At 67.8% G+C, this 55,837-nt stretch carries 58 protein-coding genes, 1 tRNA gene and 1 pseudogene (1 of these 60 only partly in view); 35 read left to right on the top strand and 25 right to left on the bottom strand.

All coding sequences use genetic code 11. The features are described from left to right. From ET475_RS08765 to panB, 19 genes and pseudogenes are all read left to right on the top strand, one after another. Positions 1 to 258, top strand: the 3' portion of a protein-coding gene (locus tag ET475_RS08765; protein WP_129388722.1) for a flagellar hook assembly protein FlgD. Its footprint begins 162 nt before the window's first position; 258 of the gene's 420 nt are visible here — the last part of the coding sequence; the start codon falls outside the window, past its left edge; the stop codon is at positions 256 to 258. A gap of 22 nt (positions 259 to 280) precedes the next feature. Beyond that, entirely contained in the window at positions 281 to 1,441 is a 1,161-nt protein-coding gene (locus ET475_RS08760; protein ID WP_129388719.1) for a flagellar hook protein FlgE, read from the top strand. A gap of 152 nt (positions 1,442 to 1,593) precedes the next feature. Next, positions 1,594 to 1,821, top strand: a complete 228-nt coding sequence (locus ET475_RS08755; RefSeq protein ID WP_129388716.1) for a flagellar FlbD family protein — start codon at positions 1,594 to 1,596, stop codon at positions 1,819 to 1,821. Further along, on the top strand, positions 1,821 to 2,648 hold the full coding sequence (locus ET475_RS08750; RefSeq protein ID WP_129388713.1) for a motility protein A: 828 nt from the start codon (positions 1,821 to 1,823) through the stop codon (positions 2,646 to 2,648). Before ET475_RS08755 ends, ET475_RS08750 begins: the two co-directional genes overlap by 1 nt. Then, the gene (locus ET475_RS08745; protein WP_129388709.1) at positions 2,645 to 3,454 is read left to right on the top strand and encodes an OmpA/MotB family protein; all 810 of its coding nucleotides are present in this window, start codon (positions 2,645 to 2,647) and stop codon (positions 3,452 to 3,454) included. The genes ET475_RS08750 and ET475_RS08745 overlap by 4 nt, the downstream gene beginning before the upstream one ends. Positions 3,455 to 3,502: 48 nt before the next feature. Beyond that, positions 3,503 to 4,429, top strand: a complete 927-nt coding sequence (locus tag ET475_RS08740; protein ID WP_129388707.1) for a flagellar motor switch protein FliM — start codon at positions 3,503 to 3,505, stop codon at positions 4,427 to 4,429. Next, positions 4,426 to 5,085, top strand: coding sequence for a flagellar motor switch protein FliN (gene fliN / locus ET475_RS08735; RefSeq protein ID WP_129388703.1), 660 nt, complete (start codon positions 4,426 to 4,428; stop codon positions 5,083 to 5,085). Before ET475_RS08740 ends, fliN begins: the two co-directional genes overlap by 4 nt. Further along, positions 5,033 to 5,398 (top strand): annotated as a pseudogene (locus ET475_RS18260) (FliO/MopB family protein); the annotation flags it as partial. The gene fliN and the pseudogene ET475_RS18260, both read left to right, overlap by 53 nt. Positions 5,399 to 5,632: 234 nt before the next feature. Then, positions 5,633 to 6,373, top strand: coding sequence for a flagellar type III secretion system pore protein FliP (gene fliP, locus ET475_RS08730; RefSeq protein WP_242497843.1), 741 nt, complete (start codon positions 5,633 to 5,635; stop codon positions 6,371 to 6,373). Next, positions 6,370 to 6,645: a flagellar biosynthesis protein FliQ gene (gene fliQ, locus ET475_RS08725; protein ID WP_129388697.1), complete on the top strand. Its 276-nt coding sequence runs from the start codon at positions 6,370 to 6,372 to the stop codon at positions 6,643 to 6,645. The genes fliP and fliQ overlap by 4 nt, the downstream gene beginning before the upstream one ends. A gap of 1 nt (position 6,646) precedes the next feature. Continuing rightward, positions 6,647 to 7,408: a flagellar biosynthetic protein FliR gene (locus ET475_RS08720; RefSeq protein WP_129388694.1), complete on the top strand. Its 762-nt coding sequence runs from the start codon at positions 6,647 to 6,649 to the stop codon at positions 7,406 to 7,408. After that, a complete protein-coding gene (locus ET475_RS08715) occupies positions 7,405 to 8,496 on the top strand; it encodes an EscU/YscU/HrcU family type III secretion system export apparatus switch protein (RefSeq protein WP_129388691.1) in 1,092 nt (363 codons plus the stop codon). Before ET475_RS08720 ends, ET475_RS08715 begins: the two co-directional genes overlap by 4 nt. Continuing rightward, a complete protein-coding gene (locus tag ET475_RS08710) occupies positions 8,493 to 10,553 on the top strand; it encodes a flagellar biosynthesis protein FlhA (RefSeq protein WP_129388688.1) in 2,061 nt (686 codons plus the stop codon). Before ET475_RS08715 ends, ET475_RS08710 begins: the two co-directional genes overlap by 4 nt. Before the next feature lie 9 nt (positions 10,554 to 10,562). Beyond that, a complete protein-coding gene (gene csrA / locus ET475_RS08705) occupies positions 10,563 to 10,808 on the top strand; it encodes a carbon storage regulator CsrA (RefSeq protein ID WP_129388685.1) in 246 nt (81 codons plus the stop codon). Between the two features lie 462 nt (positions 10,809 to 11,270). After that, the gene (locus ET475_RS17840; protein WP_165310842.1) at positions 11,271 to 12,617 is read left to right on the top strand and encodes a DUF2510 domain-containing protein; all 1,347 of its coding nucleotides are present in this window, start codon (positions 11,271 to 11,273) and stop codon (positions 12,615 to 12,617) included. A 195-nt stretch (positions 12,618 to 12,812) separates the two neighbouring features. After that, positions 12,813 to 13,556 carry a DUF2520 domain-containing protein gene (locus ET475_RS08690; RefSeq protein WP_129388679.1) on the top strand — a complete coding sequence of 248 codons (744 nt, stop codon included), beginning with the start codon at positions 12,813 to 12,815 and terminating at the stop codon, positions 13,554 to 13,556. After that, positions 13,553 to 14,401 carry a pantoate--beta-alanine ligase gene (gene panC / locus ET475_RS08685; protein ID WP_129388676.1) on the top strand — a complete coding sequence of 283 codons (849 nt, stop codon included), beginning with the start codon at positions 13,553 to 13,555 and terminating at the stop codon, positions 14,399 to 14,401. Before ET475_RS08690 ends, panC begins: the two co-directional genes overlap by 4 nt. Beyond that, positions 14,401 to 14,796: an aspartate 1-decarboxylase gene (gene panD, locus ET475_RS08680; RefSeq protein ID WP_129388673.1), complete on the top strand. Its 396-nt coding sequence runs from the start codon at positions 14,401 to 14,403 to the stop codon at positions 14,794 to 14,796. Before panC ends, panD begins: the two co-directional genes overlap by 1 nt. After that, the gene (gene panB, locus ET475_RS08675; protein ID WP_129388670.1) at positions 14,793 to 15,662 is read left to right on the top strand and encodes a 3-methyl-2-oxobutanoate hydroxymethyltransferase; all 870 of its coding nucleotides are present in this window, start codon (positions 14,793 to 14,795) and stop codon (positions 15,660 to 15,662) included. The genes panD and panB overlap by 4 nt, the downstream gene beginning before the upstream one ends. Before the next feature lie 15 nt (positions 15,663 to 15,677). On the opposite strand, the gene ET475_RS08670 is transcribed toward panB, so the two are convergent. The 4 genes from ET475_RS08670 to ET475_RS08655 all read right to left on the bottom strand — a co-directional run bounded on the left by ET475_RS08670 (position 15,678) and on the right by ET475_RS08655 (position 21,585). Then, positions 15,678 to 16,577, bottom strand: coding sequence for a sugar ABC transporter permease (locus ET475_RS08670; protein ID WP_129388667.1), 900 nt, complete (start codon positions 16,575 to 16,577; stop codon positions 15,678 to 15,680). Beyond that, on the bottom strand, positions 16,574 to 18,205 hold the full coding sequence (locus ET475_RS08665; RefSeq protein WP_129388664.1) for an ABC transporter permease subunit: 1,632 nt from the start codon (positions 18,203 to 18,205) through the stop codon (positions 16,574 to 16,576). The genes ET475_RS08670 and ET475_RS08665 overlap by 4 nt, the downstream gene beginning before the upstream one ends. Positions 18,206 to 18,275: 70 nt before the next feature. Beyond that, complete coding sequence (locus ET475_RS08660) at positions 18,276 to 19,517, bottom strand: sugar ABC transporter substrate-binding protein (RefSeq protein WP_129388661.1); 1,242 nt, start codon at positions 19,515 to 19,517, stop codon at positions 18,276 to 18,278. 61 nt (positions 19,518 to 19,578) lie between these two features. Further along, positions 19,579 to 21,585 (bottom strand): beta-galactosidase, encoded by a 2,007-nt coding sequence (locus ET475_RS08655; RefSeq protein WP_129388658.1) that lies wholly within the window; start codon positions 21,583 to 21,585, stop codon positions 19,579 to 19,581. 160 nt (positions 21,586 to 21,745) lie between these two features. Between ET475_RS08655 and ET475_RS08650 the strand changes: the two genes are divergently transcribed. Both ET475_RS08650 and ET475_RS08645 read left to right on the top strand, forming a co-directional pair. After that, entirely contained in the window at positions 21,746 to 22,753 is a 1,008-nt protein-coding gene (locus tag ET475_RS08650) for a LacI family DNA-binding transcriptional regulator (protein WP_129388655.1), read from the top strand. 649 nt (positions 22,754 to 23,402) lie between these two features. After that, positions 23,403 to 23,777, top strand: a complete 375-nt coding sequence (locus tag ET475_RS08645; protein WP_129388652.1) for a YccF domain-containing protein — start codon at positions 23,403 to 23,405, stop codon at positions 23,775 to 23,777. A 201-nt stretch (positions 23,778 to 23,978) separates the two neighbouring features. Here the strand turns inward: ET475_RS08645 and ET475_RS18115 are convergent, their stop codons facing one another. Further along, positions 23,979 to 24,350 (bottom strand): hypothetical protein, encoded by a 372-nt coding sequence (locus tag ET475_RS18115; RefSeq protein ID WP_242497822.1) that lies wholly within the window; start codon positions 24,348 to 24,350, stop codon positions 23,979 to 23,981. Positions 24,351 to 24,430: 80 nt separating this feature from the next. Continuing rightward, the gene (locus ET475_RS08635; protein ID WP_129388649.1) at positions 24,431 to 25,447 is read right to left on the bottom strand and encodes a zinc-dependent alcohol dehydrogenase; all 1,017 of its coding nucleotides are present in this window, start codon (positions 25,445 to 25,447) and stop codon (positions 24,431 to 24,433) included. Here ET475_RS08635 and ET475_RS08630 point away from each other — a divergent pair. Further along, complete coding sequence (locus tag ET475_RS08630; RefSeq protein WP_207205447.1) at positions 25,446 to 26,474, top strand: LacI family DNA-binding transcriptional regulator; 1,029 nt, start codon at positions 25,446 to 25,448, stop codon at positions 26,472 to 26,474. The genes ET475_RS08635 and ET475_RS08630 overlap by 2 nt on opposite strands. Before the next feature lie 117 nt (positions 26,475 to 26,591). On the opposite strand, the gene ET475_RS08625 is transcribed toward ET475_RS08630, so the two are convergent. Then, complete coding sequence (locus ET475_RS08625) at positions 26,592 to 27,077, bottom strand: MarR family winged helix-turn-helix transcriptional regulator (RefSeq protein WP_129388645.1); 486 nt, start codon at positions 27,075 to 27,077, stop codon at positions 26,592 to 26,594. A 106-nt stretch (positions 27,078 to 27,183) separates the two neighbouring features. Here ET475_RS08625 and ET475_RS08620 point away from each other — a divergent pair, with 106 nt between their 5' ends. After that, the gene (locus tag ET475_RS08620; protein ID WP_129388642.1) at positions 27,184 to 27,975 is read left to right on the top strand and encodes an SDR family NAD(P)-dependent oxidoreductase; all 792 of its coding nucleotides are present in this window, start codon (positions 27,184 to 27,186) and stop codon (positions 27,973 to 27,975) included. Positions 27,976 to 27,978: 3 nt separating this feature from the next. Here the strand turns inward: ET475_RS08620 and ET475_RS08615 are convergent, their stop codons facing one another. The 7 genes from ET475_RS08615 to ET475_RS18105 form a co-directional block, all read right to left on the bottom strand. Further along, complete coding sequence (locus ET475_RS08615; RefSeq protein ID WP_129388640.1) at positions 27,979 to 28,515, bottom strand: YaeQ family protein; 537 nt, start codon at positions 28,513 to 28,515, stop codon at positions 27,979 to 27,981. Positions 28,516 to 28,526: 11 nt separating this feature from the next. Next, positions 28,527 to 28,823, bottom strand: coding sequence for a hypothetical protein (locus ET475_RS08610; protein WP_129388637.1), 297 nt, complete (start codon positions 28,821 to 28,823; stop codon positions 28,527 to 28,529). 7 nt (positions 28,824 to 28,830) lie between these two features. Then, positions 28,831 to 31,833 (bottom strand): alpha-mannosidase, encoded by a 3,003-nt coding sequence (locus tag ET475_RS08605; RefSeq protein ID WP_129388634.1) that lies wholly within the window; start codon positions 31,831 to 31,833, stop codon positions 28,831 to 28,833. Between the two features lie 148 nt (positions 31,834 to 31,981). After that, positions 31,982 to 33,601: a YfcC family protein gene (locus ET475_RS08600; RefSeq protein WP_129388631.1), complete on the bottom strand. Its 1,620-nt coding sequence runs from the start codon at positions 33,599 to 33,601 to the stop codon at positions 31,982 to 31,984. Next, on the bottom strand, positions 33,598 to 34,965 hold the full coding sequence (locus ET475_RS08595) for a M20/M25/M40 family metallo-hydrolase (RefSeq protein WP_242497821.1): 1,368 nt from the start codon (positions 34,963 to 34,965) through the stop codon (positions 33,598 to 33,600). The genes ET475_RS08600 and ET475_RS08595 overlap by 4 nt, the downstream gene beginning before the upstream one ends. 96 nt (positions 34,966 to 35,061) lie before the next feature. Next, the gene (locus tag ET475_RS18110; protein ID WP_242497820.1) at positions 35,062 to 35,283 is read right to left on the bottom strand and encodes a hypothetical protein; all 222 of its coding nucleotides are present in this window, start codon (positions 35,281 to 35,283) and stop codon (positions 35,062 to 35,064) included. A gap of 12 nt (positions 35,284 to 35,295) precedes the next feature. Further along, on the bottom strand, positions 35,296 to 35,493 hold the full coding sequence (locus ET475_RS18105; protein WP_242497819.1) for a hypothetical protein: 198 nt from the start codon (positions 35,491 to 35,493) through the stop codon (positions 35,296 to 35,298). Positions 35,494 to 35,604: 111 nt separating this feature from the next. On the opposite strand from ET475_RS18105, the gene ET475_RS08585 reads away from it, so the two are divergent. Continuing rightward, a complete protein-coding gene (locus ET475_RS08585) occupies positions 35,605 to 36,219 on the top strand; it encodes a TetR/AcrR family transcriptional regulator (protein WP_129388628.1) in 615 nt (204 codons plus the stop codon). 18 nt (positions 36,220 to 36,237) lie between these two features. On the opposite strand, the gene ET475_RS08580 is transcribed toward ET475_RS08585, so the two are convergent. The 3 genes from ET475_RS08580 to ET475_RS08570 form a co-directional block, all read right to left on the bottom strand. Next, a complete protein-coding gene (locus tag ET475_RS08580) occupies positions 36,238 to 36,933 on the bottom strand; it encodes a hypothetical protein (protein ID WP_129388625.1) in 696 nt (231 codons plus the stop codon). A gap of 136 nt (positions 36,934 to 37,069) precedes the next feature. Continuing rightward, positions 37,070 to 37,345 carry a HigA family addiction module antitoxin gene (locus ET475_RS08575; protein ID WP_242497818.1) on the bottom strand — a complete coding sequence of 92 codons (276 nt, stop codon included), beginning with the start codon at positions 37,343 to 37,345 and terminating at the stop codon, positions 37,070 to 37,072. Between the two features lie 15 nt (positions 37,346 to 37,360). Further along, on the bottom strand, positions 37,361 to 37,639 hold the full coding sequence (locus ET475_RS08570) for a type II toxin-antitoxin system RelE/ParE family toxin (protein WP_129388622.1): 279 nt from the start codon (positions 37,637 to 37,639) through the stop codon (positions 37,361 to 37,363). A gap of 349 nt (positions 37,640 to 37,988) precedes the next feature. On the opposite strand from ET475_RS08570, the gene ET475_RS08565 reads away from it, so the two are divergent. Together ET475_RS08565 and ET475_RS08560 are read left to right on the top strand one after the other, a co-directional pair. Then, the gene (locus ET475_RS08565; RefSeq protein ID WP_129388619.1) at positions 37,989 to 38,594 is read left to right on the top strand and encodes a hypothetical protein; all 606 of its coding nucleotides are present in this window, start codon (positions 37,989 to 37,991) and stop codon (positions 38,592 to 38,594) included. Further along, positions 38,591 to 39,268: a nucleotidyl transferase AbiEii/AbiGii toxin family protein gene (locus ET475_RS08560; protein WP_129388615.1), complete on the top strand. Its 678-nt coding sequence runs from the start codon at positions 38,591 to 38,593 to the stop codon at positions 39,266 to 39,268. The genes ET475_RS08565 and ET475_RS08560 overlap by 4 nt, the downstream gene beginning before the upstream one ends. 62 nt (positions 39,269 to 39,330) lie before the next feature. On the opposite strand, the gene ET475_RS08555 is transcribed toward ET475_RS08560, so the two are convergent. Together ET475_RS08555 and ET475_RS08550 are read right to left on the bottom strand one after the other, a co-directional pair. Beyond that, positions 39,331 to 40,239: a hypothetical protein gene (locus ET475_RS08555; protein WP_129388612.1), complete on the bottom strand. Its 909-nt coding sequence runs from the start codon at positions 40,237 to 40,239 to the stop codon at positions 39,331 to 39,333. A gap of 334 nt (positions 40,240 to 40,573) precedes the next feature. After that, positions 40,574 to 40,663, bottom strand: a tRNA-Ser gene (locus ET475_RS08550). 106 nt (positions 40,664 to 40,769) lie between these two features. Here ET475_RS08550 and ET475_RS08545 point away from each other — a divergent pair. From ET475_RS08545 to radA, 4 genes are all read left to right on the top strand, one after another. Beyond that, a complete protein-coding gene (locus ET475_RS08545; protein ID WP_129388609.1) occupies positions 40,770 to 41,240 on the top strand; it encodes a MarR family winged helix-turn-helix transcriptional regulator in 471 nt (156 codons plus the stop codon). Positions 41,241 to 41,243: 3 nt separating this feature from the next. Beyond that, positions 41,244 to 42,038, top strand: coding sequence for an SDR family oxidoreductase (locus ET475_RS08540; RefSeq protein ID WP_129388606.1), 795 nt, complete (start codon positions 41,244 to 41,246; stop codon positions 42,036 to 42,038). Positions 42,039 to 42,147: 109 nt separating this feature from the next. Then, the gene (locus ET475_RS08535) at positions 42,148 to 43,098 is read left to right on the top strand and encodes an L-lactate dehydrogenase (RefSeq protein WP_129388603.1); all 951 of its coding nucleotides are present in this window, start codon (positions 42,148 to 42,150) and stop codon (positions 43,096 to 43,098) included. Between the two features lie 1,035 nt (positions 43,099 to 44,133). Next, entirely contained in the window at positions 44,134 to 45,498 is a 1,365-nt protein-coding gene (radA, locus tag ET475_RS08530) for a DNA repair protein RadA (protein ID WP_129388600.1), read from the top strand. Between the two features lie 426 nt (positions 45,499 to 45,924). Here radA and ET475_RS08525 read toward each other — a convergent pair whose 3' ends face one another. After that, positions 45,925 to 46,332 carry a dehydrogenase gene (locus ET475_RS08525; protein ID WP_129388597.1) on the bottom strand — a complete coding sequence of 136 codons (408 nt, stop codon included), beginning with the start codon at positions 46,330 to 46,332 and terminating at the stop codon, positions 45,925 to 45,927. A gap of 401 nt (positions 46,333 to 46,733) precedes the next feature. Beyond that, positions 46,734 to 47,114: a hypothetical protein gene (locus ET475_RS18100; protein ID WP_242497817.1), complete on the bottom strand. Its 381-nt coding sequence runs from the start codon at positions 47,112 to 47,114 to the stop codon at positions 46,734 to 46,736. On the opposite strand from ET475_RS18100, the gene ET475_RS18095 reads away from it, so the two are divergent. Further along, a complete protein-coding gene (locus tag ET475_RS18095) occupies positions 47,101 to 47,394 on the top strand; it encodes a hypothetical protein (protein ID WP_242497816.1) in 294 nt (97 codons plus the stop codon). The two genes, ET475_RS18100 and ET475_RS18095, sit on opposite strands and share 14 nt — an antisense overlap. A 229-nt stretch (positions 47,395 to 47,623) precedes the next feature. On the opposite strand, the gene ET475_RS08515 is transcribed toward ET475_RS18095, so the two are convergent. The 3 genes from ET475_RS08515 to ET475_RS08505 form a co-directional block, all read right to left on the bottom strand. Next, positions 47,624 to 48,124 carry an amino-acid N-acetyltransferase gene (locus ET475_RS08515; RefSeq protein ID WP_129388593.1) on the bottom strand — a complete coding sequence of 167 codons (501 nt, stop codon included), beginning with the start codon at positions 48,122 to 48,124 and terminating at the stop codon, positions 47,624 to 47,626. Positions 48,125 to 48,198: 74 nt separating this feature from the next. Continuing rightward, a complete protein-coding gene (locus tag ET475_RS08510; protein ID WP_129388590.1) occupies positions 48,199 to 48,537 on the bottom strand; it encodes a hypothetical protein in 339 nt (112 codons plus the stop codon). A 236-nt stretch (positions 48,538 to 48,773) separates the two neighbouring features. Continuing rightward, positions 48,774 to 51,296 carry an ATP-dependent Clp protease ATP-binding subunit gene (locus ET475_RS08505; RefSeq protein ID WP_129388587.1) on the bottom strand — a complete coding sequence of 841 codons (2,523 nt, stop codon included), beginning with the start codon at positions 51,294 to 51,296 and terminating at the stop codon, positions 48,774 to 48,776. 203 nt (positions 51,297 to 51,499) lie between these two features. Between ET475_RS08505 and ET475_RS08500 the strand changes: the two genes are divergently transcribed. The 4 genes from ET475_RS08500 to ET475_RS08485 are packed head-to-tail and all read left to right on the top strand — an operon-like array spanning position 51,500 to position 53,698. Next, positions 51,500 to 52,261, top strand: coding sequence for a hypothetical protein (locus ET475_RS08500; RefSeq protein ID WP_129388584.1), 762 nt, complete (start codon positions 51,500 to 51,502; stop codon positions 52,259 to 52,261). Next, complete coding sequence (locus ET475_RS08495; RefSeq protein ID WP_129388580.1) at positions 52,261 to 52,944, top strand: hypothetical protein; 684 nt, start codon at positions 52,261 to 52,263, stop codon at positions 52,942 to 52,944. The genes ET475_RS08500 and ET475_RS08495 overlap by 1 nt, the downstream gene beginning before the upstream one ends. Then, positions 52,941 to 53,171 carry a helix-turn-helix domain-containing protein gene (locus ET475_RS08490; RefSeq protein ID WP_129388577.1) on the top strand — a complete coding sequence of 77 codons (231 nt, stop codon included), beginning with the start codon at positions 52,941 to 52,943 and terminating at the stop codon, positions 53,169 to 53,171. Before ET475_RS08495 ends, ET475_RS08490 begins: the two co-directional genes overlap by 4 nt. Before the next feature lie 47 nt (positions 53,172 to 53,218). Continuing rightward, complete coding sequence (locus tag ET475_RS08485) at positions 53,219 to 53,698, top strand: hypothetical protein (protein WP_129388574.1); 480 nt, start codon at positions 53,219 to 53,221, stop codon at positions 53,696 to 53,698. Between the two features lie 507 nt (positions 53,699 to 54,205). On the opposite strand, the gene ET475_RS08480 is transcribed toward ET475_RS08485, so the two are convergent. Further along, positions 54,206 to 55,234: an endonuclease domain-containing protein gene (locus tag ET475_RS08480; protein WP_129388571.1), complete on the bottom strand. Its 1,029-nt coding sequence runs from the start codon at positions 55,232 to 55,234 to the stop codon at positions 54,206 to 54,208. Positions 55,235 to 55,837: the final 603 nt, after the last annotated feature.

Genomic DNA, 55,837 nt, shown 5'->3' with positions numbered 1-55,837 from the left:
ATCGGCCAGACCACCCAACTCGCCTCCATGGAACAGCTCACGGCACTGTCGACGACGACGACCGAGAACTTCGCCCTCACGATGCGTCAGGCCGCCGCCGCCCTCATCGGCGCGCAAGCCCACTACGTCGACGACGCCGGAGTCGAGCACGCCGGAAAAGTCGACGCGGTGTCGTTCGCCGACACGGTGCCACAGCTGACCATCGGCGGCACCACCGTTGCCCTCGACGCCGTCTCCGGCCTGACCGCTCTCACCTGATCTCTCTCAGAAAGGCATCACCATGCTCCGCTCCCTGTACTCCGGCATCTCGGGCCTGCGCTCGCACCAGACCATGCTGGATGTCACCGGCAACAACATCGCCAACGTCAACACCGCCGGCTTCAAGGCCTCCGCGGTGCAGTTCCAAGACTCGCTGTCACAACTGGTCCAGAACTCCACGCTTCCGCAGCGTGACTCCGGCGGCTCGAACCCCGCGCAGGTCGGCCTGGGAGTGCAGGTCGCCGGCATCAAGACGAACTTCACGCAGGGATCCACCCAGTCCACCGGCGTGCCCACCGACCTGATGATCGCCGGAGACGGCTTCTTCGTGGTGCGCTCGGGGGCCGAGACCCGCTACACCCGTAACGGCGGCTTCTCCTTCGACTCCAGCGCGCGCCTGGTCACCGCCGACGGCGCACTGGTGCAGGGGTGGACCGCGCAAAACGGAACGATCCAGGAAGGCCAGGCGCTTGGCGACATCACCCTGCCGGTCGGTGCGACTCTGCCCGCAACGGCTACGACAACGGCAGCAGTGGCCGGAAACCTTCCCTCGGACACGCCCATCGGCGATCAGCTCGTCCGTGACACCACGACATACGACGCCGAGGGCAAGCCGTCATCGATCCGGCTGACGTTCACCCGCACCGCCACCGGGTGGGACGTCGCCGACGACGACGGCGTGACCACGACACTCGGCTTCACCGACGGCAGGCTGACCGGCGGCGGCTCGATCATCTCCCACGGCATCACGGTCGACCTGTCGACGGTGACCGGCTACGCCGACATCGACACGATCGCCTTCGACTCCCAGAACGGTGGGGCCGCCGGAACACTGCTGTCGTACGCGCTCTCGGACGACGGCAGCCTGGTCGGCACGTTCAGCAATGGCAAGACACAGGTTCTCGCCCGGATCGCGCTCGCGACGTTCGTGAACCCCGGGGGGCTGGAGAAGACCGGCTCGTCGCAGTACCTGCCCAGCGTCAACTCCGGCCAGCCGAAGATCGGCGCCGCAGGAGCCGACGGCATGGGCAAGGTGGTCAGCGGCGCGCTGGAGATGTCGAACGTCGACCTGTCACAGGAGTTCACCAACCTCATCGTCGCCCAGCGCGGATTCCAGGCGAACGCGCGCATCATCACCACCAGCGATGAGGTGCTGCAGGAGCTCACGAACCTCAAGCGCTGACGCCTGCCGGCGCGTTCGCACCAATCGGAGGCGGAATCCCTCGCGTCATCGCGCTAACGCCGCACCCCCAGCGGCCGACAGTCACTCTTGACGGCCCAGGAAGGGCCGCCGAGCCCCTGCCTCGCAGGGGCGGAGTTTCCAGGATGGAGCCCATGATCGTCCTCACGCGCTTGAATCACAGCCGATTCGCGGTCAACCCCGATCTGATCGAGCGCGTCCAGGCTGCTCCCGACACCACGATCACCCTGGTCGACGGCGCCACGTTCGTCGTCACCGAGAGCATGAACAAGGTGATCGAGGAGATCACCGACTTCCGCGCGCGCGTGCTCGCGACCGCCGCTGTTCTCTCGCGCGCGGACGACCCCCAGGAGGAGCGCTGATGGACCCCGCCTTCATCCTCGGCCTCGTGCTGGCCTTCGGCGCCCTGCTGGCCATGATCGGCATCGAAGGCGCCTCGGTGACCGCCCTGCTGCTGCCAGCACCGATGGTGCTGGTGTTCGGTGCGACGATCGCCGTCGGCATCGCCAGCGGCACGCTGCGCGACGCCGTCTTCGCGGTCAAGTCGCTGCCCCGCGCGTTGCGCGGAGACAAGCGCACCGCACACAGCATGATCGCCGCCGTCGTCCGCTACGCCGAGACGGCACGCTCCGAAGGCCTTCTCGCCCTCGAACAATTTGTGCGCGACGAGAACGACCCGTTCCTCAAGCAAGCGCTGCAGGGAATCGCCGACGGCACGGATGCCGAGGAGCTGCGAATCGTGATGGAGGATGAGATCGCTTCGGCCGCCGCACGCAACCGCGCAGCATCCAAGTTCTTCATGACCCTCGGCGGCTTCGCCCCCACGATCGGCATCATCGGCACGGTCGTCTCCCTCACGCATGTGCTCGAGAATCTCGACAGTCCCGCCACACTGGGCCCGATGATCGCGACGGCGTTCGTGGCCACGCTCTGGGGCCTGCTGTCCGCGAACTTCATCTGGCTGCCCATCGGCGGTCGCCTGCAACGGCTCGGCGAGCTCGAACTGGAGCGCATGACGCTGCTCATGGAGGGGATGCTGGCGGTGCAGGCCGGTTCGCCACCGCACTTCGTCGGCGAGCGCCTGCGGGCCATGGTGTCCCAGCGTCCGGGAGAGAAGGGGCACAAGCCCGAGAAGGCAGGTCGCCGCGCGGGCTCCGAGACCACTTCGAATCCCGTGACGGCCCCATGAGCGCCCGGCGCAGACGGCGCACTGTGCCCGAGGAGCCGCACGGCCCCGACGAGCGCTGGATGGCCTCGTACCTCGACATGGTGACGGTGTTGATGTGCATGTTCATCGTCCTGTTCGCAATGTCCACAGTCGATGCAGAGAAGTTCGTCGCGCTGAGCAACTCTCTGGCCACGGGGTTCGGCCAGCACTCCTCCAACACCGTCGACACCGCGGAGGGCGTCGTCGTTCCCCCTGAGCTCCTCGACCAAAACGCCCAGGGTTTCGCCGACATCGAGCTGCAGGCCGCCCGCGCCGAATTCGACGAGCTGTCCGCGCTGCGCGACAAGCTCCGCGCAGCATTGGAAGAGGAAGGACTGACCGATACCGCGACCCTGACGATCGACGAACGCGGGCTGACGATCGGCTTGGTCAGCGCCGAGACGTTCTTCGCGACCAACAGCACGGTGCTGAGCACGCGCGCGGTCACCGTGCTTGACGCCCTCGGCGGGGTTCTCAGCGACATCCCGAACCAGATCTCGGTCGAGGGCCACGCCGACCACCGCGCGGCCGCCGCACCGTTTCCCACCAACTGGGAGCTGTCGGCCGAGCGTTCCACCCAGGTGCTGCGTTACCTCGTCGAAGACCGCGGGCTCGATCCCGGCCATGTGAAGGCGGTGGGCTACGGCGACGCGCACCCGGTCGCCGACGGCTCCACCACGAGCGCCCTCGCCCAGAATCGGCGTGTGGACATCGTCGTGCTCTCCGACGCCACAGAGGGGGTGCGCCGGCTCCTGCCTCAATTGCAGGCAGCGCAGAAGACGTCCTGACCTGTTTCTCGTCTTACGCACGACGATCACCGCCCGATAGTCCCGGTCGTGGTGATCGAGACGAGCGCGCCCTCGGCGGCCCCAGCGGCCGACGGGGCTGTCGTCGACGTCCAGGTGTACGACTTCGGCCGCACGGCAACACTCAGCCGCGAGCACGCGCGCTCGCTCGAAGTCGCCTTCGAGGCCTTCTCGCGCCAATGGGCCGCACAACTGTCGGTCAAGATCGGCGTACGCTCCCACGTGTCGCTGGAGTCGGTGACCATGCAACGGTACGACGAGTATGCCGACTCCCTGCCGGTGACAACCACCGTCGTGGTGTGCGCGCTGTCCGAGACCGATGAGCGCGTGATCATCCAGTTTCCGCTGTCGGCCGGCATCTCATGGATCGTGCAGATGGTGGGCGGCAAGCCCGCCGACCACCCCGATGACCGCCCGTTCACCGCCATCGAACAGTCACTGATCCGAGCGCTCATGGCCGACGCAGCCGAGAACATCGGCAACGCTCTCGGCGATCTCCTGCCGCATGAGCTGTCCGTCGCCGGCATCCAGTACAACTCGCTGTTCGCGCAGGTCGCGGCGGCAGGCGATCTGGTCGTCGTGGTGCGCTTCTCGATGCGAGTGGGTGAGCGCACCATTCCGGCAAGCGTCATGCTGCCGGCTTCGGTGGTGCTCGACGAGCTCGCCGCGCAGCGTGCGCACAAGGCCGACGCAGCGGTACCTGGGCTGCTGCGGCAGCACATCGAGGACGCCCCCGTCGAGCTCACCCTGCGTCTTGCACCGCGCTCAGTACGCCCGCCGGAGGTGCTGGGGCTCTGTGTCGGCGACGTGATCTCCCTTCCGCACCACGCCGACCGCCCGCTCGATCTCGTCGTCGACCACCACACGCTGGCGACCGCCGCCGTCGGCACCAGCGGCGCACGCCTGGCGTGCGTGATCACTGCCACCGCGCCCGACCTCGTCGAGGAGTCCCTGTGACCAGCATCACCGCCCACGAGTCCGCCGCCGCGGCGGCTTTCGCCGCAAGACTGCCCATTGCCGGTCCCGTCACCGCACGCGCCGCCGACTCGTCAGGCGACACCGGCGAGGCGCTCGTGGTCAGCTATGTCGGCGAGACCAGCGCCCAGCTGGCCGTGCAGATCCTCGACCCGGCTGCCCTCATCGACGGACTACCCGATGCGCCGCTGTCCGACCGGCTGCACAGCGCGCTGGCTGCCGCCGTGGCCGCACTGGGCCCGGGGACTCTGGGAGAGACGAGCATCGCAGACGCCTCGCCCATCTTCGCGCACCCGCTCGCGCAGGTGTTCGATCTGCAAGACGAGACCGGGCGCACCATCGGCCGCCTCGCCGTGCGCATCACGCACCGGTCCGAGGCGGCGGCTGCGCCGTCGCGCCGTCTCCAGCGCATTGCCGGTGTCGAGATGGAACTCACCGTCGAGATCGGGCGCACCCGTATGTCTGTGCGCGACGTGCTCGACCTCGAGCCGGGGCGCATCGTCGAACTCGACCGTTCGGCCGGTGCGCCCGCCGATGTGAAGCTCAACGGCCGCATCATCGCCCACGGCGAGGTCGTCGTCGTCGATCAGGACTACGCGGTGCGGATCACCCGCATCCTCGAGAACGCCGAGGTCTGAGCTGGAGGGTCTGCTGCTGGCGCTGCGCGTCGCCCTATCACTGGCGGCGGTACTCGGTGCGCTCTGGTATCTGCAGCGTCGGCTTTCGCGCCGCAACGCCGGGCTTCCGGCCCGCCCCATCACGATACTGGGGCGACAGAACCTGGGTGCCAAGGCGCAGCTCGTGATCGTACAGACCGACGACGCCCGCTATGTGCTGGGCGTGACCGAGCATGGCGTGAACGTCGTCGACCGGCTCCCCGTTCAACCGGCCACGGTCGCAGAGGCGGTCACCGCCGACGACCTCCCGTCGACCGGGACGTCGTTCGACAGTGTCCTGTCCGCCACATCGGCACGGGATGCCGCGACCGCGCCGATGCGACGGGCTGATCGTCGCGCGTCACGGCCACCGGAGCCGACCCCGTTCATATCGCTCACGACGCTGGGCGGCCTGTGGCCGCGCGGTCTCGGACGCTCGCGGGATGCCCGACGCGCGGCATCCCGCCCTCGCGCGCTGCGGCGGACGCTGCTGATCACCGGCGCGGTCGTGATCTCCGGACTCCTCGCGATGACGCTCGGCACCCCCGCACACGCGGCTGTGGTCGATCCGATCGCGCCGACACCGCCGGCCGTCGATTCGGGCATCACGATCGACATCAATGGCATCGACGGCTCGCCCTCGGCGTCCATCCTCACCCTGCTGGGCATCACGCTGCTGTCGGTCGCTCCGGCACTGCTGCTGATGATGTCGTCGTTCACGAAGATCTTTGTGGTGCTCGCGATGACCCGCAACGCACTGTCACTACCGACCATTCCCCCCAACCAGGTGCTTGCCGGGCTCGCCCTGTTTCTGTCGCTGTTCATCATGTGGCCGGTGCTCACCGACATCAACCAGGTGGCTGCGCAGCCGTATATCCATGGCGACATCGACTTCACGCAGGCCATCGACCTCGGACAGCAACCGTTGCGACAGTGGATGCTGTCGTACACGCGCGAGGACGACCTGGCACTGCTGACCCGGGTCGCGAACCTGCCGAACCCCGCCGACCAGACGAGCGTGCCGATGTACACGCTCATCCCGGCGTTCATGCTCTCCGAGCTGCGCGCCGCGTTCGTGATCGGCCTGGTCATCTTCGTACCGTTCCTGGTGATCGACCTCGTCGTGGCCGCGGCGCTTATGTCGATGGGCATGATGATGCTGCCGCCGGTGATGATCTCGTTGCCGTTCAAGATTTTGCTCTTCATCCTCGTCGATGGCTGGGGTCTGATCGTGCGCTCGCTCGTGGAGAGCTATGGGGGCACCGGATGAGCCCCGAAGCCGCCCTCGACATCGGCGCGCAGGCGCTGCTGATCGCCGGCAAGCTGGCCGCGCCACTTCTGGTGACAGCCCTCGTCGTCGGGTTCGCGATCTCGCTGCTGCAGTCGATCACTCAGGTGCAGGAGGTCACGCTCTCCTTCGTGCCGAAGGCGATCGCCGTCGCCCTGGCGCTGCTGATCGCCGGCAACTGGATGATCACCGAGCTGATCTCCTTCACGAACGAGATGTTCGCGCGCATCCCCACACTGCTCTCGGGCGGGTGACATGTTCATCCCGGTCGATTTCGCCTGGCTGGAGGCGACGATGCTCGCCGCGGTGCGCGTGACCGCGTTCCTGTTCATCTCGCCACCGTTCTCGCACGGCGCCGTCCCGGCACGCATCAAGGGGATGCTGGGAATCGGCCTCGGGCTCGCTGTCAGCGGAACCGTCGCCCCGGGGTACAGGAGCCTGGACGTCGCGCCGTTCCTCGGCACGCTCGTCGTGCAGCTCGTGATCGGCGCACTGCTTGGGTTCCTTGTACTGCTGTGCTTCTCTGCGGTGCAGACCGCCGGCGGTCTCATCGATGTGTTCGGCGGATTCCAGATCTCGCAGATCTTCGACCCACAGGCTCAGATCAACGGCGCCCAGTTCACCCGCCTGTTCCAGATGACGGCCCTGACAATGCTGTTCGTCTCGGGCGGCTACCAACTGATCATCGCCGGACTCGCCCGTAGCTTCACTGCGGTTCCCCTCGGCGGCACATTCGACGTTGCGAACGCGGCGCATCTGCTCGTGGCAGGACTGTCGCAGATGTTCCTGGCCGCCGTGCAGATCGCCGGCCCTCTGCTGGTCGTGCTCTTCCTCGCAGACGTCGCCCTCGGTCTGGTAACCCGCGGCGCGCCCGCTCTGAACGCCTTCGCGCTCGGGATGCCGGTGAAAGTGTTGCTGGCGCTGGTTCTGGGGGGCAGTGTCTTCGCCGCGCTTCCGGGAATCGTCGACGCCCTCGCCTCGAACGCACTGGGCATGATCGGAGGGGCGAGACCATGAGCGATACCGACAGCGGCGAACGCACCGAAAAGGCCAGCGACCGCCGCCTGCGTGAAGCCCGGCAGAAGGGCAAGCTCGCCCGCAGCCAAGATCTGACCGCATGGCTGAGCATCGGTGCCGCAGCACTGTGCATGCCTGCTGCGATCGCCGTCGGCGCATCGGCGGGCAGCGAGCAGCTGATCGCACTCACTGCGGTCGTGCACGATCCGACACCAGCGACTGCGCTGACCATCCTCGGCCGCGGGCTCGGCTCGGTGCCGGCGACACTCGGACCACTGCTGGCCACCGTCGCCGTGGTCACGGTGGTGGGGGCGACCATGCAGGGCGGCGTGCACCTGCGCCGTCTGAGCGGGCGCGTCGAGCAGTTCAACATCGTCAGCGGTGTGGCTCGCCTCTTCGGCGGCCGGGCACTGTGGGAGGGCGCGAAGGCGCTGCTGAAGACTGCAGCCATCGCCGTCGTAGTGTGGCTGGTCATCGCCGGCCTCATGCCCGTGCTGCAGGCCAGCGGCTCACACTCGATTGCCCTTCTGCTGCAGACCGCAGGCCAGGGCAGCAGCACCCTGTTGCAGGCGACGGTGGCTGTCGGCCTGGCACTTGCAGCGATCGACGTGTTCGTCGTGATGCGGCGCAACGCCAAGCACACGCGCATGACCAAGCGCGAGGTCAAGGACGAGAACAAGAACAGCGAGGGTGACCCGCTGGTGCGTCAGCAACGCCGCTCGCGACAGTTCGCGCTGAGTCGCAACCGCATGATCACCGCGGTGGCCGATGCGGATGTCGTCGTGGTCAACCCCACCCACATCGCCGTCGCTCTCCGATATCAGGTGGGCAGATCCGCGCCCCGGGTCGTGGCCAAGGGCAGCGGCGTGATCGCCGAACGCATTCGCGAGAAGGCGACCGATGCGGGAGTCCCGCTTGTCCGTGACATCCCACTTGCCCGCGCCCTGAACGCCGCCTGCGCGCTCGGGCAGGAGATCCCTGAAGATCTGTACACTGCCGTGGCGCAGGTGCTGGTGTTCGTTGATGCGCTGCGTCGACGAGGATCTGCCCGCGGCATCCACTCGCTTCCCCCGAGGAGAACCGCATGAAGGGCCTGCTTCGCAAACTCGCGGTGCCGGTCGGCGTCGTCGGCATCCTGATGCTGCTGGTCGTGCCGATCCCGCCGTTCCTGCTGGACACGCTGATCATCCTGAACATCATGTTCGCGCTGGTGATTCTGCTGACGACGATGTTCGTCAACAAGCCGCTGGATTTCTCGGTGTTCCCCTCGCTGCTGCTGGTGGCCACGCTCTTCCGGCTCGGCTTGAACGTGGCATCCACGCGCCTCGTGCTCGGCCAGGCATACGCCGGGCAGGTGATCGAGGCGTTCGGACAGATCGCGGTGGGCGGGTCGCTGATCATCGGCGCGGTGGTGTTCCTCATCCTCGTGGTCATTCAGTTCGTGGTGGTCACGAAGGGATCCGAGCGCGTCGCCGAGGTGGGCGCGCGGTTCACCCTCGACGCCATGCCCGGCAAGCAGATGGCGATCGACGCCGATCTCAACGCCGGCCTGATCACCGACGTGCAGGCACGGGAGCGCCGCGCCGAGGTCGCCGCCGAGGCCGACTTCTACGGCGCGATGGACGGCGCATCCAAGTTCGTGAAGGGTGACGCGATCGCGGGTCTGGTCATCATCATCATCAACATCGTCGGCGGCATCGCCATCGGAATGGTGCAGCACTCCATGGCCATCGACGAAGCCGTTAGTACCTACACGCTGTTGACGATCGGCGACGGCCTGGTCACGCAGATTCCCGCGCTGCTCATGGCAGTGTCGACCGGCATGATCGTCACCCGCTCGAACGCCGAGGCCGAGATGGGCGAGGCGGCCTCGGCCCAACTGACGCAGTCGCGTCACGCGCTGGCGATCGCTGGCGGCGCCGCCCTCGCCCTGGCGATCGTGCCGGGGATGCCCGTGCTGACGTTCGCGATCATCGGGGCGCTGCTGCTGCTGGTGTCGCAACGCATGAGCGCAGAAAACAAGCACCACGAAGCAATCGAGCCACCGACCGATGCGACTATCGTATCGGAGAGCACCGACGATCTGATCGAGAAGATGCGTGTGCATCCGCTCGAGATCCTGCTGGCGCCGAACATCGTTGACCTCGTGATGGGCGGGCCCGATGATCTGCTCGCGCGTGTCAAGGCCTTGCGGCGGCGCATTGCGTTGGAGCTGGGTCTGGTGGTGCCCCCGGTGCGCACCCGCGACAGCGTCGAACTCGGCACATCCAGCTATGTCATCCGCGTCGCCGGTATCGAAACCGGTCGCGGGACCGCTCCCCCCGGGTCTGTGCTCGCACTCGGTGCAGGGCTGAACACGCTGCCGGGAACGGCTGTACACGACCCGGTCTTCGGCCTGGAAGGCAAGTGGATTCCCGCCGAGATGCGGCACAGCGCCGAATTCGCCGGGGCGACGGTCATCGATCGGGCGAGTGTCATCGTCACGCACTTGTCCAGCGTCATCCAATCCGCAGCGGCCCGGCTGCTCAGCCGGGAAGACGTGCGCCAGCTCACCGATGCGCTCAAACAGGTCTCGCCCGCCGCCGTCGAAGAGCTCACGCCGACGCTGCTGTCGCTAGCCGAGGTCCAGCGTGTGTTGCAGGGGCTGTTGGCCGAACGCGTGCCGATCAACGACCTTGCCCGCATCTACGAGGCACTCGCGCTGCGCGCCCGCGTGTCCACCGAGCCCGAGGGGCTCATCGAGGCGACGCGCTCCGCCCTCGGCCCCGCAGTCGCCTCCCGCTTCGCCGAATCGGGCACGCTACGGGTGATCATGCTCGAACCGCTGCTCGAACAGGCGATGCTCGAAGGCATGCGCCCCAGCGACGACGGCACTCAGATCGTGCTCGAACCGGATCGGATCGAGGCCGTCATCGCCTCGGTGCGAGAGGCGGTCGCGGCGGCGGCTGACGGCGGCGAGACGGTGCTGGTCTGTGCGCCCGCGCTACGAGCCGCCGTGCGCAGACTGGTCGCAGCGCAGACCGACGGGCTGCCCGTGCTCTCGTACACCGAAGCCAGCGCGGCGGGGCTGCCGATCCTCACCGTCGGGATCGTGCGTGACCAACCGATGCGGGCGGTCGAGGTGCCAGCGGGCACGCCCCAGTAGGCTGTGGGGATGCTGGTGTTGACGAGGCGGATCGGCGAGAGCGTGCTGATCGGCGGCGAGGTCACGGTCACCGTGCTCGACGTGAAGGGCGACAGCATCCGCATCGGGGTGGACGCCCCGCGTTCCACCCGCATCCAGCGTGCCGAGATCGTCGAGGCCGTCAGCGCCGAGAACGTCTCAGCGGTCGCGGCCGACCCGGGCCTCGAAAGCGCGCTGCGCGATGCACTCGCACGCCGTCGAGCGCCAGACGCGTGAACCGAACTCATCCTTTGTCGTCATGCCTGCATCGCCGTCGCCCGCCCGCGCCGTCGCACGCGTGAGCGTCGTCGGCCGTTCTTCGCCATCTTCGCCGGGTTCTACTTCTGGTGGCCGAGCCGGAATGCCGCGACGGTACGCCGATTACGCCCCGTCTGACGGATTCACCTGGATGAACCAGGTGTCCACGACCGGAGCCATGCTGCTGGGCTCGTCGATGATTCACTTCCTGTCCATCCCGAGGCGGCGCCCGTGCTTGTGTGACCGCGGTCACCGTGCCGGTCTAACGCACGCGCACGCGCCCGCACGGATCTAGCGCACGCGCCCCTGCCTGGCTGACGCACGCACGCACGGTCGCCTCTACCCTCTTTCGCGTGCACGCCGCCGAGGCCACAATAGGGTCCAGATGGCGCGTCGGCGGCGGGGCAACCAACCGGCGGTCACCACGGGAAGCTGTAGCCGATGCGCGCGGTCGAAGGCCGCGCGCCTCTTCTGGGGGATGACATGAGCGGTCCTGCGGGGTGGTATGACGACGGCAGCGGAAGGCGTCGATGGTGGGACGGGACGCAGTGGACCGACGCCACACTCCCGTCCGCAAAGAAGCACTCCGACCACGAACCGGTGCGCGGATGGATCAAGGCCACGGTCTCGGTGCTGGGACTCGCTGTCGTGGGCGCTCTCGTTTTGCTGGCGTTCACGACCGCACGCCATTGGACCGCGGTCGACGTCCCCGCCCACGCCGAGACCTTCCATACCGAGACATACGACACAGGCGCGGTCGATGTCATCGATGACGGCGTCAGCCCCTGCGACGAGGGGCAGGACTGGTCGATCTGCATCGATCGGATGGAGAATGAGTATGAGAGCGCCTGTCGCGACCAGAACGTGACGGACGCCGCCGCGAGCATCTGTGACGATTATCGCGACGATATCGAGCGCATGCGAGAGGCCGGGCAGGAAGGCGCCGTCGTCGGCACCGCAGGCACCTACGGCCATCTTGAGCAGACGCCGCACCTCGGCACGCGCACAGTGTCGAACCACGATGGTCGAAGCGCCATCTCCCATCCGGCCGTCTGCTATCTGGGCTTCATCGGCGAGTGCGGCGCGCCCCTGCCCGCCTCGGTGATCGCGGACCCCGTCCCCAGTTCGACCGCCGCCGCGCCGCAGACCACCGGGGACACCCCCGCCCTTTCCGACGATCGGGATGCGCGCACGCAGGCCATGCCCATCAACCCGGTCGCCGACGAAGAGATCGTCGAGGCCACAAGCCACGCGCTCACGATCGTCGGTGGGTTCTGGAGCGCCCACTTCGCCGAGCACTTCCCCGACATCGTCTACGTCGCCCCAACGAGCAACGGCGTCTACAACGCAGACAGTGAGCCTGGGTGCGGCGGCGGCGGCTCGGCGGGCGCGGACAATGCGTTTTACTGCCCCCTGGACAACACCGTGCAGTTCGGCATCGATCTGATGCGGGAGTTCTATTCCGCATCCGATGTCACCATGTACCTGATCGTCGGACACGAGTGGGGGCATGCGATCATCAACGAGGTCGATCCCGGTCTCGATGAGAACAAGGGTGAACTGCGGGCGGATTGCCTGGCCGCAGCCGCCCTGTACGGCGCCGTCGCCGACGGCACGCTCGAGTGGGAAGACGAGGACACCGCGGCAATTGCCGGCGCACTGACGGCACTCGCCGATACCAGCGAATGGACCACCGCGGGTGACCACGGCGATGCCCTCGACCGCAACGCCGCTTTCGAGGAAGGCCGCAAAGACGGGGTGGAAGCCTGCGTCGCCCCCGACTTCTGACCGCCGCCATCGCCGGGCCGGTCGGGGCTCTGTTACGGCGGAACCGCGCTGCCCGGCGTGTAGCCGAGCACGGGCTGCGCACCCATAGCCGAGAGCGGGCGGCGCACCCGCCGGGCGTTACTGCTCGAATCGACCGTTCGCTCGGCAGTCATTATGCTCGGACCGACCCCGCCCGCTCTCTCAGATCGCATCGCTATGCCCGAATCGCCGCCCGCCCGCGCCGTCACGCGCGTGAGCGTCGTCGGTCGCGGGCGCCTCGGCGCGGTGCTCGCGCCGGCGCTCGCGCGCGCCGGCTACACCGTGTACGGGCCGACCGGACGCGGCGACGAGATCGCCGACGCCGACATTGCGATGCTGTGCGTGCCCGATCGGCAGATTCGGGATGCCGCGGCCGCGGCATCGGCTCGCGCGCGTGTGGTCGGCCACACCTCTGGCGCCACCGGGCTCGACGACGTCGACTTCGGCCTCCACCCGCTGCAGACCTTCGCGGGCGGTGAAGAACCCGACGTGTTCGAGGGCATCGGCGCGGCGATCGGTGGGCGCACGCTGGAGGCGCGTGCACTCGCTCGCGATCTTGCCGCAGCGCTGGGCATGCACCCATTCGAGATCGCCGACGGCGACCGGGCGCTCTATCACGCAGCGGCGGCGTTCGCCTCGAACTTTCTCGTGACGCTCGAGGATGTCGCCGAGCGCGTGCTCACCAGTGCGGCACCCGGTTCCGACGCCCGCGCGCTGCTGGCCCCGCTCGTGCGCCGCACGGTGGAGAACTGGGCGGCGTCCGGAGCGACATCCGCCCTCACCGGACCGGTCGCACGCGGCGACCACGCCACTGTCGCCGCGCAGCGCACGGCACTCGCCGCCGAGCTGCCCGACCTGGTGCCGTTGTTCGACGTGCTCGTCGCCCACACCGGCACCCTCGCCGAACGGAGCCACCGATGAAGATCCTGCGCACTGTGGCCGAGGTGCGCACCGCCGTTCGTGATGTGCGCGGACGCGGCGGCACCGTCGGGCTCGTTCCCACCATGGGCGCCTTCCACGACGGGCACCTCTCGCTCATACGTGCGGCGCGCGCCGCACACGAACTGGTCGTGGTGTCGTTGTTCGTGAACCCGACGCAGTTCGGGCCGACCGAAGACCTCACCGCATACCCGCGCGACGAGCAGCGCGATGCGCAGCTTGCCGAAGCCGCGGGCACCGACATCCTGTTCGCACCGTCGGTCGCCGAGGTCTACCCCGCCGGCTTCGCCACCTCGATCCATGTCTCAGGCTTGACCGATGTGCTGTGCGGGGCGAGTCGACCCGGCCACTTCGACGGCGTGGCCACGGTGGTCACCAAGCTGTTCGGCATCGTCGCACCCGATGCCGCGTACTTCGGGCAGAAAGACGCCCAACAGGTGCTGGTCATTCGCCGGGTGGTGCGCGATCTGAACCTGCCGGTGCGCGTGGTCGCCTGCCCGATCGTGCGCGAGGCAGACGGGCTGGCGATGAGCTCGCGCAACGCCTACCTGGATGCCGCATCCCGCCAGCGCGCGACGGCGCTCAATCGCGCGCTCGACGCGGCGCAGCAGGCCGTCGCGCAGGGGCGCACCGGCGCCGCCGACGTGCTCACGGCGGCGCGGGCCGAGCTTGCCGCCGCCGGTATCGAACCGGAGTATCTCGACCTGCGCTCCCCCGACGACCTGTCCACGGTCGACGCCGTCGCGCCCGTGGCGCTGCTGGCGGTCGCCGCCCGCGTCGGGGCCGCCCGACTCATCGACAACAGATTGCTGGAGGCATCCCGCTGATGCGACGCACCATGTTGAAGTCCAAGATCCACCGCGCCCGGGTGACCGGCAGCGACCTGCACTACGTGGGCTCGATCACGGTCGATCCCGAGCTGCTCGAGGCGGCCGATATCCGCGAGAACGAGCAGGTGCACGTGGTCGACATCGACAACGGGGCGCGGCTGGTGACCTACACGATCCCCGGCGTGCGCGGATCGGGCGAGGTGCAGCTCAACGGCGCGGCCGCCCGCCTCGTGCACACCGGTGACACCGTGATCGTCATCTCATACGCCGAGCTCGACGACGCCGTACTCGACGCGTACGCGCCGGTGGTCGTGCATGTCGACGAGGCGAATCGTGTGCTCGCGGTCGACGATGAGCCCGGCGCCCTGCGCACCGTGGAAGTCTCGGCATGAGCGCGCAGCCCGCCGATCAGGCCCAGAAGATCACGTTCGAGACCCTCGCGCGCAAGAAGGCGGCACACGAACCCCTCGTGATGGTCACCGCCTACGACCACCCAGGTGCCCGCGCGGCCGAAGCCGCGGGAGTGGATGCCGTGCTGGTGGGTGACTCGGCCGCGATGACCGTGCTCGGCTATGCCAGCACCGTGTCGGTCACCGTCGATGAGCTGCTGATGCTCACCGCCGCGGTGCGCCGGGGACTGACCACGCCGCTGCTGGTCGGGGATCTGCCGTTCGGATCGTACGAGGCCAGCGACGAGCAGGCCGTGCGCACGGCGCAGCGGTTCGTGAAAGAGGCGGGATGCGACGCGGTCAAGATCGAACGCGGTGGCACGAGCGTCGACCGCGCCCGCGCCATCGTGGCCGCCGGCATCCCGGTCATGGGCCATGTGGGGCTGACCCCGCAGAGCGTCGGCGCGCTCGGCGGCTACCGCGCGCAGGGGCGCACCGCCGAGGCGGCACGCCGCGTCGCCGACGACGCGCTGGCCCTGCAGGATGCGGGATGCTTCGCGGTGGTGTTCGAGGCGATTCCCAGCGAGGCGACCGCGGCCATCGTGCCGCGGCTCACGGTGCCGGTGATCGGCATCGGCGCAGGGCCGGCCGCCGACGGCCAAGTGCTCGTGTTCCACGATCTGCTGGGCATCCACGACGGCCATCAGGCGCGTTTCGTCAAGCGCTACGCCGAGATCGGGCAGGCGACGATCGCGGGCATTCGGGCGTACGCCGATGAGGTGCGCTCGGGAGCATACCCCGCCACCGCGCACGGATACGGCATGGCCGCCGGCGAAGCCGACAAGCTGCGCGACGTGCTCGGGCGCTGAGCCGGCCCTCCCGCCTCAGCCCTTCACCGACCCCGCGGTCAGCCCGCCGATGATGTAGCGCTGCAGCGCGAAGAACAGTACGAGCACGGGGATCGCCGCGAGCACCGCCCCGGCGGCGAACAGCCCCCAGTTCGACGACAGCTGGTTCGAGACCCACTGGTACATGCCCACTGCGAGGGTCCAGTTGCCCTCAGAGACCAGCACGATCTTCGCGACGATGTAGTCACCGAACGACGCGATGAACGCCAGCAGGGCGACCACGGCGAGAATCGGAGTGACCAGCGGCATGATGATGCGCCAGAACACCTGCGCGTGGGTGGCGCCGTCGATCTTGGCCGACTCGTCGAGCTCGATCGGGATCGTGTTGAAGAACCCGTACATGAGGAACGTGTTCGTGCCGAGCGCTCCACCCAGGTACACGCAGATCAGCGCGATCTTCGAGTCGAGCCCGAGTGCGGGCACCACCTCGCCCAGGGCGAGCAGCATGAGGAAGATCGCCACGAACGCGAGCGCCTGCGGGAACATCTGGATGATCAGCAGCGCAGTCAGGCTTGTGCGGCGCCCACGGAACCGGAATCGCGAGAAGGCATATGCGGCGCACGCGCCCATGAGCACGGCACCGATCGCGGCGACACCGCCGATGAACAAGGTGTTGCCGTACCAGGTCCAGTACCGGGTGCCGGCCAGTGCGCGGAAGTTCGCGATGTCGAACACCTGGAAGATCTGGTTGCTGGCGGCCAGATTGCCACCCGGGTTGAACGAGGCCGAGACGACGTACACCAGCGGAAAGACCGCATAGAAGACGATGACGATGGCCAGCAGATACTTCCAACCGACCTCGAGCAGCCAACGTCGACGCTGCCCGGGACGACGGGGGTGGGATGCCGCGACCTGCGCGGTGGCGTGGGTGGTCACTGGAACTCCTCCAGCCTGCGGGTCTGCCGAAACGCGAGAGCGGCGATGGCGCCCACGACGATGAACACGATGATGGACAGGGCGCTGGCCAGACCGTAGTCGGCCTTGCCGCCCGAGACCCCGGAGATGTCCCAGATCGCCGAGATGAGGATGTCGGTGGCCCCGAGCGCGTACGGCGCGCCGGGTATGGCCGGCCCACCGTTGTTGAACATGTAGATGATCGTGAAGTTGTTGAAACTGAAGGCGAACGACGAGATCAACAAGGGTGCCGTGGAGACGAGAACGAGCGGCAGAAGGAGCGAGCGCATCGTGCGCCATCGCCCGGCGCCGTCGATCGAGGCCGCTTCCAGAACGTCGCCGGGAAGCGACTGCAGGGCTCCCGTGCAGACCAGGAAGTAGTAGGGGTAGGTCAGCCAGACGTTCACGAACAGCACGGCACCGCGAGCCAGCCACGGATTGCCGAGCCAGTCGATGTCGGCGCCGAAGAAGAAGAACTGGTTGATGACGCCGAACTCCGAGTTGAACATGCCACGGAACAGCAGCGCCGACATGAAGGCGGGGAATGCATACGGCAGGATGAACAGCGTGCGCATCGCCTTGCGCCCGCGCACCCGCGGGTCGTTGTAGATGATGGCGAACACGAGCCCGAGCGCGAATGGCAACAGCACCGACAAGATGGCGAACGCGAAGGTCCACGCCGTGACCATCCCGAGCGGCTTGAGCATGGTGGAGTCGGTGAAAAGGCGCAGGAAATTGTCGAATCCGACGTGCACGACCCAGCCGGTCGGCAGTTCGGTGCCGTCGTCGGAGCGGAACGTACCCGCCGAGGTCGCGTGATAGACGGTGCCGGTCGCCGTATCGGTGATCGTCTGGGCTGCGGCATCCCACGTCATCGTGGAGGTGTAGACGGCGCCCGACAAACCGTCGAGCGTGCGGATCGACCCGTCATTCGGATCGTCGGAGATCGGCACACGCAAGCCGACGACCTGCTGCTGCAGGGTCTGGTCGCTGATCAGTGCCTGCCGCGAGATGACCGTCCAGCCGGGAACCTCGGTCGGCGCGCTGGTGCCGGCCGCCTGCGCGCCCGAGACGACCTGCAACGGCTGGTCTTGGCTGCCGACCTTGACCGTGCCGTTGTCGTTGATGGCAAAGCCCAGCACGTCGCCGCGTTCGATGACGGCCAGCTGGTAGGTCGGCGAGCCCTCCACGCGACGCTCGCCCTGGCTCAGTGCCGCGCTGACGGCCTGGTCCTGGGTGCCGACGTGACCGGTGCCGTAGTTGGTGAAGGCGATGTAGGCGGTGTATCCGAAGATGAAGACCTGGAACACCAGAAGGAACACCAGCCCGGGCAGCAGATACTTCAGCGGGAGCGTCTTCTTAGTGAAGTAGACGATGTCGGCGGCGACCAGCAGAGCGATCGCGACGCCGAAGATGAGCCATGACTCGGCGCGGAACGCCTGGATGGCGGCCAAGATCCCCATCGCGTTGACCAGGGCCATCAGCACGAGCTTCACGAGGAAGCCCCAGCCGAGTCCGTCCCAGCGCCGCGCGAGCGCTTCGGGCGGGGTGAGGGCGCCTCGCGATCGCTGTGGGGCGACGGCGTGAACGGCTTCCTGCGACGACGGCATGTGCTCCTCCTGACGGCACTGTACGTGGAGATACCCGGGGGCGGGTCGGGCCCCGCCCCCGGGAGACTGATCAGCTGATCGCCTTCTCCAGGTCGGCGACCATCTTGTTCCAGGTGGTCTCGGGGTTGGCGCCGTTGATGATCTGCACCTGGGCGGCGTTCCAGAGGTCCCACACCGAGCCCATCTCGGGAATCGACGGCATCGGCACGCCGACCTTGGTCTGGGCGAGGAATCCGGCCGTGTTGGGGTCGGATGCCACATCGTTGGCCAGATCGGTCCATGCCGGGATGCGCGGGTCGGCCTCGTACAGTGCCTTCTGCGCGTCGTACGTGGCCAGGTAGTTCGTGAGGAACTCCTGAGCGACGAGCTGGTTCTTGCTCTGCGAGCTGATGTAGAAGCCCTGCACACCCACGAACGGCGAGGCGGTCTCGCCACCGGCCGACGGCACCGGGTTGACCTTGACCTTCACGCCCTTGGTCGTGAGAGCCTCGATTGCCCACGGGCCGGCGACGGTGTAGGCGGCCTTGCCTGCGGCGAACAGTTCGTTGTTGGTGTCGTAGTCGATGGTGGTCGAGATGATGCCGGTGCCCTTCTTGCCGTTGGCACCGAGCCACTTCGCGAACGCCACACCCTCGTCGCCGCCCATGCCGACCTGGTTCGTGTACGAGCCCGAGTCGTCTTGCACGAACACCGGGGCGCCGAACGACGTCTGGAACGGGTACATCGTGTAGGCGTCACCGGTCTGCCCGGCAGTCTGGATGACGAACGGCCGCTCGGCACCCGAGGCCTTGCCCTTGTCGATCATGTCGTCCCACGTGGCCGGGGCGTCTTCTCCCACCAGGTCGGTGTTCTGGATGAGGGCCACGGTCTCCAGCGAGTACGGCAGCGCGTACAGCTGCCCGTCGTAGGTCATCGCCTCGAGCGCGACCTTCTCGAACGACGAGGCCTTGTCGCCGAGGTCGATGGTGGAGACGACACCGGCCGACACCAAGGCGCCGAGCCAGTCGTGCGCGCCGATGGTGATGTCGGGGCCCGAACCGGTGGGCACCTGATTGATGAAGTCGTTGCGGATGTCGTCGAAGTTCTTCTGGACCAGCTCGATCTTCGCGCCGGTCTCTTCTTCGAATGTCTTGGCCGCCGCCTCGATCGCCGGCTTGCGGTTCTCGTCGGTCCAGATCGTGAGCGTGACGCCGGTGGCGTCGATCGCTGTCTGTGTGTCCGTCGGCTGCGCGGTGCCGCCTCCGCCGCTGCAGCCGGCCAGGAGCACGGCCGTCGACGCGAGGGCGACGATGCCGATTCCCATCTTTCGCATTTTCGGTTCCTTCCGAGTTGTGCGCGGCGGCTTTCTGACCGCCCACGCAGTGTGGTGGGTGTTACGCATGAGGAGAGCGGATGACGGCGACCCCGCCGGCTGCGATCTCGAGATCTCCGTCTGCCTGGGTTGTCGAAACGAGATCGACACCGGTCGCCGGCAGGCGCACAGGGTGGTCGCCGTGGTTGATCGCGACGATGTAGTCGACCTTGTCGGCACGACGTGTCACGACCTCCAAGCCGGCGGGCAGATCCGACCGAGACAGACCGGCATCGGCGTAGACGGCCGCCAGCACGGCAGCCAGTCCCGCCCGGTCGAGGCGGGTGCTCAGGTACCAGCCGACCCCCGCGCCGCAGGTATTGCGAGTGATGGCGGGACGGCCCGCGCCGGGCCCGTCGACATACCTCGCGAGCGTCTCGGCGGTGGTCGTCACAAGGTCTTCCTGCCAGGCGTCGGCGCTCAGTTCACGCCCCGCCCAGTCCAGTCGGCACGTCTCGCCCGCGCGCAGTGGCAAGAACTCCTCGACCCGCAGACCGAGCGATGGCTCGAGAGGGGCGCCGAATCCGCCGGCGTGCACAGCGTCGTTCTCGTCGACGATGCCGGAGAAGAACGAGACCAGCAGTGTGCCGCCCGCCGCCACATAACGGTTGAGGTTGTCGGCATCGGCCCCGCGCAGCAGATACTGCGCCGGCACGACCACGAGCTTGTAGGCGGAGAGATCCTGACCGGGCAGCGCGAAATCGACCGTGACCCCGTCGCGCCACAGTTGCTCGTAGAACGCGCGGGTGCGCTCTTTGTGGGTGACATCCACCGAAGGCCGCCACTCCTGGTCTTGCGCCCAGAACGACTCGAAGTCCCACAGCACTGCGGCATCCGCCACCACCCGCGCACCGCACACCTCGCCCAGCCGGCCCAGCACGTCACCGAGCTCGACGACCTCGCGCCAGACGCGCGAACCGGTGCCGGCGTGCGGCACCATCGCCGAGTGGAACTTCTCTGCCCCCGAGCGCGAAGCACGCCACTGGAAGAACAGGATCGCATCGGCGCCGCGACCCAGGTGCGTCAGCGAGTTTCGGGCCATCTCACCGGGGCGCTTGGCGATGTTGCGCGGCTGCCAGTTCACTGCCGAGGTGGAGTGCTCCATGAGAATCCACGGTTTGCCGCCACCGACGCTGCGGGACAGGTCGGCGGCCATCGCCAGCCCGATCTCGGCCTCGGTGTCGGCAGCCCACAAATAGTGGTCGTCTGAGACGATGTCGACCTCGCGGGCCCACGCCCACAGGTCGGTGGTCCAGCTCTGGTTGGCCATGAAGTTCGTCGTGATCGGCTGCGATGCGTGCGCGCGGATGGCGTCGCGTTCGGCGATGAAGCACTGCCGCAGCTGGTGATCGGTGAACCGGCTGAAATCCAGTCGCTGCGCGGGGTTTATCACCGACGGAGCGGCCGCGGGCGCGCCGATGTGCTCCCACGCGGTGTAGTGCTGGCCCCAGAATGCGGTGCCCCACGCGGCGTTGAGGGCATCGAGGGTGCCGTACTTCTCGCGCAGCCAGTCGCGGAACGCGTGCACCGACTGTTCGGAGTAGTCCTCGCCCACCGGCACGCCGTATTCGTTGTGCACGTGCCAGAGCACGACGGCCGGGTGGGAGCCGTAACGCTCGGCCAGAGCCGTGGCGATACGCACGATGGCCGCACGATATGCCGGCGACGAGTGCGACGCCATCCCCCGCGCACCAAAGCCCATGACGGTGCCGTCGGCGGTGCGGACGCGGGCTTCGGGATGCTGCGCGAAGAACCAGGCCGGCGGTGACGCAGTGGGCGTGCCGAGGTCGACGTGGATGCCGTTCTCGTGCAGCAGATCGAGCACCTCATCAAGCCAGCTGAAGTCGAAGACGCCTTCACTGGTCTCGACCAGCGCCCAGGCGAAGATCCCGACGCTGACGAGATTGACGCCGGCCTCGCGCATCAGCGCGACGTCGTCACGCCATGTCTCGCGCGGCCACTGCTCCGGGGTGTAATCGCCGCCGTAGGCGATGCCCTCGAGAGCGGGCCAACGGGGTTCGGGCGTCATGATGCTCCAGCGGATCGTCGGACTGTGACCGGTCCCAGTCTGGGCTGAGCGGCCAGGTTTGGCAAATGGCTTCTGCGCCATCGTTACGCAACTGTGATCGGTCACAGTCACGTGAGTGGGGGATGCTGCAGCCGCGCGCTGTCGCGGTAGAGTCACTGCCGTGGAGGAGCGCGTGAAACGGCCGACGATCCGCGATGTCGCCGCGGCATCCGGTGTCTCGCGGGGCACTGTCTCGCGGTTCATCAACGGCGGTCACTGGGTCTCGCCCGACGCGCGGGCCGCGATCGAAGACGCGATTGCGCGCACCGGATACACCGCCAACCACCACGCACGCAGCCTGGCCACCGGCCGTGCCCAGTCCCTTGCGTTCCTGGTGACCGAGCCGCAGCAGCTGTTGTTCGCCGACCCCACTTTCGCGCGATTGCTCAAGGGCGCCGCCGAGGCGCTCGCACAGCGATCGATGACACTCGTGCTGCTCGTGGCATCCACTCCCGCCGAACGCAAGACCGTCACGCACTTCGTGCAAGCCGGACACGTCGACGGCGTGCTGCTGATCTCTTCGCACGAATCCGATCCCCTGCTCGAGAAGCTCGTGAACGCCGGCATCCCCACCGTCAGCTGCGGCATCCCCCTCGGACACGATGTCGAGGTGGGCACCGTGTCTGTCGAAGAGGAAGAGTCAGCGCGCACCATGGTGCGCTACCTGCGCGAGCGCGGATACCGGCGTCTGGCCATGATCGCCGGCCCACCCGACACCCCGGGTGGGCGTTACCGCCTCGAGGGATTCCGCGACGAGCTCGGTGACGATTTCGATCCCGACCTCGTCGAGACCGGGGATTACTCGGTCGCATCGGGCGTGCAGGCGCTGAACTCTCTGCTGCGCCACGATCGCGACTTCGACGCCGTCTTCGCGGCGAACGACCTTATGGCGGCGGGCGCGATCTCGGCACTGAAGCAGGCCGGCCTGCGCGTGCCCGACGACGTCGCCGTGGCCGGCTTCGACGACTCGGGACTGGCCGAGACCAGCGATCCCGGCATCACCACGATGCGTCAGCCGTGGGAGCAGATAAGCGCCGAGATGGTCACGCTGCTGCTCGAGGTGATCGAGGGCGCGCCGCCGCGAGCGGTGACATTGCCCACCACGCTGGTGCGGCGACAGAGCGCCTGAACTCGGCGCTGCGCGCGCGGTGCGTTGTCGCGCACCGGTGGTCCGGCGCCGCGCTTGCCTGCGGCGCCGCGCTTGCCTGCGGCGCCGGGCTTGGCCTGCGGCACCGGGCTTGGCCCGCGGCGCCGGGCTTGGCCCGCGGCGCCGGGCTTGGCCCGCGGCGCCGGGCTTGGCCCGCGGCGCCGGGCTTCAGTCGTCGCATATGGCCCCTCCACGCGCCCAGCGGGGGCCATACGTGACGACCGAAAACCAGCGCCCCCGTTCAGTCGTCGCATATGGCCCCTCCGCGCGCCCAGCGGGGGCCATACGTGACGACCGAGAACCTGCACCCCCGTTCAGTCGTCGCATATGGCCCCTCCACCCGCCTCACGGGGGCCACACGTGACGACCGAAAACCCGCACCCCCCGTTCAGTCGTCGCATATGGCCCCTCCGGCACACAAACGGGGGCCATATGTGACGACTGAATGCACCGTACGTTGGCCCGCCGCACAACCCCACCGCACGACCCCACCGCAGACGCGCCCCGCCGCAACCACGCCCGGCCCCGCCGCACCGCGCCCACCGCAGACGCGCCCCACCGCAACCACGCCCGGCCCCGCCGCACCTCACCGCACCGCGCCGCGCCGCGTCGCGTCTGCGATGATGGCACCATGCGCACGATCCTCAACATCATCTGGGTGATCTTCGCCGGGTTCTGGCTGTTTCTCGGATACGTCGCAGCAGGCGTGCTGCTGTGCGTTCCGATCGTCACGATTCCGTGGGCGATAGCGTCGTTCCGCATCGCGAACTACTCGCTGTGGCCGTTCGGCCGGCAGCTCGTCGACAAGCAGGCGACGGGAGTGTTCGCCTTTCTCGGCAACGTCGTCTGGGTCATCCTCGCGGGGTGGTGGCTTGCGATCGCGCACATCGTGTCGGGCCTGGCCCTGTGCATCACGATCATCGGCATTCCGATGGCCATCGCCGACTTCAAGCTCGTGCCGGTCTCGCTCATGCCCCTCGGCAAGCAGATAGTGCCGACGCGATAGCTCAGACCCGCTCGGACACCGACCCCACGAACTCGGCAACCGCAGACTCGCCCCGCGTAACGATCACGACTCCGGTCAACACGTGCGCGGCGGCGACATCGTCGGTGCCACCGAGCCCGAGCCCCCGACATCGCAACGAAAGCGCCGCGACGAGCGCGACCGGTAGACCGAGGCCCTGGTGCGGGATGCCGCACGCGATCGCTATCGAATGGGCGGTGTGGGTCCCCCTGGCGCACCCGGGCCACCCGGCGCGCCCGGTCCACCCGACGCACCAGGTCCACCCGGTCCACCCGACGCACCAGGTCCACCCGGCGCACCCGGTCCACCCGGCGCACCCGGTCCACCAGGTCCACCCGGCGCACCTGGATAGCCCGGCCCGCCCGGATAGCCCGGCGGGAACGACGCCGCGCGCCGCGCGCGCTCGGCGTCAGCGAGGAGCACGCCGTTTTTGACCGCGGTGCGCATGATGAGATAGCCGATCCACAGCATCAGAGCGATGGTGCCGAGGTAGACGATCACGATGACCACGAAGACCCCGAAGCCCAGGCCGTACATTCCCGAATAGTCGTTCATGGCGCTCACCCTAGTGGCGCCGCCCTACGCACGACAGGGCATGCCGGACTGGCTGACCGGGGCACGCCCCGCGTGAGATGTCAGTCGAACGTGACGACGACCTTGTCTGCGGCGCCCGGAGTCTTCGCCAGCTCGAGTGCGTCGAGGGCCCTGTCGAAGGGAAGGGTGTCGCTCACGATCAGCGCATACTTCTCCCAGTTCTCGATGATGTCGTCGGTGACTTCGAAGATCTCGGTCGGATAGGCGACGGACCAGACGATCGTCAGCTCGGTGGGCAGCAGGTTCGGAAAGTCGAGTTCCACCGGTTTCTTGTGCACCGCCACGATCCCGAGAGTGGCGCCGTGCTTGGCCAATCCCGCCGCCGTCTGCACCACGGACGGCACGCCGGCGGCATCGAGGAAGACGTCTGTTCCCGAACGGGTGCCGTGCACGATCGCGCTCGTCCCGTCACCGTGAAGCTCCACGAGCCGGGCAACGACATCCTCTTCGGCGGAGTTGATGACCGCGTCGGCACCGATCTCAAGGGCCTTGTCGAGTCGCGAGGAGATGATGTCGACAACGACGATGTGGCCGGCACCGCGACGACGATATCCCAGAAGCGCGCCAAGCCCGATCGGACCGGCACCGAAGATGACGATCTTGTCGCCGGGTTCGGGTTGCGTGCGGTTGACGGCGTGATAGGCGACAGCCATCGGCTCGTTCAGTGCCGCCACGTGCCACGGGATGTGATCCGGAATGACCTTCAACTGCTTTCCCGGTTCGAAGTCCTTCACGAGCACATATTCCGACAGCGCGCCCTGCGCGCCGCCCGAGCCGAGATAGCCGTCCACGAACGCGGTGGTGTCGATCACGACGTGATCCCCGACCTCGATGCCGCTCACTTTTGAGCCGATGGCAGCGACCTCTGCCGCCGGCTCGTGCCCGAGCGGCGTGGCACCCTCGCGCGGGGGAATCCCACCCACCTGGGTATAGAACGCGTCCGAACCGCAGATGCCGCATGCCTTCACCGTCAGCAGCACATCGTGGTCGCCCGTGACCGGCGTGTCGATGTCGACCCAACCGTTGGTGCCGGGGCCGGTGACGTAGACGGATTTCATGACGGTCTCCTCCGCTTCGGATGCACGCCTTGCCGGCGCAGTCTCATGCTATTCGCTAAATCGAATTAGTACCAGCTACCATCGGGACATGGCCGACACACCCGCGTCGCGCGCGACCCTCAGAGATGTCGCGCGCGAGAGCCACGTGTCGCCCGCGACCGTGAGCTTCGTTCTGAACGAGACCCCCGGTCAGTCGATCTCGCCCGAGACCAGCCAGCGAGTCCGTGAGGCCGCGCGGCGGCTCGGCTATCGTCCGCATCACATCGCTCGCGCCCTTCGAGAGGGAGCCTCGCGCACGGTCTTGCTCAGCACCGCGGGCCTGCCTTCCGGACGCAGCCTGGACAGCTTCATCTCAGGGCTCGAAGACGAGCTGCGATCGTACGATCACGCTCTGCTCGTCGCGCACGGACGCGAAGGGGGCAGCATCCATCCCGAGGTCATCGACGCCTTCGCGCCCCGTGCGATCTTGGACCTCGGAGTGGTCTATACCGGTGACGACGCCGGCTGGGAGGGAGGCTGGATCGACGGCTTGGCCGCGCATGTGTTCGCCCAACTGCACTATCTCGCCGATCGCGGCCATCGTGAGATCGCCATCGCCATGCCGACGACAGGCGTCACCGCGCGCTTTGCCTCGCTGCGTCTCGATCATGCACGCGAAGCGGCGCGGACACTTGGCCTGCGGCCGCCCGTCGAGGTCGATGTCGGTGACGATCGGGATGACGCCGGCGCGGCGCTCACGGCGATGAGGATGCGGCATCCGTCGGTGTCCGCGATCGCCGCATTCGACGACAACACGGCACTGATCGCCCTCAGCGCTCTCGCCGAACTACGGGTGGATGTGCCCTCAGAGATCGCCGTCATCGGCTTCGATGACGACCGCTACGGCGCACTCTGGCATCCTTGCCTGACGACGGTGCACATCGATGCCGAAGCATACGGTCGCCGCGCCGCTCGTGTCGCGCTCGGACGTGACCCGGGCACCACCCAACCTGCGCCGACACAGATCATCCGTCGCGATTCCGCGTAGCGCCGCGCCTGTGATGTGTCCCAGCTGCGTGAGCGCGGCCTCGATGTGTCACGGGCAGAGTGACGGTGACACTTCGGAGCACAGCCGAGCCTGCCGACGTGAACTCGCCCGCGCCCGCTAGCTCGGCCGCCATCCCTGCTCGTCGCGGATCGCCCCCGCTATCCGGCGACTTATCTCGCGCAACTGCCGGGTCTGGGATTGCGTCAGCACATCCAAGACCAGCCGATGAACCGTCTGCACGTGACCCGGCGTCGCCTCGTCGAAGACCGCCATCCCGGCATCGGTCAGACTCGCCAGGGTGGAGCGCCCGTCGTCGGGATCGGCGACGCGACGCACCCACCCCCGCGCTTCAAGTCGGGATGCCGCACGCGACAAACGCGAGAGTGAGCTGTTCGCATACCCGGCGAGCACGCTCATGCGAAGAGTCCTGTCAGGGGCATCGGCGAGCGCGAAAAGGATGCCGTATTCGAAGTGCGTCAGGTGAGAGTCACGCACGAGCTGAGCATCGAGCGCGGCTGGCAGCCACTCCAAGACGGTGGCCAGCGCCGACCACGTCTCCAGGTCATCCGCGCTGAGAACGGCGGCACGTTCGAGATCGGGCATGCGTGAAGACTACGCGACCAACGACCCCTTTCACTTGAACAAGCAAGTGAATACAGCTAGATTCACTTGACTGCGAAAGTAAACGACCGACGAGTACGGGAGCGACATGGACCTGAGATTGACCGGCAAGAAGACCTTCGTGAGCGGATCGACGCAAGGCATCGGATACGCCATCGCGAAGGCCCTCGCCACGGAAGGTTCTTCCGTCATTCTCAATGGGCGCACCGCCGAGCGCGTCGAGGCCGCGGTCGGCAAGCTCGCCGCCGCAGTCCCCGGTGCCGATGTCTCGGGCATCGCGGCCGACTTCGAAGACCCCGAGGCCGTTCAGCGACTGCTGCCGCGGCTCGATGACATCGACATCCTCGTGAACAACCTCGGGCTCTTCGAGCTCAAGGCCTTCGAAGATGTCACCGACGCCGATTGGCATCGCGTCTTCGAGGTCAACCTGATGAGCAGCATCCGCCTTTCTCGATACGTGCTGCCCCGCATGCTGGCCGCCGGCCGAGGACGCATCATCTTCATCAGCAGCGAATCTGGGGTCAACGTTCCCGCCGACATGGTGCACTACGGCGTGACGAAGGCGGGCATGATCGCCCTGAGCAACGGGCTGGCCAAGCTCACTCGTGGCACCGCCGTGACCGTGAACACGATTCTCGGCGGCCCGACCTACTCCGACGGCGTCGCCGCATCCATCCACGAGATCGCACAGGCGCAGGGGATGCCGGCCGACGAGGTGAAGGCGGCGGTGATCGGCGCCAACCAGACGACGCTGCTGCAGCGGTTCATCGATCCGGATGAGATCGCCCAGCTCGCGCTCTACCTGGCCAGCCCGCTCTCATCCGCGACGAACGGGGCGGCTCTGCGCGCCGATGGCGGGGTGCTCACGGCGATGCTCTGAGTCTCAGATCGCATGATCATGGATGCCGCTGGACAGCGTCGTCCCGTTGAGTTCGAGGTAGAGCTGCCGCTCGGTGACCGACACCGTCATGGTGTTGCGCCGCTCGAGCACGGCGGCCGCGTCGTCGACGAAGCCGCGGTCAAAGCTGTGCACGACGATCTCGTCGGCGCGGTGGATGGTCTTTCCCGCCCACTGCGCGATCACCTTGGCGGGATCACGGTGGGTGTACACCACGGTGCGATCGGCGAGCTTGCTGCCGAAGTGCAGGCGAGCGGCATCCGGAGACCCCACTTCGATCCAGGCGGTCACCGCCCCCGTTCTGTCGCGCACCAGCACCGCCGGCTCGTCGGCCGACGCTATTCCCTCGCTGAAGGCGATGCCCTCTTCGAACTCGAGGCAGTACGCCAGTACCCGGGTGATCATGAACGCGTCGGTCTCAGAGGACTGCCGTGCCACGCGCAGCGTGATCTCTTCGTAGACGCCGCGGTCGACGTCTGCCAGGTACACCGCGAATGTGTGGATGACTGCGCCGATGGCCATGATGATCGAGTCTAGGCAGTCGCTGCCTGCGGCCTGATCCTGCCACGCATGAACGGGAGCGCCGGTGCGCGGTACACGAGCGTCAACGGGTCACCCGGCTCTACTGAGAACTCTGCCTGACCGAAGTGCCACAACCGATTGAACAGGAAGGCGCCGATCACGACGGTCTCGTCGGATGGCACCTGCCAGGTGCCCACTCCCCACTGCACGGGGTGCCCGCGCCCGGCGATGACGACCGTGGGTCTGACCCCGGCGTAGAGGGCGAACCATGGCTTGCGCAGGGTCAGTTCGATGCGGCGTGTGGGCACCTGACCATCATCTCGCGAAGCGCAGCGTCGTCAGTTGGAAAGCCCGCAGGCGCACCGTGACGGCACCCTCGACCGAGCGCACGATCGCTTCCCCACCGACCGTGCGCTCGAGCAGATCGACCTGTGCCACTTTCGTCCAGGCGAAGCCTGGGCGCAGATCGGCCGACCTGGCGGTGCCGAAGCCCTCATAAACGCGCACGATGACGTCGCCAGAGCCGTCGTCGGCGAGCTTGACGGCCTCGACGATGACGCCGGCGCCCTCGACCGACAGCGCCGACTCGATCTGCGCTCCGCCGCGCAACGCGACCGGCGGCAGGTTGAGCCGGAACCCGTGGTGCACAGCGGCGCCCACATCGGCGCCCGGCGCGATCGACACTCGAAACTCGTGCGCGCCCTGATCCGCCTGCGGGTCGGGGAACAGCGGCGCGCGCACGAGCGTGACGCGCGCGGTCGTCGTCCGCCCGCCGGCGGCTCCACCGGGGCGATGCACATCGTGCCCATAGCTGGAATCGTTCGCTATCGCGACGCCGTAGTCCCCTTCGGCCAGACGGATCCAGCGGTGCGCGACGGTCTCGAACTTCGCGGCATCCCAGGTCGTGTTCGCGTGCACGTCGCGCGCGATGTGTCCGAACTGGATCTCGGACTCGGCCCGCTCGGCGCGCAACTGCAGCGGAAACGCGAGCTTCAGCATCCGCTGCCGCTCATGCCAATCGACGCGCACCGTGACATCGAGCGCGCCCGTCTCACCGTCGACCCGGTACTCCTGCTCCACCCGCGAGGCGCCGAACGTGCGCGTGACGACAAGCCCCGCGCCGTCGTCGCTGACGCCGATCACATCGACATCGAGCAGTTCGGTGACCAGGGCGAAGTCTTCGTGATCGATGTTCCAGGCATCCCAATCGCGCGGAGTGTCACGGAACAGCTGCAGGACGCCGAGCGGGTGGGATGCCGCGACCAGCTCGCGCGCGGCATCCCGGTCCCGCCCGCCCACGACGATTCCCCGCGCATCGATCGTCCATATCGTACGCGGGTGCTCGAAGACCCACTCATCGCCCACCGGACGCGGTTCGATCACCGGGGCGGGCGGCGCGACGGCAGCCCCCATCGCCGCCACGCCGCCCAGCGTCACCGGCGCTGCGTTGGCCGTCAGTGCCAGATCCCCCGGCCCGGCCAGCGCAGAAAGCGCCGCGGTGATGATCTCGTGCAGCTCCCGCTCGACGCGTGCGTAGGTGCGCTCGGCCTCCTGATGCACCCATGCGATCGAAGTGCCGGGCAGGATGTCGTGGAACTGCTGCAGCAGCACCGTCTGCCACAGCGACCGCAGCCGCTCCGTCGGATACTCCGCCTCCACCCGCACCGTGGCCAGCGTCGCCCACAGCTCGGCGGCGCGCAGCAGGTGCTCGCAGCGCCGGTTGCCGCGCTTCGTGCGCGCCTGCGCGCTGTACGTGCCGCGGTGGTACTCCAGGTACAGCTCTCCCGACCACACCGGCGGGTGGCGGTACTCGGCCTCGGCGTCGCGGAAGAACTGCTCGGGCGAGGCCAGCCGCACCTTCGGCGACCCCTCCAGGTCGGCGGTGCGCCGCGCGGCGGCGATCATCTCCCGGGTGGGCCCGCCTCCCCCGTCGCCCCACCCGAACGGCACGAGTGACATCGACGCCTCGGCCTTCTCGGCGAACTGCCGCTCGGCGCGGGCGAGCTCGGCGGCCGACAGTTCGGCGGTGTAGGTGTCGACGGGCGGGAAGTGCGTGAACACCCGCGTGCCGTCGATGCCCTCCCACAAGAAGGTGTGGTGCGGCATCCGGTTCGTCTCGTTCCACGAGATCTTCTGCGTGAGAAACCACCGCGAGCCCGCCTCGGTGATGATCTGCGGCAGCGCGCCGGAGTACCCGAACGAGTCGGGCAGCCACACGTCGAGCGGTTCGACGCCGAACTCTTCGATGAAGAAGCGCTTGCCCTCGATGAACTGCCGGGCCAGCGCTTCGGACCCCGGCATGTTCGTGTCGGACTCGACCCACATGCCGCCCACCGGCACGAACCGGCCGCTGCGCACGGCATCGGCGATGCGCGCGAAAAGCCGGGGGTAGTACTGCTTCATCCAGGCGTACTGCTGCGCCGACGATGCGGCGAAGACGAAGTCGTCGTCGCGGTCGATCAGGTCGAGCACGTTCGCGAAGGTCCGGGCGACCTTGCGCACCGTCTCGCGCACCGGCCACAGCCACGCGGAGTCGATATGCGCATGCCCGGTGGCGTAGACGACGTGACTGGATGCCGCGGCCGGCGCCGCGAGCACGTCGGCCAGCTGCGCCCGCGCATGCGGCGCCGTGCCGGCGACATCGTCGGGGTCGAGCGCATCGACGGCTCGCCCGAGGGCGGCGAGCACGCGGGCGTGCCGGGTGCGCTGCGGATCGAGCTGGTCGACGAGACCGCGCAGTGCCCAGACGTCTTGCTCGAGCTCCCAGACCTGGCGGTCGAGCAGTTTCAGCTCGCACTGCCGCAGCTGGTAGATCGGCTCGGTTCCCGCGGTCGCCGCATCACCCAGCGGCGTGGGCTCGAAGGTGAATTGCCCTGCAACGCTGGGGTTGCCCGCCGCCTCGATGTACAGATCGAGATGCGCCGCCTCGACGGGCACCGTGGCGTTGCGCGGCTCGATGGCCTTCACGATCGACCCGTCGGGGCGGTAGACGAGCGCCTCGGCCTGGAAGCCCGGCTGAGACGAATCGAATCCGAGGTCGACGCACAGTTCGACGCTTGTGACCGGTGTCTCGAGCCATTCGGGTGGCACGTCGCCGGTGACGTGGAACCACACGGTGCCCCAGGGCCGCCCCCAGGCGGTGCCGACGTCGAATGGCGCGAACTCCTGGCTCGCGGCATCCTCGAATCGAACCGGCTCGCCGGGCACCTCCCACGCGGTGACCGTCACCGGTTCGCTGGCCCGGTACCGTGCCGGAACGAGCCGATCGCGGGTGATCCGGTCGATGCGCTTGAGAGACAGCTTGTCGTTGTGGTGCATTCGTTTCCTGTCGTGATGGGGGATGCTGCGCCCAACTCGTCCTCTGCCGATTCAGCGATCACGGGCGGATCGCACGGCGGCATCGAGCCGGGCGGCGTTGTCATCGTGAATCGAGAAGATCTCACCATCGACCGTCAGCGTGGGCACACTAAGACACTGCGGCCGCGATGCCCACGATCAGCAGCACGAGCACGAGCGCGATCAGCAGGAACGGCCATACGAAGCGCAGGTATTTGTTGTACCCGACACCGGCGATGGCAAGCCCGCCGATGACCACGACGTTCGTGGGCGAGAACAGCAGCATCAGGCCGTGCCCCATCTGAAACGCGGTGATCGTCAGCGCGCGCTGCACGCCGGCGAAGTCGGAGAGCGGGGCCAGCAATGGCATCGCGAGAGTCGCATGCCCCGACGACGAAGGGATGAGGAACGCGAGCGGCATGTTCACCAGCGCGACGATCGTCGTGAACACCGCCGCCGAGGTGCCGGTGACGATCTGCTCCATCGCATGGAGCACCGTGTCCAACGTCTCGGTGTTGTTCATGATGACCGCGACCCCCCGTGCCAGCACGATGACGATCGCGGGTCCGATCATGTCCGCCATGCCCTGCTGGATCAGGCCGACGAGCTTCTTCTCACCCATCCGCGCCACGACCCCAACGACGATCGCCCCGAGAATGAAGAGCATCGCCAGTTGCGGGAACCACCAGTCCAGCTGGAACCAGAATGGATTCGCACCGGCCACTTCATGATCGAGGTCATCTGCGGCCCCGGTCGTGGCGCCGAAGATGGCCGACCACGGGATGACCGAGAAGATCATCAGGAGGAAAACGAACGCCGTGATTGCCAGCACCCACCGCTGCGTCGCGCTGGTTTTCGTCGCGACCTCCGCGGAGGGCCCCGCCGCACCGTCGTCGTCGTGGGCCGGGGACCAGAACCCGCCGATCGATTTCGAGGGGTCGCGACGCACCCGGTTCGCGTAGCGAATGACGAACAGCACCGCGAGAGCGGTGAGCACGGTCCAGATCACCACCCGCAGCCCGATGCCGTCGCCGATCGACACCTCCGCCTCGCCGGAGGCGACCCCGATCGAGAAGGGATTGACCGTCGAGGCCATCGAACCCACCAATGCCCCGAGCACGATCGTTCCCACGGCGGTCATCCGGTCGTAGCCGATCGCCGACATGAGCGGCAGCAGCAGGGCGTAGAAGCCGAACGTCTCGACGGAGAAGCCCATGGTCGACCCGAGCAGTGAGAAGAGCACCATGATCACTGCGATGAGGATCCACCCTCGGTTGCCCAGACGCTTCCCGAGGCTGGCGACGGCCACCTCGAGTGCACGAGTCGAGAAGCTCACCGAGATGAACGCGCCCAGCGCGAGGATGAACAGGACGACACCGATCGACCCGAACATGCGGCCGGCGTTCTCGGTGTCGACGATCCCACCGTTGTCGATGATGCCGTAGGCGCCGTTGATAGGCGAGAGAAGCAGTTGCGCAACACGGTCACCGAAGCTGAGCGTGGAGTCGACCCGCTGGTAGCTTCCGGCGATGAGCGAGCCGTCGGCGTCCGTCGCATAGCGACCGGCCGGGATGAACAGCGTCGCGATCCACACGCCGACCGCGACCACCCCGAGCACGGTCACCGCAGTCGGGAAGCCGCGCCGCTTGTTCCCCGAGCCGTCTCCATCCGCGCTCGCGGGAGGCGCCTGCGGCGGTGTGCTCCCCTCGTCGAGGGCGGCGTCTTCTGCGGGGCGGGATGAGGTCGTCACTGTGCACTCCTCGCAGCGAATTCGGTGAGGAACAACGCACACGCAAGGGTGGCGCTTCGCAACTCCGAGATCAGCACGCGCTCGTTCGGCGCGTGGATCTGGGCGAACGAGTCCGTCGCCCCGAACATGACCTGCTCCGAGTCGGGGAGCCCGTCGGCGAGCGCCAGGACGATCGGGATCGACCCGCCGCCGGCGGCAAGGACCGGTTCGCGCCCCCAGGCGGAGGTCAGCGCCGCCTTGGCCGCATCGAAAGCGGCCCCCTCCGTTCGCACCGCGACCCCGTTGCCGGCCTCTCCCGCCGTGACGGTCAGCGGGATGCCGAACGGGCGCTGCGCACGAAGGTGCGCGATGAGCGCCTGTTGCGCTTCGTGCGCATCCTGCCGCGGGTGCACCCGCAGGTTGAGGGTGGCCTTCGCGTGGGCTGCGACGGCGTTCATCGGCGCCGTCGTGGGTGGGGCGTCGAATCCGGTCACCGTGATGGCGGGGCCGGACCAAATGCGTTCACCGAGCCCGCCGGTGCCTTGCAACGGGATGCCCGCCAGCGTCTCGGACAGCGCGCGGAACTCCTCGTCGGTGTACGCCTCCCCCGCCCATCTTTCCCGGCGTAGCCCCGGGACGGCGACGTCTCCGTGCTCGTCGTGCAGGGTCGCGAGTGCGTGCATCAGTGCGATGCGTGCATCCGGTGCGGCACCGCCGAACTGCCCCGAATGCTTGTCGCCGGCCAACGTGCGCACTTCGAGGTGCACTTCGGCCGAGCCACGCAGAGCGACGGTGAGCGTGGGAGCACCGACGCGAAGGGAGCCGACGTCGGCGATGACCATGGCATCGGAGGCGAACAGCTCCGGATGGGAGAGCGGGTAGAGGTCGAACGGTGAGCCGATCTCCTCCTGCCCTTCGATGATCACGGTGACGTTCACCGGGAATACACCGCCGAACACGCGCAGCGCACCGACGATGGCGAGGATGTTCGCCTTCGAATCGGCCACCCCGCGCCCCGCGATCTGACCGTCGCGTTCGGTCGGCGTGAATGCGGGCGTGCGCCACAGCGCCTCGTCGCCCGCAGGCACGACGTCATAGTGTGTGTAGAACAGCACGGTCGGCGCCCCCGCCGGCCCGGCCGCGCGGCCGATCGCCACCGGAGCGCGTTTACCCTCGACCCGCAGTTCGGTCACGTCCAGACCCGCTGACTCGAGCAGCCGGACGACGTCGGTATAGGCGTCTTCGAGTGGTTTGAGCGGGAAATCCGGCGCCGACACCGACGGGATCGCCGCCAGCCGGCTCAGCCCGTCGATGAGTTCGGGCATGAGCATGTCGACGGCCGTGGCCACTGCACTCGCATCGTCGTCACCGATCGCATTGCGCACCCTGGACCCCTTTCGGCCTGCGACACCGCATCGCCCTAAACGAAACCTAGGGCGACGTACCGGTGCGGTGCAACCACCCTGCGTGCCGGCAGCGTCCTACTTCTCACGCGGGTGCCGTGAGGCGAGAATGTAGCAGGGAACGGCGACCGCGATGGTCACGATGTGCATGATCATCAGGGCGACCACCGCGATGGTCGTCGTGCCGGGGACGAAGCCGGTGGCGAGCAGGACGACATCGGGCGCGAACGAGAGCACCGCCACGATGGGGACCAGCAGAGTGAGGGTGCGGCGAGGGTTGCGGGCGCGGTTGCGTACCATCGTCCAGCCGAACTAACCGACGATCACCCCGATCGCGGTCATGCTGGCGTAGGCGGGGAACGTCAGGGGCCCGTAGTGGGCGGACGCACCCGCCGCAGCCGCCCACATCGCGACGATCGCGTTGAGCGCGACGGCGACGAGGACGGCTGCGATCAGCAGCAGCGCAGTTCTCACTGCGCTGCGAGAGGTCGTGCGTGAAGCAGTGGTCATGTGGACCATCTCCTTGTCTCAGAACGGCGGCTTCGACGCCGGTTGAATACGAGTCTTATTGGTCTCGTTATAGTTACGGTACCGCTCAGACTCGAAATGTACAATGCCGGTATGGAGGATGAGCCCTCGTCGCGGCCCGCTGGGCGCCCACGTGATCCCGGTGTCGCCGCGCGGGTTCTCACCGCGGTCCAGGATCTGCTGATCACGAACGGGTACGCCGGCACGACCATCGCCGCTGTCGCCCAGGCCGCCGGCACCGGAAAGGCGGCCGTGTATCGGCGGTGGTCCGGGAAGGCAGATCTGGTCGTCGCTGCGGTGCTGGCGCTGAACGCACCCGTCTCCGTGCCCGACACCGGTTCGCTGCGCGACGACCTCGTCGAGTGCGCGATGCACTACGCGCGCGGCGATGAGCGCGCGACCCGCGTGCTGGCCAGCCTTCTGAGCGAGATCGGACACGACCCGCAGCTGTTCGATGCGGCGAACCGTGCGATCGGTCGTCCCCCGGTGGCAGCGCTCGTCGCCGTCATCGAGCAATGGGTGCGACGCGGCGCGATATCGGCCGACGTCCCCACGGAGTTGATCGCGGGAATCATTCCGACCGCCGCCTTCGGCAGCGTGACCCTGCGCCAGCGCACTCTCGACACTCAGACGATCTCAGACCTCGTCGACCACGTACTGCTCCCCGCTCTCACCGGGGCGCACGGTTCCTCGACACAGCTGCTCTGAGTCAGCGGTCTCCCGCGATCACGATGAGAAGTCGAAGTCCTCGAATTCCAGCGTCAGGTAGATGAGTTCATCGCGCGGGACGATGACGGTGAGGATGCCGCCACTGGGCAACCGCGCGCCGAGCCCGACGACGAACGGGTCGGTGTCGATGCGGATCCCGTCCAGTGATTCTCCATTGACGATGACGCGCGCGTCGCGTTGGATCGCGTGGGCTGTGACATCCGGCGCCGGTGGCATGTTCCCGGCCAGACCCTCCCAGCCCCGCTCAGTCGGGAAACTGTTGCGCAGCACCTGGTTGATGTGTTCGAGCAGCATCGTGTCGACATTCGCGCGCTCGTCGTGCTCACGAAACCAATTGGTGCACACGGCTTCCCGCAGCTGCGGGTGGCGTATGCGCTCGCTCATCTCGACGATCCACGCCGGCCGCTGCACATGCGGCAGTTCATCGAGTGCTCGCTGCGTCTCGTCGTCCAGCTCCGCGAAATTCTCGGGCGCCGCACGATCGCTCGGATTGCGGATCAGCGTGTAGGTGAAACTCACGCTCATGTGGCGCAGGCCGAGCCGATCGTTTCCGCGCTGCATCGCGCTGGGGATGGCCCCCTCAAGGTTCGGCTGCGGGACGAACGTGATCGCAGGCACCGGCAGCTGTTGCGCCTGCTCGAACATCCCCGGTCGGGGGTCCGGCGCCTCCCCCGCATGATGATCGATGTGCACGCACCCCAGCTTCGCCGCCGGCGACCCGAAGCGGAAGACCCGGATGTCGTGGGCATCAGCTGAGTCGGACTCAATTTGGTTCAGTTGTTGCCACCGTGTTGCCACGCCCCGCAGGGGTGTGGACGCCCGTCGCTGCTCAGGCGATCAGCGACTGGACGTCATGATCCCTGCCGGCGAGCTCGCGCGCAAGGTCATAGTTCGACTGCATCGCGAGCCATGCCCGCGCGGTCCCGACGCCGGCGCGCTCCAGGCGCACCGCGAGATTGGGGCTGACACCGGCGTGCCCGTGGATCACACGACTGAGGGTGACACGAGACACCCCGAGCCGCGCTGCGGCCTCCACGACGGAGAGGCCCAGCTCCGCGATCACGTCCTCGCCGATGATCGCGCCGGGGTGCGGCGGATACTTCATGATGTTCATCCCCTACTAGTGGTAGTCGTGATAGTCGACGAGTTCGACATCCTGCCCGATGAACCGGAACATCACCCGCCAGTTCCCTTTCACCCAGATCGACCAATGGCCGGCCAGGTCGCCCTTCAACTCGTGCGCACGAAACGACGGGATCGCCACATCCGCCGGCGACTGCGCGACATCCAGCACGCCGAGGATACGGGTGAGCTTCGGCGCGTGCGCCGGCTGCACGCCCTTCTTCGTTCCGTCGCGATACAGAGCCTCGAACCCCTTATGGCGGAAGCTCGCGATCATTGCTCCAGCGTATCGCGTAGCGCGTCACGCTACAAGGGGATCGGCAGCCATGGAGCGTGGGCGATGTCCTGACACACGAAGTGTCACCGATGTCCGGAGACATCACGCGGATACACGTGATGCAGAAGTCGAGTTGGCCCGACTTCGACAAGGCTCGACGGAGCTGATTCGGTCTGGTTTGTTCGCAACTCGTTCCCACAGAAGTGCGCCCGCCACAGCGTCGTCACGGGCGCGCTCGCGCCACGTCGCTCAGCTCACAAGAGTCCCGACTTCCGGTTCTCCTGTAATCATGATTACATGAATACCTGGAGCCATAGTTACAGGTAAACCTGATATTTGGGAGGTCCTGGTGAAGGGCAACGAGCTGGTGTGGCGCGCGTTGGCGGACCGCGCACTCGACGGCGACCGCACGTGGAAGAACGTCGCAGACCTCGCATTCGCCGCAGGCGTGCCGACCACGACGGCATACCTTGCACTCGAGCGGCTCGAGAGCAACGGCACGATCGACCGGTATCGCCGAGGAGGTCTGGCAGTGGTCAGCATCGACAAGCTGCTGACAATGCTCTGCGCCTGGCGAAACCTCGCGGGCGACACACTCGCCTGGACGACACGCGACGCCATCAACCCCCTATTGGAATCGACACAGGGACCGTACGCTCTGGGCGGCCCGGATGCCGCCAAGACGCTGCTGAGCGGACGGGCGGTCGCAGACTTCCAGGAGCACATCGTGTACTTCCCGCCCAGCGTCGACCTGTCCGAACTCCCGACCGGCACGGAGGTGCGAGTCTTGTCCATGGACAACCGCGCCGCGAAGATCTGGACCGGGCACTCGAGCCTCGCGCAGACGTATGCCGACCTGTTCGCGACTCCCGGATGGCAGGCATCCGAGTTCCGGAAAGCCCTCCGTGACCACTTCATCCAGGACCGCGAATGGGACCAGGAGGTCACCCGATGACGATCCTCGGCACAGGCGACGAAGGACGACTTCGCGCCGTGCTGGACTCACTCGGATACGACCTCGAACCATCGATCCTTATCGGCGGATGGGCCACCAACGCCCGGGTAGGTGGGGAGATCAGTCACGACATCGACCTCATCATCACCGATCAGGGCCTGCGCCGGAAGCTGCCCGAACGATTGACCGGGTACAGCGAGAACCGCCTGCACAGCGGAGGCCGGAAAGCACGCGGTGATGCCGACGGTGTCCACGTCGACGCATACTTCCCCTACGAGTCGAAGCTGGGCGCGAAGGTGCTCCTGGATGTCGGCGTGCTCACCCGGTACGTGGATCCGGACTTCACCGTCGAAGGCTGGCTGATGCTGACCCTCGACGCACACATCGCCACCAAGATCGCAGCCCTCATCGACCGTCACGCGACAGAGAAGGGCCGGAAAGACGCCCGCGAGCTCGTCGCACTCATCGACAAGGGCGGAGACGCCGCACGCGTGGTCGAAGTCCTCTACGCCGCGACGAGCGGCCCGAAGGACGACATCGCGTCGTACGTGCGGGAGACGTTCGAATTCATCCCCAAGCTCGCCGGGCTGAATCAGCGAGACCGCCGACGCTACGCGACACTCGCACGCGAGTGGATCGAAGAAGCCGAACTCCAAGCCGGACACGTCCGCTGAGCTGATCCGCGGGCACGGGTGCGAACGGTCCTCCTCGTATAGAGCCGAATCGTCGCTTCCCCTCAGTTCTCGACTGAGGAGAGCTGATGCTTGAGCCGCTCCACTTCAGCCTCGGCGGCGGCGAGTCGAGCGGCGATCTTATCCCTGTCAATCCGTGGTGCTGGCGCGGGCACTGGGGGCGTTCTGCGGACGAGCCAGCCGATCCGCTGGTAGCCGACGATCCTACTGATGTGCGCACACGTGTAGCAGTCCTGGTCAGGCGCGGGGCGGGGCCATCGCAGGTCGAGCATCTTCCGAAGATGCTCTCGTTCCGGGCCTTCAGCGGGCCAAGCTCCGTCACCATCGGTTGACCAACTCTCCTCGAAGTCCGCGCGCATTTCGGTGATGCGTTTGCGAGACGCCAGCTTCGGCCCGTCCTCGGGCTTCCACGCGATCTCGGTGCAGACCTGTCCGTAATGGCCGCATTCGAGCTTCACCCGCCAGAACGCCGACGAATGCGGTCCGTCATGACGTATCAGCGCCCAGGTCTCCGGATCCATGGCGTACTCGGGCTCCTCCGGATCCGCAGGGAAGTCAATGATCTTTCGGTCGCACCATTCGACGATCTCGCGATACGGGTTCGGCGCACTTGCATGGGTAGCCGCGCACCAGAACTCACCGGGCGGCAGCTGGGCGTCGGTCATGTGGTCGAGGTAACTGCGGTCGTCCGGGAACCGATCATCTCCATGCGTATAGACCTCCTGGGCGCAACCGCAATCCAATAGGACCCGCCATCGGAACATGTCCCGTGCTTCCGGGACGACCAGCGGCCAGAAAGCCGGCTCATATCGTCGGCGCAGCTCGGTGACGGCCTCGTTGAACTCTTTCAGCGCCTGCTTCTGCGGCCGCGCTCGGCCGGGAACCTTCATCAAGAGTGTTCCGCGAGAACGCGTCGCATCTTCAGGATCGGATGTGGCCATGTCGACGCTCATACCCAAATCGTTCCGCACATCCGCTTGCGATGTCGAGGTGCCTCGACAGGAATCACAGGTCAGCCCTCGGTGCGCTCCCGGACATGCCGATCATGAGGAGCACCCGGACCGGAATCGTGGCTCATGACGAATCCTTCTCCAGACACACAGGGTGCTCGGTAGCGGATTCGACCATGCGATCACCCGGCTTCGCTACGGAACAACCCGAAGCCGATGCAGCACTCCCCGCCGGAGACCCCGAGATACCGCGGATCGTAGCCGACAGATTCCGTTCCCAAATCGTTCCCAAACGCAGATCAGCGCCCCACAAAGAGGCGCTGATCAGGTATTTAAATGGCGGTGACGGTGGGATTTGAACCCACGGTAGGGGTGAACCTACACAACATTTCGAGTGTTGCACCTTCGGCCGCTCGGACACGTCACCGCCGTCAAGTGTACGTGACGATTCCGCGGGTCGCCAAACGAGCGGTAAGCCTGAGAGCCACCCGTTAACTAGTTGCCTCAGGCAACTATAAGCGTACACTGGAGCCATGCCGGCATCAGCATCCACCGTCGTCCTCACGGCACTGACCCGACTGATGACCCTCTGGTCATCTCCGCGGGTGCAGGCGCAGTTCGCCCGCGACGCCGGCATCCACGTCGACCCCAGCGACATCCCCGTCATCTACGTGCTCGGCATGCAGGACGGATGCCGCGCCGCGGCGCTCGCCGACGCGCTGCGGATCTCCCGCCCGACGATGAGCAAGCAGCTGCAGCGCCTCGAGAACGCCGGGCTGGTCGCCCGCGAACCCGACCCAGCCGACGGCCGCGCCTCGATCGTCGCGCTGTCGGCCGACGGTCGCACCGCCTACGACGCGCTCGTCGCCCGCGGACTCGACGCCGTCGACGGAGCGCTCGACACATGGCCCGTCGATGACCGTGAACACTTCGCCGAACTCGCCCGACGATTCGTCACGAGCCTCGGCGTCGACATCTCACACCCCTCACCTAAGGAGAACTGAGCCATGGCTCGCACCTACATCGTCACCGGATCCGCCTCGGGAATCGGCGCCACCACCGCCGCACTGCTGCGCGATCGCGGCGAGCGCGTCATCGGCATCGACCTGCACGGCGCCGACGTCGAGGCCGACCTGTCCACGCCAGAAGGGCGGGTGGATGCCGCAGCGGCGGCCACCGAGCTTGCCGGCGGCACGATCGACGCGATCATCGCGTGCGCAGGCATCTCCGCACCGATCCCCGCGACGATCTCGGTCAACTACTTCGGCGTGGTCGAGCTGTTGCAGGCGCTCCTTCCGGCGTTGAAGAAGTCCGACGCTCCGCGCGCCGCTGTGGTCTCTTCCATGGCCTCGCTGCAGACCAACTCCCCTGAGATGGTCGAGGCCGCCCTGGCCGGCGACGAGACCACCGCACGCGAGATCGCCCAGAAGCTCGCCGATCAGGGGCCGCGCGCCGGTTATCTCGTCTACCCGTCTTCGAAGCGGGCGCTGAGCCGCTGGGTGCGCCGCCAGTCGATCTCGGCGGACTGGGCGGGCAACGGCATCCCGCTGAACGCAGTCGCCCCCGGCACCGTGCTCACCCCGATGACCGCCGATCTGCTCTCCACACCCGAGGGCGCCAAGATGGCCGACGACGCCGTGCCGATGCCGCTGAACTACCACCAGAGCCCCGAGTCGATCGCGTACCTGCTGCTCTGGCTGACCAGCGTCGAGAACACGCACCTGGCCGGTCAGGTCATCTACGACGACGGCGGCGCTGACGCGACCCTGCGCGGTGACGACATCTGGTCGTGGAACGACTGAGCACCCGAGGTGCTGGGCGAAGCGCGTCGGATGACAGGGCCTCTCAGATCGTCGAACTGACGCGATACGGGTCTGGTCTGCGGCATCCCACCCCTGCCAGACTGGGCGCATGAGCGTCATCGAGAACTCGAAGCTGACCGTGGTCGGGGCCGGAAGCGTCGGATCGAGCACCGCGTACGCGGCGCTGATCCGGGGGTCGGCGCGACACGTCGCGCTGTACGACATCGCCACCGAACGCGCCGAGGCCGAAGTGCTCGACCTCGCCCACGGCACCCAGTTCACCGGCACGAGCGACATCATCGGCGGCAGCGACCTGTCGGTGGTCGAGGGCTCGCACGTGGTCGTGATCACGGCCGGCGCGAAGCAGAACCCCGGTCAGACGCGCATCGAGCTGGCGGGCACCAACGCGAACATCATGAAGTCGATGATGCCCCAGCTGCTCGAGGTCGCGCCGAACGCGATCTACGTCATCGTCACCAACCCCTGCGATGTGCTCACGGTGCTCGCGCAAGAGGCGACGGGCCTTCCGCCCGAGCGCATCTTCGCCTCGGGAACGGTGCTCGACACCTCGCGGCTGCGGTGGCTGCTGGGTCAGCGGGCCGGGGTATCGACATCGAGCGTGCACGCCTACATTGTCGGCGAGCACGGCGACACCGAGTTTCCGCTGTGGTCGCGGGCGACGATCGGCACGGTGCCGATTCTCGACTGGCAGGCCGAGGGCCATCCGCGCATGAGCGTTGATGAGCTCGACGAGATCGCCGTGGACGTGCGTGACGCCGCCTACAAGGTCATCCAGGGCAAGGGAGCGACCAACTACGCGATCGGGCTCTCCAGCGCCCGGATCGTCGAGGCGATCCTCGGCGACGAGCACGCCGTCATGCCTGTCTCGCCGGTGCTCGATGACTTCCACGGCGTGAGCGGGGTGGCTTTGTCGGTACCGTCGATCGTGAGCGCCTCCGGCGCGGTGCCGATTCGCGAGACGACGTTCGACGCGCACGAGCTGGAGCTGTTCCACCGTTCGGCCGACGCGCTGCGCGAGGTGGCCGACGCCCTGCGCTGACCCCCGACCCACCCGACCCGCGCCCGCGGTCGCGGTCGCGGTCGCCTGAGCCGTGCGGGCTGCCGGCGCCAGAGCCGCGCGGGCTGCCGGCGCCAGAGCCGCGCGGGCTGCCGGTACCCGGGCCGCGCGGTGCCCGGCCCGCCGTCGTCCGAGCCGACGGTACCCGTGCCGCACCGTGCCCGGCCCGCCGTCGTCCGAGCCGACGGTACCCGTGCCGCACCGTGCCCGGCCCGCCGTCGTCCGAGCCGCCGGTGCCCGTGCCGCACCGTGCCCGGCCCGCCGTCGTCCGAGCCGACGGTACCCGTGCCGCACCGTGCCCGGCCCGCCGTCGTCCGAGCCGACGGTACCCGTGCCGCACGGTGCCGGGCCTGCCGGTACCTCTCCTGTCGGCGCCGGGGCAGGTCACCGCGCACCACCGTGCAACGACTCAGTCTGAGAGCCCGAGTCGGCCGCGCGCACCCCCGATATTCCGCGGATCCGCGACTCGGCCCGCCCAAGCCAGGCTGAGTTATGACACGCCCGTGCGGTCCGCTGTCGATGGCCCCATCGCCGCCCGCCCCGCCAGACCGGCCCGGGCGCACCCTGACCCCGCACTCGCCTGCCTCGTCCGCACCCGAGCCACCGTCAACTGGCCACCCCTGGGCAGGTCACCACGCACCACCGTGCAACAACTCAGCCCGACGGCCCAGCTTGGCCGCGCGAACCCCTGATATTCCGCGGATCCGCGACTCCGCCCGCCCAAGCCAGACTGAGTTATGACACGCCCGCGCAGCCCGCTATCGATGCGCACATTGCCATCCGCCCCTGGGCAGGTCACCGCCCACCACCGTGCAACAACTCAGCCTGACGGCCCGGGTCGGCCGCGCACACCCCCGGATATTCCGCGGCTCCGCGACTCGGCCCGCCCAAGCCAGAATGAGTTATGACACGCCCGCGCGACGTACCTGCCCGCGTGGCCCTCGCGATGCCGGTCCTCGTCGACGTTGCGCGGCGCTGGAGACCGTCGATGTCGCAACCCCGGCCTAGCCTGAGAACATGGCCATCAAGCGTCCCACCGCCGCCCCGTACCGCTGCACGGAGTGCGGGTGGACCACCTTGAAGTGGGTCGGCCGCTGCGGCGAGTGCCAGCAGTGGGGCACGGTGGTCGAGGCCGCCGAGTCCACGGGCATTGCTCCGCGCAAGGTTTCGGCCCTGGCACCCCGGCGCAGCGCGCAGCCGATCACGATGGTCGACACCACGACCACGCCCCGGCGCACGAGTGGAGTCGGCGAGTTCGATCGGGTGCTCGGCGGGGGCATCGTGCCCGGTGCCGCAATCCTGCTCTCGGGCGAGCCCGGCGTGGGCAAGTCGACGCTGCTGCTCGAGGTCGCGGCCGAATCCGCCCGCGCCGGACGGCGCGTGCTCTATGCGAGCGGCGAGGAATCCACCGCGCAGGTGCGCCTGCGCGCCGAGCGCACCGGCGCCTTGCACGACGAGCTGTTCCTGGCTGCCGAGACCGATCTGGCGACGATCCTCGGTCACGTCGACGAAGTCGAGCCTGAGCTGCTCATCGTCGACTCGGTGCAGACGGTGTCGTCCGCGCTCTCCGACGGGTTGGCTGGCCACCCCAGCCAGGTGCGCGAGGTCGCGGCGACCCTCATCCGCGTCGCCAAGGAGCGCGCCCTGCCCATCGTGATCGTCGGCCACGTCACAAAAGACGGGTCGATCGCCGGCCCGCGCATCCTCGAGCATCTCGTCGACGTCGTCGCCCACTTCGAGGGCGACCGGCAGACGTCGCTGCGCTTTCTTCGCACCTTGAAGAATCGCTTCGGCCCGACCGACGAGGTGGGATGCTTCGACATGACCGGCGCCGGCATCGAAGAGGTCCCCGACCCCAGCCGGCTGTTCCTGGGCAGCGGCAAGCCGGTCGCCGGCACCTGCATCACCATCGCCCTCGAAGGACGCCGGGCGCTGCCGGTCGAAGTGCAAGCACTCACGGTCGCGGCATCCGGACCGAATCCTCGCCGCGTTGTCAGCGGAGTGGATGCCTCACGCGTGGCCATGATCCTCGCGTTGCTCGAGAAGCGGGCCGGGGTCGACCTGTCCAAGCACGACGTGTACGTCTCGACGGTAGGGGGCGTGCGCCTGGTCGAGCCGGGCGCCGATCTTGCCATCGCCATCGCTATCGCGACGGCTTTGCGCGACCACGCTGTACGCCACGACGTCGCGGCGTTCGGCGAACTGAGCCTCTCGGGCGAGATCCGGCCGGTGACCCAGGCAAGCCAGCGGCGCGGCGAAGCGAACCGCCTCGGCTACCGCACACTCATCGACGAGAAGGCCGTCTCGATCGCGCGCGCGCTGAATCTCGTCAAGGGAACTGCGACGGTGATGGCCGCCGACCACGGCGTGCCTGAGTTCTGAGAGCTTCGCCGCGGCGAAGGGCGCCGCTCAGTTGCGCCCGACGCGCGGCGCGGTGGGTGCATGGACCGGCGGCGCGATGGTCGCGCAGCCCGGCGGCGCGGTGGGCGTCTGATGCGGTTGGGCGGCGAGCGGTCAGCGTCCGCCGCACCGAAACCAGGGATTCCCATCGAGACACAGGGCGACGCCCCCGGTCTCGGCGAGAATCCCCTGTCTCGGCGACAGAGGGAGAAAGAGCGGGGAGCCAGCCGCACCGCCCGGCCGAACACCGCCCGGGCCGAGCCCGCCCGGCCGCGCACTCCGGCACCGCCCAGCCGCGCAGCCCGGCACCGCCCAGCCGCGCAGCCCGGCACCGCCCATCCGCACAGCCCGGCACCACACAGCCCGGGCCGAGCCCGCCCAGCCGCGCACCGCGCGGTCAGCGCCCGCTCACGCGTCGAGCGCGGCGATGAGATCCGCGGGCGTCGCCTGCAGGGGGTGCGGACCCGCGATGTCGAAGAACACCGTAGTGATGACGTCTTCGTGCGCCGACAAGAAGGCGCGCAGCCATGCCGGCGAATGCAGGCCGACTGCCTTGGGCATCGAGTCCGGCTTGTGCAGCGCGTCGCTGAACAGCAGCAGTGCCACATCGCCGGTGTTCGGGTCGCGGTACGTCCAGACCTCGCCGGAGTCGCGCGGATCATCCCGCGCGCCGGGCCGCATCAACGGCACCACCGTCGGACCGTGGCGCAGCGCGAACGCGACAGCAGCCATGTCCTGGGTCTGCAAGGCGTCGGACAGCTGCGTGTTGCGGAACTCGACTGCCGACTTCTTGCTGCGCTTCTTTCCGGATGCCACGGGTCCAGCGTAATCGCGCGGCGCCGGCTCGCGTAGAGAAGGGCGTGGACGAGGAGCGCGAGCCAAACGACGCACAGCGAACGCGACCCGAACAACACACAGCAAGCGCGACCCGAACGACAAATAGGCGTGGGGCTGGCACGCACGCCCCGCGCACAGAAAGGGACCCCCTCGAGCCGCTCATTGGGGACTGGACGACTCGAGAGGGTCCAAAACGCCGTGCACGCGGTGACGGCTCGCTGGGGACGAACCTTATCGCTGCTGGGGACAGCTACACCACGCTCTGCGCTCGACGTGTGGCTACAGTCTAAGGGATATGGGAAAGCGTCTGCTGTCCCCCTTTTGGGGGACAAACCGGTGGCGAAACCCGGTGATTTCGGGGAAAACACCGGCGCGAGACGTCAATAGAGCTGGAAAATGGCGTCATCGATCGAATCGATTCCACCGATCGAGACCGACAGATGGTAGCTGGCGCCGCCCCCACCCGCCTTCGGACGGTTCTTCGCCTGGCAGGTTGCCACCGTCGAACGGGTGCGGTCCCAGGTGATTGGCTGCGCACTCGACACCTTCTGTCCCGCGTCCAGCACCACGACCATGTCGCTCGGCTCACTCTGGCAATCGGTCGATCGCCACCAGGTGTCGTCGCCGCTGGTGATCGTGAACACTTGCGCGCTGGTCCCGACGTTGAGAGTGCACGGCTGTGACCCGTCGTTGACGAGCTCGATCGACAGCTTCGGGTCTTGACCCGACGCATAGCTGGTCTTGTCGGTGACGGCCGTCACCGTGACCTCGTTGGGCGAGCAGGCGGCCGCGGATGCCGCAGGTCCGGGAGTCTTCGCCTGCGTCGGCCCGCCGCTCGCGCCAGCATCCGGCCCGCTGCTCGCGCCAGCATTCGGCCCGCTGCTCGCGCCAGCATTCGGCCCGCCGCTCGCGCCAGCATTCGGCCCGCTGCTCGCGCCGGTGGTCGCCGCAGGCGTGCCCGAGGTTGTGGCACCCGGCGATGCACTGCCGTCGGGCTCGGGCGACGTCGATACCACCGGCAGCACGGGCGCGGCATCCTGACCCTGCGGATCGTCGGCCTCCGATGTCGCGCTTGAGGCCCACGGCCGGGCGACCAACAGCCACACTACGCCGGCGATGACCAGCAGCAGCACCAGAAGCGCGACCAGCCGACGACGGCGGTACACCGCGGGAGAATGACGGCGTGCTCTGCCCGGCGAACTGCTCACCCCGCCAGATTATGCGGCCGCGGCATCCCGAGCCCGACGGCACGCCCGCCGACTCACGCTATTCACAGGTGCTTGAGCATGCGCGTATTGCCCAGCGTGTTCGGCTTCACGTGCGCGAGATCGAGGAACTCCGCCACGCCGGCGTCGGGACTGCGCAGCAGCTGGGCGTACACGTCGGGATCGACGATCTGCTCCCCGATCGGCGCGAAGCCGTGCCGGGTGAAGAACGACACCTCGAACGTGAGGCAGAACAGCCGATCCAGGCCGAGCTCGATCGCACGCGCTTCGAGCACCTCGACGATGCGCCCGCCGATACCCTCATGCAGGCGGTCTTCGCGCACCAACAGGGTGCGCACCTCGCCGATGTCGCGCCAGATCACGTGCAGGGCGCCGCATCCGAGAACCTGTCCCTCAGACTCGGCCACCACGAACTCCTGCACCGCCTCGTAGAGCGAGACGAGCTCTTTGCCGAGCAGGATGCGTCGGTCCACGAGCGGTTCGAGAAGCGCGTACATCGCCCCCACGTCGTCGGTGCGGGCCGGTCGGATGACGATGTCGCTCACGGCAAAAGCCTACGTCGAGCATGCTGCGTACCCGCGCAGCGCCGGACTCATCCGGTGATGAGGCAGCACCGGCGTCATCCGGCGACGAGGAACCAGATGAGCGCAGCAAGGTGCACGACGACGGTGGCGAACGGGCCGATGTAGAACAGCGGCTTGCCGCGCGTGAGCCCGATGACGCCGTCGACGGCCTGCACGATGATCATCGCCACGGCGATCGCCATCAGCCAGCCGTCGAACCGACCGCACAGCGGCACTATCGCCAGCACCAGCAGTGCCGCGCTGCGCGCGGTGGTGTACCAGGCGATCTCACGGGCTTCTCGCTGCGGGTTTCGCACCTCGACCGCCGAGAAGTACAGGCTCGGAATCGCGCTGATCAGGGTGATGATCGCCAGAACCAGGTATGCCGCCGTCATGCCTCGAACCATAGCGGCTGATCAGGGAGTTTCCCGGCAGGCGCCGCCGTGTCAGCCCTTCCAGACGGTCTTGAGGTTGCAGAACTCGCGAATGCCGGCGGCCGCCAATTCGCGTCCGACTCCCGAGTCCTTCACCCGGCACGATCGACGCGCTCGTCACGGCGCGCTGATGCAGACCAGCCGAGAAACGAGAAGAGCGGATGCCGCGTGGCATCCGCTCTTCTCCTCGACAACCGTCAGCTGCCGGCGATGATGTCGGGCGTCGCGCCGATCTGCTCGGGCGCACCCACACCCACGGCGACCTTCTCGCCGCGCGGCGCGTGCTCGAACGCGAACTCGCCGTTTTCGACATCCACCTTCACGTGATCGCCCGAGTTGAGCTCACCGTGCAGGATCTTCTCACTGAGCCGGTCTTCGACCTCGCGCTGCATGGCGCGACGCAGCGGACGCGCACCCAGGGTCGGGTCGAAGCCGATGTCGATGAGCTTGTCCTTGGCGGCATCCGACAGCTCCAGCGTCATGTCGCGGTCGAGCAGACGCACCTCGAGCTGCTTGGTGAACAGCCCGACGATCTGACGCAGCTCGTCCTTGTTCAGCTGCGGGAACACGATGATGTCGTCGACACGGTTGAGGAACTCCGGCTTGAAGTGCCGCTTGAGCTCTTCGTCGACCTTGCCCTTCATCCGCTCGTACGAAGTCGTCGTGTCACCCTCGACCTGGAAGCCGACCGGGCCACCGGCGATCGCCGACGAGCCGAGGTTCGTCGTCATGATGATCACGGTGTTCTTGAAGTCGACCACGCGGCCCTGACCATCGGTCAGGCGCCCCTCTTCGAGAATCTGCAGCAGCGAGTTGAAGATGTCGGGGTGGGCCTTCTCGATTTCGTCGAACAGCACGACCGAGAACGGCTTGCGGCGCACCTTCTCGGTGAGCTGGCCGCCCTCTTCGAACCCGACGAACCCGGGAGGGGCACCGAACAGGCGCGAGACCGTGTGCTTCTCGCCGAATTCACTCATGTCGAGCGAGATCAGCGCGCCCTCGTCGTCGAACAGGAACTCGGCGAGCGCCTTGGCCAGCTCGGTCTTGCCGACGCCGGTCGGCCCGGCGAAGATGAACGAGCCCGACGGGCGCTTCGGGTCCTTCAGCCCGGCACGCTGACGGCGGATCGTGCGGGCCAGGGCCGAGATGGCCTCTTCCTGCCCGATGACGCGCTGGTGCAGGGCCTGCTCCATGAACACGAGCCGGCTCGACTCCTCTTCGGTGAGCTTGAAGACCGGGATGCCGGTGGCCTGGGCGAGCACTTCGGCAATGAGTCCTTCGTCCACCACGGCCGTGGTGGCGACATCCCCGCTGCGCCACTGCTTCTCGAGGCGCAGCCGCTCGGCCAGCAGCGACTTCTCCTCGTCGCGCAGCGACGCGGCCTTCTCGAAGTCCTGCTCTTCGCTGGCCTGCTCCTTGTGCGTGCGCACGTCGGCGATCTTGTCGTCGAGTTCGCGCAGCTCGGGCGGGCTCGACAGGATCGACAGGCGCAGGCGTGCGCCGGCCTCGTCGATCAGGTCGATCGCCTTGTCGGGCAGGAACCGGTCGGAGACGTAGCGGTCGGAGAGGTTCGCCGCCGCGACGATGGCGCCGTCGGTGATCTGCACCTTGTGGTGCGCCTCGTACCTGTCGCGCAGGCCCTTCAGGATGTTGATGGCGTGCGGCAGGCTGGGCTCGGCCACCTGGATCGGCTGGAAGCGGCGCTCGAGAGCGGCATCCTTCTCGAAGTGCTTGCGGTACTCGTCGAGCGTGGTCGCACCGATCGTCTGCAGTTCGCCGCGTGCGAGCAGGGGCTTGAGAATGGATGCCGCATCGATGGCGCCCTCGGCAGCACCGGCCCCGACCAGCGTGTGGATCTCGTCGATGAACACGATGATGTCACCGCGGGTGCGGATCTCTTTGGTGACCTTCTTCAGACGCTCTTCGAAGTCGCCGCGGTAGCGGGAACCGGCGATCAGCGAGCCGAGGTCGAGCGAGTACAGCTGCTTGTCCTTCAGCGTCTCGGGCACATCGCCCTTGACGATCGCCTGGGCGAGGCCCTCGACGACCGCGGTCTTGCCGACGCCGGGCTCGCCGATGAGGACGGGGTTGTTCTTGGAGCGGCGGGAGAGGATCTGCATGACCCGCTCGATCTCTTTCTCGCGCCCGATCACCGGGTCGAGCTTGTTGTCGCGCGCGGCCTGGGTGAGGTTGCGACCGAACTGGTCGAGCACCTGCGAGCCGCCCTGCGCCGTGGTGCCGCTCTCGTGCGCGGCGCCGGAGACGGCGGCGGGCTCCTTGCCCTGGTAGCCGGAAAGCAGCTGGATGACCTGCTGGCGCACCTTGTTAAGGTCGGCGCCGAGCTTGACCAGCACCTGGGCGGCCACGCCCTCGCCCTCGCGGATGAGGCCGAGCAGAATGTGCTCGGTGCCGATGTAGTTGTGGCCGAGCTGCAGCGCTTCGCGCAGGCTCAGCTCAAGTACCTTCTTGGCGCGCGGGGTGAACGGGATGTGACCGGTGGGCTGCTGCTGGCCCTGACCGATGATGTCCTGCACCTGCTCGCGCACCGCGTCGAGCGAGATACCCAGCGACTCGAGGGCCTTCGCGGCCACGCCCTCGCCCTCGTGGATAAGACCCAGGAGGATGTGCTCCGTCCCGATGTAGTTGTGGTTGAGCATCTTCGCCTCTTCCTGGGCGAGCACAACCACGCGACGGGCTCGATCGGTGAATCTCTCGAACATCTTCTGACTCCTCTGGACGCACACTCCTGGCGCCTTGATTCGAGCGTAACGAGCGGGCGCGGGCCGTGCGCCGCTGTTCGCCGTTGGCATAGCGGTGTGACGGTTCGGGATGCCGCTGCCCAGCAGACGCGCAAAGTCCTTGACACCCGGCATCCATGCATTTATCGTTCTTCGATAACAACGATTATCGATAAGGATGTCGCATGGCCTCGTTCTCGTGGGTGCACCTGCTCATACTGCTTCTCGCCGTGGCCGTCATCGTGCTGGTGCTCGTGCTGGCCGTGCGGTCGTGGCGGCGACATGCGATCGACGGCGTGATCGGGGTGACCCTCACCGGCTCGGCGCTCTACGGCGCGATAGCGCTGATCATCGCCATCGGCACGGTGATCGATGTGCTCACCTCGCAAGACGTCACGATCTCGGTGCCGGTGAATGAGTACTGGCCGCAGCTGCCACCGGGAGCCGAGATCACCCCCGGCCCGAGCGCGACGCGCGTCGGCGGCGGCTTCACGACGGCTGATCTGCAGGTTGAGGGGCTGTCTGCCGGGGCGCGGGTGTTGTGGGCGAGCGGCCTGGCAGCCGGCTTGCTCGCGCAGGTCGCGATTGCCGCGCTGATAGCCGTGGCGTGCTTCCAGCTGCTGCGCGGGGCGGCGTTCGCGCAGATCGTCGCCAATCTCGCCACCGTCACCGCGGTCGTGGTTCTCGTCGGCGGCATCGCTGCGGCGGTGCTCTGCGACATCGCCGGGTCGATGGCAGCGCAGCAGGTGCTGTCGGTGACGAGCGCACAGTGGTCGAACGTGCCCTCCGCGTGGGCCGACTGGGATCCGACGATGCTGCTGCCCAAGCCCGGCCTGCGCATCGAGTTCCCGTTCTGGCCGGTCGGGGCGGGCCTCGGCTTCGCTGCCCTTGCCGCGGTACTCAAGTACGGCACCCGTCTGCAGCGCGACACGGAAGGACTCGTGTGATGCGACTTCTCGTGCCTCTGGTCTCGATGGCCGGCGTGATCCTGCTGATCGTGGCCGTGTTCCGCGCGCGCCGTAATGAGGATGCCACGCCCATCGTGCGCATCACGCTTGTCATCTCGGCGGCGTGGGCGGGCATCGCGCTGCTGTGGGGCATCGTGCGTGCTGTGCTGTGGTTTCGCCCCGGCGTCGGAGTGCCGTTCGATGTTCGCACCCTCCCTTACTGGCCGCTGCCGGCCGGCGCCGACACCTTCCCGCTCAGCGGCGGATTCACGACCGCGCAATTCACCGCGATCGACGTGCTGTCGACGCAGGTTCGGAGTGTGCTGGCCGCAGCCGACCTGGTCGGCACGCTCATCACCGTCGCTCTGGCCGGACTTGTCGCAATCGCGTGCTTCCGCTTCATCCAGGGCAGGCCGTTCGCCCCCGAGGTCGCGAGCCTGAGCCTCATCGCCGCAGTCGTCGTACTCGTCGGCGGCCTCAGCGGTCAAGTGCTGCAGCAGTACGGCGGAACGCGGGCGATGGCCGAGATCATCGCCGCCGGACTCGGGGAGCCCGGCCCGCAGGCCGCCGGGCTGTTCTCCATCGACTGGTGGCCGGTCTGGCTGGCCATCGGGCTCGGAGCGTTCGCCGCCCTGATGCGGTACGGGCGCACGCTGCAGCGCGACACGGAAGGACTCGTGTGACGCCTCCGGACGACGACGACGCCACCGGCATCCACTGCCGACTCGACGAGCTGCTCGCCGAGCGCGGGATGACGCTCACACGTCTGAGCGAGATCGTCGGCGTCTCGATCGTGAACCTGTCGGTGCTCAAGAACGACCGTGCGCGGGCGATCCGCTATTCGACGCTGTCGGCGATATGCCGCGCCCTCGACTGCGAGATCGGCGATTTGCTCGTGCGGGCCGACTGAGTGCGGCATCCTGCCCCGCACGACGCGGGCGCGGTTAGCATCGATGCGTGAGCGAGTTCGTGTTCAACCCGATGCGCGACGCACCCGATGACACCGCCGACGGGCCCCGGCCGCGCGACCTCGTCGACCGCCCCGAGATGTTCGGGCGCTGGGGCAAACCCATGCGCGCGGCGGCCGGTGTCGATCCGACCGATGCGCGGTTCATCGCCGCGAACCTGCAGCACTGGGTGGCCAACGCCGTTCGCGAAGAAGTGCTGATGCTACGCACCAACCTCGCCACGCTGCTGCCGACCCTCGCGACGACCTCACCCGAGCTCACCCTCGACCGGCTCTCACGACTGCAGCATGGCGACGAGCCGATGCGGCTGGACGATCTGCTCATCCTCTCGCGGCGCTTCGACAGCGTGCGCGACATCCTCGTCTCGGCATTCGGCGACGCCACACGGCCGCCCGTCGCGACCAAGCCGCCGCAGGAGGGCGGCATGGGCCCGGTACTGACGACGCGGCGCGGGCGCGAAGCGCGCTGAGGGCGGATGCCGCAACCGACGTGCCGCGCACCGAGGGTGGATGCCGCGACCGACGTGCCGCGCACCGAGGGAGGATGCCGCCACCGAGGGTGGGCGCCACGACCGCGAAGCGCGCTGTGCGCGGTCGCCACGCGCCATTCAGTCGTCGCATATTGCCCCCTGCTCGCGGTAGAAGGGGCCATATGCGACGACTGAAGGACCGGACCGCATGGATGCCGCAGCCCGCGCCGGGCGCGGCATCCAGAAACCGCCGCAGCCCGCGCCGGGCGCGGCATCCCGAAACCGCCGCAGCCCGCGCCGGGCGCGGCATCCCGAAACCGCCGCAGCCCGCGCCGGGCGCGGCATCCAGAAACCGCCGCGCTCAGCGCCAGGGACGGCATCCCGAAGCTGACGCACCCACGCCGGGGGCGGCCTTCCGAAGCTGACGCACCCACGCCGGGCGCGGCATCCAGAAGCCGCCGCAGCCCGCGCCGGGCGCGGCATCCCGAAGCCGCCGCGACCCGCGCTTCACCGTGCCCGGCGGCCGATGGCGTCGCGCACCCGCGCCACGAGCTTGTGCGGGCTGGCGAACAGCATCGCGCGCGTGACGCGGATCACCAGCCAACCGGCTGCTTCAAGCCGCGCATAGCGATCGATGTCGCTCTGCCATTGGCCGTCATCGTTGTGGTGGGTTCCCTCGTATTCGATCGCGATCTTCCACTGCGGGTAGGCCATGTCAACGCAGGCGAGGAAGGCACCGAGATCGTCGAACACGTCATGGTCGAGCACTGGCTCGGGCAGTCCGCCGTCGATGAGAGTGAGGCGGGTCCAGGTCTCGGTGCGTGAGGCCGACCCCGTGCGTACCCGCGGCAGCGCGGCCAACAGCTGCGGCTTGCCTGCTCGCCGGCCGGCGAGCACTGCGGCGGTGAGCTGCTTCTGCGTCGCGAGCGGCGTCGGCACCGCGGCCCACGGCCGGCCGTGTGGCGGCCGCGCGATGCGCACGAAGCTGTCGGCGATGGCGACGAGATCGTACGGATGTGGCAGCACCGATCCCACTGTCGCCCAAGCGGATGAGGGACTCGCCAAGCGCAGCCCCGAAACGGGGTGCGTCACCATCGACACCAGATGCGGTCGCACTGCGCGACCGTGGATGCCACGACCCCGGGGAGCGCGCCGCGGGTGATGCACGGCGACCTCGAGCACGTCGGGGTCGAACACGGGCGACTGGTCACCCACCGCGCGAAAGAGGTCCTGCGACAGCGGGCCACCCCACAGCATGATCGCCGTCACGCCGATGTAGAAACTGTTCTCAGACATGATCGGCGCGTACTGCGCCGCGCGCTCATGGATGCGTGCAATCTCGGTGCTGCGCGGATACGCGCGCTTCGCGTCTTCAGCGGCATCGGCGATCAAAGACGCACCCGAGACCGAACGCACGCCGTGGAAGGGCCGCTCGAGGTCGCGAGCACGCAGTCTCTTACGGCTTACCCCGGCTCGGCGCGCGGCGGCGACGTCGAAGGCAGGTCCGAGGCCGGACGGCAGGTCGCGCGCTGGCATACATCCACGCTGGCATGATCGCGATGTCGCCCGCGAAAGTTATCCACAGGCTGCGGCATCCCTTCGTCGCGCCGCGCGACGCGGCGAGCGAATGAGCTCAGACTCAGTCGTCGCATATGGCCCCTCCAGGGCCGAAATGGGGGCCATCCGTGACGACTCAAGCGGATGCCGATTCTTTCAGTCGTCGCATATGACCCCTCCCACGCCCGAACAGGGGCCACACGTGACGACTCAAGCAGATGTCGATTCGCTCAGTCGTCGCATATGACCCCTCCCACGCCCGAACGGGGGCCACATGTGACGACTCAACCGGATGCCGATTCGCTCAGTCGTCGCATATGGCCCCTCCCACGCCCGAACAGGGGCCACACGTGACGACTCAACCGGATGCCGATTCGCTCAGTCGTCGCATATGGCCCCTCCCACGCCCAAATGGGGGCCATACGTGACGACTCAAGCAGATGCCGATTCGCTCAGTCGTCGCATATGACCCCTCCCACGCCCGAACAGGGGCCACACGTGACGACTCAACCGGATGCCGATTCTTTCAGTCGTCGCATATGGCCCCTCCGCCCGCGTAGAGGGGTGCATATGCGACGACTG

Origin of the sequence: Microbacterium protaetiae (assembly GCF_004135285.1) — a bacterium.
GTDB classification, from domain to species: domain Bacteria; phylum Actinomycetota; class Actinomycetes; order Actinomycetales; family Microbacteriaceae; genus Microbacterium; species Microbacterium protaetiae.
The sequence above is the reverse complement of the archived record's forward strand: the minus strand, read 5'-3'. Positions and strand labels throughout refer to the sequence as shown.

What these genes read in the sequence shown, in the direction of transcription:
- fliP (WP_242497843.1), top strand. Translation starts at nt 5,633, where the DNA reads ATGACGCTCGGCACCCCCGCACACGCGGCTGTGGTCGATCCGATCGCG.
- ET475_RS08540 (WP_129388606.1), top strand. Translation starts at nt 41,244, where the DNA reads ATGGCTCGCACCTACATCGTCACCGGATCCGCCTCGGGAATCGGCGCC.
- ET475_RS08570 (WP_129388622.1), bottom strand. Translation starts at nt 37,639, where the DNA reads ATGATCGCGAGCTTCCGCCATAAGGGGTTCGAGGCTCTGTATCGCGAC.
- ET475_RS08655 (WP_129388658.1), bottom strand. Translation starts at nt 21,585, where the DNA reads ATGACGCCCGAACCCCGTTGGCCCGCTCTCGAGGGCATCGCCTACGGC.
- ET475_RS17840 (WP_165310842.1), top strand. Translation starts at nt 11,271, where the DNA reads ATGCGCGCGGTCGAAGGCCGCGCGCCTCTTCTGGGGGATGACATGAGC.
- ET475_RS08545 (WP_129388609.1), top strand. Translation starts at nt 40,770, where the DNA reads ATGCCGGCATCAGCATCCACCGTCGTCCTCACGGCACTGACCCGACTG.
- ET475_RS08720 (WP_129388694.1), top strand. Translation starts at nt 6,647, where the DNA reads ATGTTCATCCCGGTCGATTTCGCCTGGCTGGAGGCGACGATGCTCGCC.
- ET475_RS08635 (WP_129388649.1), bottom strand. Translation starts at nt 25,447, where the DNA reads ATGAAATCCGTCTACGTCACCGGCCCCGGCACCAACGGTTGGGTCGAC.
- ET475_RS08620 (WP_129388642.1), top strand. Translation starts at nt 27,184, where the DNA reads ATGGACCTGAGATTGACCGGCAAGAAGACCTTCGTGAGCGGATCGACG.
- ET475_RS08495 (WP_129388580.1), top strand. Translation starts at nt 52,261, where the DNA reads ATGCGACTTCTCGTGCCTCTGGTCTCGATGGCCGGCGTGATCCTGCTG.
- fliQ (WP_129388697.1), top strand. Translation starts at nt 6,370, where the DNA reads ATGAGCCCCGAAGCCGCCCTCGACATCGGCGCGCAGGCGCTGCTGATC.
- ET475_RS08690 (WP_129388679.1), top strand. Translation starts at nt 12,813, where the DNA reads ATGCCCGAATCGCCGCCCGCCCGCGCCGTCACGCGCGTGAGCGTCGTC.
- ET475_RS08605 (WP_129388634.1), bottom strand. Translation starts at nt 31,833, where the DNA reads ATGCACCACAACGACAAGCTGTCTCTCAAGCGCATCGACCGGATCACC.
- ET475_RS08625 (WP_129388645.1), bottom strand. Translation starts at nt 27,077, where the DNA reads ATGCCCGATCTCGAACGTGCCGCCGTTCTCAGCGCGGATGACCTGGAG.
- ET475_RS08480 (WP_129388571.1), bottom strand. Translation starts at nt 55,234, where the DNA reads ATGCCAGCGCGCGACCTGCCGTCCGGCCTCGGACCTGCCTTCGACGTC.
- panD (WP_129388673.1), top strand. Translation starts at nt 14,401, where the DNA reads ATGCGACGCACCATGTTGAAGTCCAAGATCCACCGCGCCCGGGTGACC.
- panC (WP_129388676.1), top strand. Translation starts at nt 13,553, where the DNA reads ATGAAGATCCTGCGCACTGTGGCCGAGGTGCGCACCGCCGTTCGTGAT.
- ET475_RS08575 (WP_242497818.1), bottom strand. Translation starts at nt 37,345, where the DNA reads ATGAAGTATCCGCCGCACCCCGGCGCGATCATCGGCGAGGACGTGATC.
- ET475_RS08660 (WP_129388661.1), bottom strand. Translation starts at nt 19,517, where the DNA reads ATGCGAAAGATGGGAATCGGCATCGTCGCCCTCGCGTCGACGGCCGTG.
- radA (WP_129388600.1), top strand. Translation starts at nt 44,134, where the DNA reads ATGGCCATCAAGCGTCCCACCGCCGCCCCGTACCGCTGCACGGAGTGC.
- ET475_RS08715 (WP_129388691.1), top strand. Translation starts at nt 7,405, where the DNA reads ATGAGCGATACCGACAGCGGCGAACGCACCGAAAAGGCCAGCGACCGC.
- ET475_RS08645 (WP_129388652.1), top strand. Translation starts at nt 23,403, where the DNA reads ATGCGCACGATCCTCAACATCATCTGGGTGATCTTCGCCGGGTTCTGG.
- ET475_RS18105 (WP_242497819.1), bottom strand. Translation starts at nt 35,493, where the DNA reads ATGACCACTGCTTCACGCACGACCTCTCGCAGCGCAGTGAGAACTGCG.
- ET475_RS08760 (WP_129388719.1), top strand. Translation starts at nt 281, where the DNA reads ATGCTCCGCTCCCTGTACTCCGGCATCTCGGGCCTGCGCTCGCACCAG.
- ET475_RS08535 (WP_129388603.1), top strand. Translation starts at nt 42,148, where the DNA reads ATGAGCGTCATCGAGAACTCGAAGCTGACCGTGGTCGGGGCCGGAAGC.
- ET475_RS08755 (WP_129388716.1), top strand. Translation starts at nt 1,594, where the DNA reads ATGATCGTCCTCACGCGCTTGAATCACAGCCGATTCGCGGTCAACCCC.
- ET475_RS08615 (WP_129388640.1), bottom strand. Translation starts at nt 28,515, where the DNA reads ATGGCCATCGGCGCAGTCATCCACACATTCGCGGTGTACCTGGCAGAC.
- csrA (WP_129388685.1), top strand. Translation starts at nt 10,563, where the DNA reads ATGCTGGTGTTGACGAGGCGGATCGGCGAGAGCGTGCTGATCGGCGGC.
- ET475_RS08505 (WP_129388587.1), bottom strand. Translation starts at nt 51,296, where the DNA reads ATGTTCGAGAGATTCACCGATCGAGCCCGTCGCGTGGTTGTGCTCGCC.
- ET475_RS08710 (WP_129388688.1), top strand. Translation starts at nt 8,493, where the DNA reads ATGAAGGGCCTGCTTCGCAAACTCGCGGTGCCGGTCGGCGTCGTCGGC.
- panB (WP_129388670.1), top strand. Translation starts at nt 14,793, where the DNA reads ATGAGCGCGCAGCCCGCCGATCAGGCCCAGAAGATCACGTTCGAGACC.
- ET475_RS08630 (WP_207205447.1), top strand. Translation starts at nt 25,446, where the DNA reads ATGACGGTCTCCTCCGCTTCGGATGCACGCCTTGCCGGCGCAGTCTCA.
- ET475_RS08745 (WP_129388709.1), top strand. Translation starts at nt 2,645, where the DNA reads ATGAGCGCCCGGCGCAGACGGCGCACTGTGCCCGAGGAGCCGCACGGC.
- ET475_RS08500 (WP_129388584.1), top strand. Translation starts at nt 51,500, where the DNA reads ATGGCCTCGTTCTCGTGGGTGCACCTGCTCATACTGCTTCTCGCCGTG.
- ET475_RS08510 (WP_129388590.1), bottom strand. Translation starts at nt 48,537, where the DNA reads ATGACGGCGGCATACCTGGTTCTGGCGATCATCACCCTGATCAGCGCG.
- ET475_RS18110 (WP_242497820.1), bottom strand. Translation starts at nt 35,283, where the DNA reads ATGGTACGCAACCGCGCCCGCAACCCTCGCCGCACCCTCACTCTGCTG.
- ET475_RS08750 (WP_129388713.1), top strand. Translation starts at nt 1,821, where the DNA reads ATGGACCCCGCCTTCATCCTCGGCCTCGTGCTGGCCTTCGGCGCCCTG.
- ET475_RS08585 (WP_129388628.1), top strand. Translation starts at nt 35,605, where the DNA reads ATGGAGGATGAGCCCTCGTCGCGGCCCGCTGGGCGCCCACGTGATCCC.
- ET475_RS08665 (WP_129388664.1), bottom strand. Translation starts at nt 18,205, where the DNA reads ATGCCGTCGTCGCAGGAAGCCGTTCACGCCGTCGCCCCACAGCGATCG.
- ET475_RS18115 (WP_242497822.1), bottom strand. Translation starts at nt 24,350, where the DNA reads ATGAACGACTATTCGGGAATGTACGGCCTGGGCTTCGGGGTCTTCGTG.
- ET475_RS08560 (WP_129388615.1), top strand. Translation starts at nt 38,591, where the DNA reads ATGACGATCCTCGGCACAGGCGACGAAGGACGACTTCGCGCCGTGCTG.
- ET475_RS08555 (WP_129388612.1), bottom strand. Translation starts at nt 40,239, where the DNA reads ATGAGCGTCGACATGGCCACATCCGATCCTGAAGATGCGACGCGTTCT.